42 protein-coding genes and 1 tRNA gene (1 of these 43 cut by a window edge) are annotated in these 51,124 nt (G+C 59.1%); 16 read left to right on the top strand and 27 right to left on the bottom strand.

All coding sequences use genetic code 11. From position 1 onward, the window contains the following. Nucleotides 1-62 precede the first annotated feature (62 nt). On the bottom strand, nt 63-1,004 hold the full coding sequence (locus tag MF6394_RS16710) for a LysR family transcriptional regulator (protein ID WP_078467094.1): 942 nt from the start codon (nt 1,002-1,004) through the stop codon (nt 63-65). A 109-nt stretch (nt 1,005-1,113) separates the two neighbouring features. On the opposite strand from MF6394_RS16710, the gene MF6394_RS16705 reads away from it, so the two are divergent. The 6 genes from MF6394_RS16705 (at nt 1,114) to MF6394_RS16680 (ending at nt 7,087) form a co-directional block, all read left to right on the top strand. After that, nucleotides 1,114-2,166: a Gfo/Idh/MocA family protein gene (locus tag MF6394_RS16705; RefSeq protein ID WP_044274749.1), complete on the top strand. Its 1,053-nt coding sequence runs from the start codon at nt 1,114-1,116 to the stop codon at nt 2,164-2,166. 97 nt (nt 2,167-2,263) lie between these two features. Further along, nucleotides 2,264-3,658, top strand: coding sequence for an MFS transporter (locus MF6394_RS16700; RefSeq protein ID WP_078467099.1), 1,395 nt, complete (start codon nt 2,264-2,266; stop codon nt 3,656-3,658). A 19-nt stretch (nt 3,659-3,677) separates the two neighbouring features. Then, the gene (gene aroQ, locus MF6394_RS16695) at nt 3,678-4,127 is read left to right on the top strand and encodes a type II 3-dehydroquinate dehydratase (RefSeq protein ID WP_034127575.1); all 450 of its coding nucleotides are present in this window, start codon (nt 3,678-3,680) and stop codon (nt 4,125-4,127) included. Between the two features lie 295 nt (nt 4,128-4,422). Further along, nucleotides 4,423-4,818: a hypothetical protein gene (locus tag MF6394_RS16690; RefSeq protein ID WP_238348864.1), complete on the top strand. Its 396-nt coding sequence runs from the start codon at nt 4,423-4,425 to the stop codon at nt 4,816-4,818. Between the two features lie 279 nt (nt 4,819-5,097). Beyond that, nucleotides 5,098-6,312: an aldose 1-epimerase family protein gene (locus tag MF6394_RS16685; protein WP_078467093.1), complete on the top strand. Its 1,215-nt coding sequence runs from the start codon at nt 5,098-5,100 to the stop codon at nt 6,310-6,312. A 259-nt stretch (nt 6,313-6,571) separates the two neighbouring features. Next, on the top strand, nt 6,572-7,087 hold the full coding sequence (locus MF6394_RS16680) for a GNAT family N-acetyltransferase (protein ID WP_078467092.1): 516 nt from the start codon (nt 6,572-6,574) through the stop codon (nt 7,085-7,087). Nucleotides 7,088-7,591: 504 nt separating this feature from the next. Here MF6394_RS16680 and MF6394_RS16675 read toward each other — a convergent pair. Both MF6394_RS16675 and MF6394_RS16670 read right to left on the bottom strand, forming a co-directional pair. Then, on the bottom strand, nt 7,592-8,212 hold the full coding sequence (locus MF6394_RS16675) for a LysE family translocator (RefSeq protein ID WP_044272993.1): 621 nt from the start codon (nt 8,210-8,212) through the stop codon (nt 7,592-7,594). 94 nt (nt 8,213-8,306) lie between these two features. Then, on the bottom strand, nt 8,307-8,567 hold the full coding sequence (locus tag MF6394_RS16670) for a DUF6429 family protein (RefSeq protein ID WP_044272992.1): 261 nt from the start codon (nt 8,565-8,567) through the stop codon (nt 8,307-8,309). 66 nt (nt 8,568-8,633) lie between these two features. On the opposite strand from MF6394_RS16670, the gene MF6394_RS16665 reads away from it, so the two are divergent. Then, nucleotides 8,634-9,155, top strand: a complete 522-nt coding sequence (locus MF6394_RS16665; RefSeq protein ID WP_078467091.1) for a DUF2867 domain-containing protein — start codon at nt 8,634-8,636, stop codon at nt 9,153-9,155. A 78-nt stretch (nt 9,156-9,233) separates the two neighbouring features. On the opposite strand, the gene MF6394_RS16660 is transcribed toward MF6394_RS16665, so the two are convergent. The 21 genes from MF6394_RS16660 to MF6394_RS16560 all read right to left on the bottom strand — a co-directional run bounded on the left by MF6394_RS16660 (nt 9,234) and on the right by MF6394_RS16560 (nt 34,677). Continuing rightward, a complete protein-coding gene (locus MF6394_RS16660) occupies nt 9,234-9,590 on the bottom strand; it encodes a VOC family protein (protein WP_032897068.1) in 357 nt (118 codons plus the stop codon). A gap of 69 nt (nt 9,591-9,659) precedes the next feature. Then, nucleotides 9,660-10,352, bottom strand: a complete 693-nt coding sequence (locus MF6394_RS35205; RefSeq protein ID WP_256557819.1) for a methyl-accepting chemotaxis protein — start codon at nt 10,350-10,352, stop codon at nt 9,660-9,662. 978 nt (nt 10,353-11,330) lie between these two features. Then, on the bottom strand, nt 11,331-13,484 hold the full coding sequence (locus tag MF6394_RS16650) for a TonB-dependent siderophore receptor (protein WP_044272988.1): 2,154 nt from the start codon (nt 13,482-13,484) through the stop codon (nt 11,331-11,333). 211 nt (nt 13,485-13,695) lie between these two features. Continuing rightward, nucleotides 13,696-14,457: a PIG-L deacetylase family protein gene (locus MF6394_RS16645; RefSeq protein WP_078467089.1), complete on the bottom strand. Its 762-nt coding sequence runs from the start codon at nt 14,455-14,457 to the stop codon at nt 13,696-13,698. A gap of 484 nt (nt 14,458-14,941) precedes the next feature. Next, nucleotides 14,942-15,601 carry a glycosyltransferase gene (locus tag MF6394_RS16640; RefSeq protein ID WP_047710994.1) on the bottom strand — a complete coding sequence of 220 codons (660 nt, stop codon included), beginning with the start codon at nt 15,599-15,601 and terminating at the stop codon, nt 14,942-14,944. Further along, complete coding sequence (locus MF6394_RS16635) at nt 15,598-16,197, bottom strand: SAM-dependent methyltransferase (RefSeq protein WP_078467088.1); 600 nt, start codon at nt 16,195-16,197, stop codon at nt 15,598-15,600. The genes MF6394_RS16640 and MF6394_RS16635 overlap by 4 nt, the downstream gene beginning before the upstream one ends. Further along, nucleotides 16,194-16,952, bottom strand: coding sequence for a PIG-L deacetylase family protein (locus MF6394_RS16630; RefSeq protein WP_047710992.1), 759 nt, complete (start codon nt 16,950-16,952; stop codon nt 16,194-16,196). The genes MF6394_RS16635 and MF6394_RS16630 overlap by 4 nt, the downstream gene beginning before the upstream one ends. After that, nucleotides 16,949-17,947 carry an acyl-CoA dehydrogenase family protein gene (locus tag MF6394_RS16625; RefSeq protein WP_078467087.1) on the bottom strand — a complete coding sequence of 333 codons (999 nt, stop codon included), beginning with the start codon at nt 17,945-17,947 and terminating at the stop codon, nt 16,949-16,951. The genes MF6394_RS16630 and MF6394_RS16625 overlap by 4 nt, the downstream gene beginning before the upstream one ends. A gap of 1 nt (nt 17,948) precedes the next feature. Beyond that, nucleotides 17,949-20,108 carry a glycogen debranching protein GlgX gene (glgX, locus tag MF6394_RS16620; RefSeq protein ID WP_032897080.1) on the bottom strand — a complete coding sequence of 720 codons (2,160 nt, stop codon included), beginning with the start codon at nt 20,106-20,108 and terminating at the stop codon, nt 17,949-17,951. Nucleotides 20,109-20,229: 121 nt separating this feature from the next. Beyond that, nucleotides 20,230-20,499 carry a DUF2934 domain-containing protein gene (locus tag MF6394_RS16615; RefSeq protein WP_003191595.1) on the bottom strand — a complete coding sequence of 90 codons (270 nt, stop codon included), beginning with the start codon at nt 20,497-20,499 and terminating at the stop codon, nt 20,230-20,232. A gap of 23 nt (nt 20,500-20,522) precedes the next feature. Then, nucleotides 20,523-23,273: a malto-oligosyltrehalose synthase gene (locus MF6394_RS16610; RefSeq protein ID WP_078467086.1), complete on the bottom strand. Its 2,751-nt coding sequence runs from the start codon at nt 23,271-23,273 to the stop codon at nt 20,523-20,525. After that, nucleotides 23,270-25,354, bottom strand: coding sequence for a 4-alpha-glucanotransferase (gene malQ, locus MF6394_RS16605; protein ID WP_078467085.1), 2,085 nt, complete (start codon nt 25,352-25,354; stop codon nt 23,270-23,272). The genes MF6394_RS16610 and malQ overlap by 4 nt, the downstream gene beginning before the upstream one ends. Further along, nucleotides 25,351-27,096 carry a malto-oligosyltrehalose trehalohydrolase gene (treZ, locus tag MF6394_RS16600; RefSeq protein ID WP_078467084.1) on the bottom strand — a complete coding sequence of 582 codons (1,746 nt, stop codon included), beginning with the start codon at nt 27,094-27,096 and terminating at the stop codon, nt 25,351-25,353. The genes malQ and treZ overlap by 4 nt, the downstream gene beginning before the upstream one ends. A 31-nt stretch (nt 27,097-27,127) precedes the next feature. Beyond that, nucleotides 27,128-28,684, bottom strand: coding sequence for a glycogen synthase GlgA (gene glgA, locus MF6394_RS16595; RefSeq protein ID WP_078467083.1), 1,557 nt, complete (start codon nt 28,682-28,684; stop codon nt 27,128-27,130). A gap of 455 nt (nt 28,685-29,139) precedes the next feature. Further along, on the bottom strand, nt 29,140-30,093 hold the full coding sequence (locus MF6394_RS16590) for a D-2-hydroxyacid dehydrogenase family protein (RefSeq protein ID WP_078467082.1): 954 nt from the start codon (nt 30,091-30,093) through the stop codon (nt 29,140-29,142). A 25-nt stretch (nt 30,094-30,118) separates the two neighbouring features. Next, entirely contained in the window at nt 30,119-31,120 is a 1,002-nt protein-coding gene (locus MF6394_RS16585) for an alpha/beta fold hydrolase (protein ID WP_078467081.1), read from the bottom strand. 56 nt (nt 31,121-31,176) lie between these two features. Beyond that, nucleotides 31,177-31,608: a YqaA family protein gene (locus tag MF6394_RS16580; protein WP_047710983.1), complete on the bottom strand. Its 432-nt coding sequence runs from the start codon at nt 31,606-31,608 to the stop codon at nt 31,177-31,179. 3 nt (nt 31,609-31,611) lie between these two features. Next, nucleotides 31,612-32,058 carry a DUF411 domain-containing protein gene (locus tag MF6394_RS16575; RefSeq protein WP_044274191.1) on the bottom strand — a complete coding sequence of 149 codons (447 nt, stop codon included), beginning with the start codon at nt 32,056-32,058 and terminating at the stop codon, nt 31,612-31,614. 93 nt (nt 32,059-32,151) lie between these two features. Then, complete coding sequence (locus MF6394_RS16570) at nt 32,152-32,610, bottom strand: SRPBCC family protein (RefSeq protein ID WP_078467080.1); 459 nt, start codon at nt 32,608-32,610, stop codon at nt 32,152-32,154. A gap of 157 nt (nt 32,611-32,767) precedes the next feature. After that, nucleotides 32,768-33,592, bottom strand: coding sequence for a calcium-binding protein (locus tag MF6394_RS16565; RefSeq protein ID WP_161952165.1), 825 nt, complete (start codon nt 33,590-33,592; stop codon nt 32,768-32,770). Nucleotides 33,593-33,744: 152 nt separating this feature from the next. Beyond that, nucleotides 33,745-34,677, bottom strand: coding sequence for an AraC family transcriptional regulator (locus MF6394_RS16560; protein WP_044274184.1), 933 nt, complete (start codon nt 34,675-34,677; stop codon nt 33,745-33,747). Nucleotides 34,678-34,780: 103 nt separating this feature from the next. Between MF6394_RS16560 and MF6394_RS16555 the strand changes: the two genes are divergently transcribed. Genes MF6394_RS16555 through MF6394_RS16535 form a run of 5 tightly spaced genes read left to right on the top strand, consistent with a single transcriptional unit; the run spans nt 34,781 to nt 39,186 of the window. Further along, nucleotides 34,781-35,341 (top strand): carboxymuconolactone decarboxylase family protein, encoded by a 561-nt coding sequence (locus tag MF6394_RS16555; protein ID WP_047710978.1) that lies wholly within the window; start codon nt 34,781-34,783, stop codon nt 35,339-35,341. Nucleotides 35,342-35,380: 39 nt separating this feature from the next. Further along, nucleotides 35,381-36,442, top strand: coding sequence for an acyl-CoA dehydrogenase family protein (locus MF6394_RS16550; RefSeq protein WP_003191576.1), 1,062 nt, complete (start codon nt 35,381-35,383; stop codon nt 36,440-36,442). Then, the gene (locus MF6394_RS16545; protein ID WP_069557672.1) at nt 36,439-37,242 is read left to right on the top strand and encodes an ABC transporter ATP-binding protein; all 804 of its coding nucleotides are present in this window, start codon (nt 36,439-36,441) and stop codon (nt 37,240-37,242) included. Before MF6394_RS16550 ends, MF6394_RS16545 begins: the two co-directional genes overlap by 4 nt. Beyond that, nucleotides 37,229-38,428 (top strand): ABC transporter substrate-binding protein, encoded by a 1,200-nt coding sequence (locus MF6394_RS16540; RefSeq protein ID WP_069557671.1) that lies wholly within the window; start codon nt 37,229-37,231, stop codon nt 38,426-38,428. Before MF6394_RS16545 ends, MF6394_RS16540 begins: the two co-directional genes overlap by 14 nt. Beyond that, nucleotides 38,425-39,186, top strand: a complete 762-nt coding sequence (locus MF6394_RS16535) for an ABC transporter permease (protein WP_047710975.1) — start codon at nt 38,425-38,427, stop codon at nt 39,184-39,186. The genes MF6394_RS16540 and MF6394_RS16535 overlap by 4 nt, the downstream gene beginning before the upstream one ends. A 73-nt stretch (nt 39,187-39,259) precedes the next feature. On the opposite strand, the gene MF6394_RS16530 is transcribed toward MF6394_RS16535, so the two are convergent. Together MF6394_RS16530 and MF6394_RS34945 are read right to left on the bottom strand one after the other, a co-directional pair. After that, complete coding sequence (locus tag MF6394_RS16530) at nt 39,260-44,089, bottom strand: hypothetical protein (RefSeq protein ID WP_153046015.1); 4,830 nt, start codon at nt 44,087-44,089, stop codon at nt 39,260-39,262. A 224-nt stretch (nt 44,090-44,313) separates the two neighbouring features. Further along, nucleotides 44,314-44,445: a hypothetical protein gene (locus MF6394_RS34945; RefSeq protein WP_256557817.1), complete on the bottom strand. Its 132-nt coding sequence runs from the start codon at nt 44,443-44,445 to the stop codon at nt 44,314-44,316. 172 nt (nt 44,446-44,617) lie between these two features. On the opposite strand from MF6394_RS34945, the gene MF6394_RS16525 reads away from it, so the two are divergent. Then, complete coding sequence (locus tag MF6394_RS16525) at nt 44,618-44,812, top strand: hypothetical protein (RefSeq protein ID WP_014718591.1); 195 nt, start codon at nt 44,618-44,620, stop codon at nt 44,810-44,812. A 10-nt stretch (nt 44,813-44,822) separates the two neighbouring features. Here MF6394_RS16525 and MF6394_RS16520 read toward each other — a convergent pair whose 3' ends face one another. Continuing rightward, a complete protein-coding gene (locus MF6394_RS16520; protein ID WP_078467078.1) occupies nt 44,823-45,203 on the bottom strand; it encodes a fe2+ zn2+ uptake regulation protein in 381 nt (126 codons plus the stop codon). Nucleotides 45,204-45,441: 238 nt separating this feature from the next. Here MF6394_RS16520 and pvdQ point away from each other — a divergent pair, with 238 nt between their 5' ends. From pvdQ to MF6394_RS16505, 3 genes are all read left to right on the top strand, one after another. After that, on the top strand, nt 45,442-47,721 hold the full coding sequence (gene pvdQ / locus MF6394_RS16515; protein ID WP_078467077.1) for a bifunctional acylase PvdQ: 2,280 nt from the start codon (nt 45,442-45,444) through the stop codon (nt 47,719-47,721). A 214-nt stretch (nt 47,722-47,935) separates the two neighbouring features. Then, nucleotides 47,936-48,009: transfer RNA gene (locus MF6394_RS16510), tRNA-Cys, on the top strand. A gap of 261 nt (nt 48,010-48,270) precedes the next feature. After that, a protein-coding gene (locus MF6394_RS16505; RefSeq protein ID WP_238597299.1) for a hypothetical protein crosses the window boundary here: on the top strand, nt 48,271-51,124 show its 5' portion. 1,304 nt of this gene lie beyond the right edge of the window; the window shows 2,854 of its 4,158 coding nt (coding positions 1-2,854); the start codon lies at nt 48,271-48,273; its stop codon lies off the right edge, out of view.

Here is a 51,124-nt window from a genome sequence, read left to right as displayed (position 1 = left end):
GGAGGGGGCTGACCGGCGGATTTCGGCCAATAACTGCCGGTCGTAGCGACACCCTCTGGGACTTAGCCATTTCGTAGCGCGTAAGGGCCAGAACTCAGGTGTGCACTCAGAAAATCCAGGCATACCCTGATCTTCATCGAGCCAGAAGCCCGAATCGTAGTGACTGCGGACACATTCGCCGGCTGGAAATGTTCAGGCAGGATGCGAATGAGCGTCCCATTCCTGATGCTTGGGGCCACATCCCAGGTTGATGCCATGATGAGGCCGAAACCATCATGCGCCCACTCTCGAACGACATCACTGTGGTTGGATGCCATGGGCCCTGTGACTTTCACCGACTCAAGACCGTTTGGCCCCTCGAGCCGCCATACACCAAAGCTTTGATCCCTCCCACGAAACAACAGGCAATCGTGGCGTTGAAGCTCGCTCACAGAGTTTGGATTACCGCGCTCTTCCAAGTAACTCGGAGCAGCACAGAGAATCCTCTGGCTATCTGCGATTTTGTGAATAATCAGATTTTGCTCGTTAATTTCTCCAACTCGGATATCGATGTCGAACTGCTCCCCAATGAGGTCAGTTCGACGGTCAACCAGCTCAAGCCACACCTCTAATTTTGGGTAGCGTTTACGAAGCAAGGCCAGAACTGGAGCGATGTGAAATCGTCCCATTCGCTGGCTTGTGCTGATACGCAGCGTGCCTCTGGGCTCGACCCGGTCGCCCAGTGAGGTCTCAAGCATCCCATTGACGTTGTCCATGATCGTCTGGGCCCAAACGAGCATCGTTTCGCCATCTTTGGTGATCGAAACCCGCCTGGTTGTCCGGTTAAAGAGCTTGCAGCTCAGCGTTTCTTCCAACGCCAAAACACGCTTGCTGACATGGGCGGGAGAAATTCCAAGCTCTGTCCCTGCCGCGCTAAAACTTCCACGTTTTGCGATGACTGAGAACAGAAGCAGATCCCTCAGGAAGGGATCATTATTTACTAATGGAGAATTCTGATTTTCCATATGGCTCAATTATAGCTTTGCGCGTTGATAGTAGCCTTGATCCTAGCAGATCGAATCACGACTTCTGTACGTCGAGATTTAAAACAATAACGCTCGCGAAGATCAAAGCATGTCCAAAATCAGAATTGCGGTAGCGGGTGCCGGCCTCATCGGTCGACGCCATATTGAACTCATCCAAGCGAGTTCTTCTTGCGAACTGTCAGCCGTTATCGATCCGTTCGAACTTGATGGCTCCTACCTAGACTCGCTGGGCGTCTCGCAGTATGAAAATCTTCTGGCTTGTTTCGCCGAGGACAAGCCTGATGGCGTAATTCTCGCCACTCCAAACGCCTTACATGTCGAACAGACTTTGCAATGCATTGAGGCTGGTGTTGTTGCGCTGATAGAGAAGCCGGTGGCGCACAGCGTTGAGGAGGGCAGGCGGTTACTCGCTGTTGCCGATGCAACTGACGCCAAGCTGCTCGTAGGACATCATCGAGCGCATAGCCCAATTCTTGCCAAGGCGCGAGAGATCATCCGTGACGACATTCTTGGAGACATCGTTGCCGTGCAAGGCAGCGCTCTGTTTTACAAACCAGATGATTATTTCGACGCTGCCATCTGGCGACGTCAGGAGGGCGGTGGCCCTATTCTGATCAATATGATCCATGAGATCGGCAACCTGCGTTCGCTGTGCGGTGAAATTGTTGCTGTTCAAGCAATGCAGTCCAGTGTCGCACGTGGATTTCCTGTCGAAGACACCGTGTGTATCGGCCTGCGCTTTGAGAATGGAGCACTCGGTTCCTTCTTGCTCTCCGACAGCACCGGCTGTGCCCGCAGTTGGGAACAAACATCGCAAGAAAACGCGAGCTATCCGTCCTACGAGGATGAGGATTGCTACGTCATCAGTGGGAAGAACGGCTCACTGTCAGTGCCCACAATGCGTCTCAAATACTACGTGAAGGCCGAAGACAGATCATGGTGGAAGCCCTTCCAAACGGGCCACTGCGCTGTCGACCGCAAAGACCCCCTTGAGATCCAGCTTGAGCACTTTTGCAACGTCATACGAGGCACGGAAACGCCTTTGGTCTCCGTGCGCGACGGACTGCGGAATCTGATCATCACTGAGGCTATTTCACAGGCCGCAAAAAGCGGCTCGATCATAGAAATCGACCGTATTTGAGCCCGGCATGGCTTCCAGTCATGCCCTGTTTTGCGTGTACCAGGGGCGGTTTTTGCTGCCCTGCCAGACCTATAAAAACAATATCTGGAGTAGTCAGATGAACACAGCAACAGCGACAGAGCAGCACCGCTCCAAGCAAGCCAAGAAAGCCACCGCGAGTGGTTGGATCGGCTCCGCGTTGGAGTATTACGACTTTTTCATCTATGCCCAAGCGGCAGCACTGATATTTCCACAACTCTTCTTCCCCTCAACCGATCCAAAGATTGCCATCGTGGCGGCTATGGCGACTTACGGGGTTGGGTACATTGCTCGCCCTATCGGCGCGTTCTTCTTGGGGCACTGGGGTGATACTCGAGGGCGCAAGAACGTACTGCTGCTATGCATGTTCCTGATGGGATTCGCCACCATGGCGGTAGGCCTTCTGCCAACCTACCACCAGATTGGTATATGGGCACCTATCCTGCTAGTAGTTCTGCGACTGGTGCAGGGGTTTGCTGTAGCGGGAGAGATCTCGGGAGCCAGCTCAATGATTCTGGAGCATGCACCCCAAGGACGAAGAGGATACTTCGGCAGCTACACACTTCAAGGGGTGCAGGCAGGTCAGGTACTCGCAGCAGCCATTTTCCTGCCTCTGGCCTATTTCATGTCCGATGAAGCCTTCAATAGCTGGGGCTGGCGTATTCCCTTTCTTTTGAGCGCTGTGGTGCTGATCGCTGGCTTCATCATTCGCCGGGAAGTTGAGGAACCGCCAGTATTCGTAGAGCAAACAACCAAGGATGAGAAGTCTGAATCGCCGATTATCGGAGCCTTCAAACACAGCTGGAGAGGCATGCTGGTTGTAGTTGGGGTTTCGTTGATGAATGTTATTCCAGTCATTACGACCGTGTTCGGAGCAGCCTATGCGGTGCAACCTGCCTATGGCATCGGCTTCGATAAAAGCGTGTACCTGTGGATCCCGGTCGTTGGCAATATCGTGGCGGTGCTGTGCATCCCTTTCGTGGGCAATCTTTCTGACAAGGTTGGGCGCCGGCCTCTGATCATCGCAAGCGCCTTTGGTTGCGGGCTGATGTCCTTTGCTTATTTATACGCAATCAGCATTCACAGCCTCCCGCTCGCTTTCGGCGCCTCACTGCTGATGTGGGGAATGATCTACCAGGGCTACAACGCGGTGTTCCCATCCTTCTTCCCAGAGCAATTTGAAACACGTTACCGCGTGTCGGGAATGGCAATTTCGCAAAACAGCGGACTGTTCATCACCGCAATGTTACCTGCTCTGTTTGCCCTGATCGCAGGCCCTGGGACTGAAAACATACCCTTGATTGTCGGTGGGATCGCCTGTGTGTGCACGTTGCTAGCTGGTATCGCGGCCTGGTGCGCGCCCGAGACCTCTCGAATTCCTACAGCCGACCTCGGTAACCGCGATGCCCAATCCACAGAAGCCGATGAATATCATAAGGCACGGCTGGCAGCCATGAGTACCGTAAAGAATTGAAGCGACTCGCGAGGATTAAATGATGAAAACCATCCTGGTTTTGAACGGCCCTAACCTGAACATGTTGGGATTGAGAGAGCCCGAGGTGTATGGGTCGGAAACATTGGCCGACGTTGAGCAGACGTGTCGTGAGTACGGCGAAGAACTTGGGCTTGTAATTGAGTTTCAGCAAACCAATCACGAAGGGCAAATGATTGAATGGATTCACCACGCCCGTAGAAGGATTGCGGGGATTGTGATCAATCCAGGAGCATGGACCCATACATCGGCAGCCATCCACGATGCGTTGATTGCAGCCGAGGTACCGGTGATTGAGGTTCACATCTCAAATGTCCACAGGCGTGAAGATTTCAGGCATTTTTCCTACGTGTCACGCGTTGCCAAAGGCGTGCTCGCAGGGTTCGGCACTGATGGGTATCGAATGGCGATACAGCACTATGCAAGCAGCCTGGAACAATCAAACGCCTAACCGAGACGTTTGCTGGCACTGCCTAGAGCCAGAAATTGTGGATTACCACGCTTCGGGTCGATTTCCGCCGTTCACGATCGGCAGTTTTCGACCCATTGCTGCCGGTCACACCCCATGGATGTCGGACAAATAGCCCAAACGCCTGCGCATTCCCAGGCTGATATTTGAGAGGGTAAACTGAGCACCTTTCCATCTGTGGTACCGATATGGACATCAATCTACTGACCGAATCCATGCTTGGTCACTGCGTGCTCCCTCGGGTGTCTGGCAATGCGAATTCCAGTTCGGCAGCCGATTGATTTACGTCCAGCACCACAATGACGAGCCACCTTACGCCAGGCTCGCCGCTGCGCAACGCGCGGTCAAGGCTACGTGGGATGATTTGCCCCAGGCATTGAGGTTTGCCGAACAGCACTGTAAAGCACAGATGCCCGAACTGATGCGGTTGTACGAAACCCACATGCCGTGGGAATCTCCGTTGTTCGTGTACTCGATCCACTTCGATCTCGACAAACCTTACCCTAGCTATACCATTTCCAAGAACCCTGACTTCGATTGGGATCGCATCCTGATCGACGAAGATGAACTGTGCCAGGATCAAAGTGTTTGCATGGAGCAATATGAGCCAAAGGATGACTTTTGGGTTTACGTCAGGCGCGTGGGGTTTCAGCAATTCGAGCTTAGGGATTAGCTTGGCAATCAACTATGTATAGGGACTCTGGAGAGCGTCCGCTTCTGGCCGATTGCAGCCAATGAGTCAACGCAAGGTTGTATCCGGCACGGATGGACCAAAGCTCATACACCGCCCACTCGCGTTTTCGTTCCAGCCTGCCCGCAAGCGCATCGCCTTGACCTCCTGATCTGTTCCACCTGCTTCATGGCCTTTCCACACACGGTCTCGTCTTTTAAGCTTGCTGAAACGTTTCATCGAGTTTATAAAACGCAAACAACTCCAATAAAGGCCACCGCCATGACCCCGCTAAAACTCCTCGTTGCCCTTAGCGCATTCTCTGCCGCCTCCCACGCCCTGGCCTGGGATTACGTGCTGCTCGATACCGACAAAGCCGCTCAGAACTGGCAAGTCACCAGCCAGCAGCTCGGCATCCAAACCGACAAACCCTTCAGCGTCACTCTGCGCACCTTGCACGGTGGTCGGCAGGAGGGTGTGAGCATTGTCGATATCGATAACGGCACGATGAAGCTCTCGGTAGTGCCGACTCGCGGTATGAACGTGTTGCAGGCGTCGGTCGGTGATGTGCGCATGGGCTGGGATTCGCCGGTCAAGGAAGTGGTCAATCCGTCCTTCATCGAGCTCAATGGCCGCGGTGGTCTCGGTTGGTTGGAAGGTTTCAATGAGCTGGTCACCCGCTGCGGCTATGAATGGGTGGGGCATCCTGGCGTCGACAACGGCGAACTGCTGACCTTGCACGGTCGGGCCGCCAATATTCCTGCGAATAAAGTCACCCTGCATATCGATGAAAAACCGCCGTACGCGATCACCCTGCGTGGCGAGTTGAAAGAGCAGGCGTTCAAGAAGGTCGATTTCTCCGTTGCGACCGAACTGGTCACCGAGCCTGGCAGTGTGGTGTTCGCCCTTAACGATACGCTGACCAACAATGGCGATTATCCTAAGGAATACCAGGCGCTGTATCACAGTAACTTCAGCACGCCGTTCCTGGAGCAGGGCGCGCGTTTCGTTGCGCCGGTGAAGCAGGTGTCGCCGTTCAACGACAAGGCCAAGGGCGAACTGGCCGACTGGCAAACCTACCGTGCGCCGACCAAGGACTATGACGAAACGGTCTACAACGTGGTGCCGTATGCCGATGCCAAGGGCGATACCTTGACGGTGTTGCATAACAAGGCCGGCAGCCTGGGGGTTTCGGTGGGTTTCAATACGCAGACACTGCCGGTGTTTTCGCTGTGGAAGAACACTGATACCCAAGGGCAGGGTTATGTGACTGGGTTGGAGCCGGGGACGAGTTTTTCGTACAACCGTCGTTATCAGCGGCCATTGAACCTGGTGCCTACGATCGGGGCGAAGGAACATAAGCAGTTCCGTATCAGCTACAGCTTGTTGGCGGATAAGGCGGCTGTTGATAAGGCTTTGAAGCAGGTCAGCGAGATTCAGGGTGGGCGGGAGACTGAGGTGCGGCAGACGCCTTTGGTGGATTTGACCAAGGGGTGATGTTGGCTGGATCTATCACGTGGGGCCCGGCGTTCTTCATCGAAGCCGGAATCGCCCTGCAACTGTAGGAGCGAGCTTGCTCGCGAAAAACCCACAGGCGCCGCGTTCACTCAGGAAGCCCGCGTTATCGTTGAAGTTCTTCGCGAGCAAACTCGCTCCTACATTGGGGTTGGCATTGATATTGGGCCGTGTTCAGCGCAGGGCTTTTTGTCATCGACGGGCATGCATACTGAAATAACCGTATTTCAGGAGCATCTCCATGATTCGCAGGGCCTTACCCGCCGACGCAAAAGCCATTGCCCAGGTGCATATCAGCAGTTGGCAAGACGCGTACCGTGACCTGATGCCTGCCCATTTCTTGAGCGGGTTGCAAGCAACGCTGGCTAGGCGCGAAGCCCATTGGGTTCGCTTGCTTGCCTTGGGTGAGTCGACGGTATGGGTTGCCGAGGTGGGCCAGCAGATTGTCGGCTGGATAGCTGTGGGCGCCAGCCGTGATGAAGACGCTGTGCAGACTAATGCAGGTGAGGTCATGGCCATCTACGTGCTCGCCGAGCATTGGCAAACCGGCGATGGGCTGGCCTTGTGGAAAGCCGGCTTGCAGGATCTATTGGCGCAAGGCTATGAGCGTTTAACGCTCTGGGTCTTGGCCGGTAATGAACGGGCTATTCGATTTTATCGCCGGGTGGGATGTGTGGAGGAGGCCGGGACTGAGCGCGATCTTGAGAGGGGCGGTGTGGCGCTGGTGGAGGTGAGGTATGGTTTGCCGTTGAGATAGCATAGATATCTACACAACTTATTTGCAGGCCGTAGTAGCCGACGGTAACCACGATGCGAAGCGAGCCGCTCTTGATCTGCTTTTGATCTCAGGCGCCCCGTTAAACCACGCTGGCGGATTACGGGCACACCGAGCCTAGGCGAGGTGCCGAGTGGTGGGGCAAGAGCGTTTTGCTTACTTTTGCGCTGTTCAAAAGTGAGCCGCCGTCAGGGCGGAACCCTAGGTGGCCGTTACCGCAGCAATGGATATACACACAATCCAACTGCGTTGACTGTCAGGCCGTCTTCGCAGGCAAGCCAGCTCCCACATTTGGATCGCGGTGCGTCAGCTAGATCAGCGTCGGCTATCAGGTCGTCACGGGAGCAAGCTCCCTCGCCACAGATCCACTGTCACCCCCAAATTAGGTAGATGCCTATGGCCATCGCAGGCAAGCCAGCTCCCACATTTAGATCGCGCCGCATCAGTTAGATCGACGTCGTCTGCCAGGGGCACTTCCCCCCTCACTCATGCCCTGCGCGCAGTCAACAACACCGCCGCCGCCGCTGACAACAAACCTGCGCAGCAGCGATTGAACAGGCGCTTGCCCTTGGGCTCGGCAAACCAGCGGCGCATATGCAGGCCCATATAGGCATAGGCGCTGATGGCGACCCATTCCAAAGCCAGAAACATCACACCCAGCAGGGCAAATTGCGCAGTGACGGGTTGGCCGGGCACCACGAATTGCGGGAGGAAGGCGGTGAAGATCAGGATCGCTTTGGGGTTGCCCGCAGCCACCAGAAACTCCTGCCGCGCCAAGGCCCACAGGCCCACCTTCCTCGTTGCGGTGTCCACCTGCTGCTGCGGGTCTGCGCGCCATAGCTGATACGCCAGGTAAAACAGATACGCAGCGCCGAGCATCTTGATCCCGTAGAACAACAACTCCGAGGTTTGCAACACCACCGCCAACCCCGCGGAGGCAAGGGCGATCATGCCGGCGAAGGCCAGCAGGCGGCCGAGCCCGGCGAGGCAGGAGGTGCGGTAACCGTAGCGGGTAGCGTTACTTACCGACAGCAGGTTATTGGGGCCGGGGGCCATGTTCAGGGCGAAGCAGGCGGGGAGGAAGAGGGCGAGGGTGGCGAGGTCCATGGCGGCTCCGGGTTGCAGGTCGGGGAGTCTTGAGGATAAACGGATGAAGCGCGGTTTAACACTCCGTGGCCGGGCTTCTGGCCCCGCGAGCGCTTCAGGTGTCCGGATTGGATGAACGCTTGGCCTCAGGGGGTGCGGCAAATAACCGATCGGCGATTTGCCGGCCCCGTTCCAAGCCTTCCTGCGTCAGCCAAATGGACTTGTTTTTGTTCACCGGATTACTGATAAAACCTTGCTCGTGAAGCCGGTTCATTATTTGAAAGTCGTGGCCTTTCCATGAGTTGCCGTTATCAAAGCTGAAGGTGGTCAGCAGGGCAAGTACGGTTTCCTCAATCCGTTTTTCGTCGTATTCCATAATGGGTACTCCGCTTGAATTCCACAGACCCTATCTAGCTTAGCGCAACATTTCGCTTGAAGAGTTATGATGCCAATCCCGGTTTTGATCATGGACGAAAAAATCTTGGCGACTCACTCTGTCAGTCACACGTTGGGTGCACCGTCTGAACTCAATTATTACGATTGCAGGTCGGTGCCATTGTCGACTGAGATCAGCGCGCTGGATGCCTGGAACATCATGACCGCCGAAACGGGACCGCTGTTAAAATTGGCCTTTCGGATCAGAGATGGGATTTCTTCAAGGTTTGGCGTAAAGCGCATCGGCGGGTTCTCCGGCAATCGGCGCGTGACGGTGCAAGCGGGTGAGCGGCTTGATTTTTTCCTGGTGGAGGACTGCGCGCCGGATAGGCTGGTGCTGACCGAGCGTGACCGGCACCTGGATGTGATGATTTGCCTTTCACTTGCTGATCGTGTGCTTACGATCACTTCATCGGTGATCACCCACAACACCTTTGGGCGTCTCTACATGCTGCCGGTGGGGCCGGCGCACAAGCTGATCGTCAATCGGCTAAAGACCCGCTTGCAGCGCAAGCTGCAACAGCTTTGAATCTAGAAAAGACTCCCTCAACACAATTTATTCTCCGTCGGAGCTGTCGCGCTTCAACGATACAGCTAAAGCGCTGGATCACAGCGCAACGCTCCACACCGCCAGTTCATACCCATCTGGATCGGTGAAGTGGAACCTGCGGCCTCCTGGAAACGAAAACGTCTGGCGCGTAATCACCGTGCCCAGCTGTTGAAGCCGCTGCTGCACACTGTCCAAGTCATCGGCATACAAGATAACCAAGGGCCCGCCCGGTCGCACAGGCTCACCGGTGGTGAAACCACCCGTGAGCCGGCCATCGCTGAATTCGCTGTAGGTGGGGCCGTAGTCGACGAACGTCCAGCCGAATGCGGCGCCGTAGAAGGCTTTACTGCGGGCGATGTCGCTTACGTTGAATTCGATATTGTCGATCTGTCTGTCTTTACCGGCTGTGCTCATGTTGGCCTCCGTGGCTCGTATCTTAGGCTGCGAGTGTAGCGTATCCGGGCCTGCCCATTTCCCACACGCTCAAGGATGAAACCTGCGCCCCAACGCATCCAGCCGCACCGCGATCGGTGGCAGGCGTTCGCTGCTGCGCGCGAGTGTCTCGACGTCGTCGGCGGTGTTCTGGGCGATGCTTTGCACCGATTGCAAGCGCTCGACGATCTCCAGGTTGGCCGAGGTCTGTTCGCGGGTGGTGGTGACGATGTGGCCGTTGAGTTGGTCGATGTGCGCGATGTCCTCGCCCACCGCCCGTAGCATGTCCACGGCCTCTTGGCTGTCGGCCACGCAGCGCTCTACGCCTTCGCGGCTGGCGTGCATGGCTTCGACGGCTTGGCGGCTGCCGTGTTGCAGGCCCTCGATGATGCCCTTGATTTCCTGGGTGGAGAGGGCGGTGCGCTGGGCCAGGCTGCGCACTTCATCGGCCACCACGGCAAAGCCACGGCCTTGCTCGCCGGCGCGGGCGGCCTCGATGGCGGCGTTGAGGGCCAGCAGGTTGGTCTGGTTGGCGATGCTGCTGATCACTTCCAGCACCGAGCCGATTTGCTCTGCCTGCACCGCCAGGGATTCTACGGTCGACTCCGTGCCGTTGATGCGCGAAGCCAATTGGCTGATTTCATGCTGGGCGCGGCCGACGCTTTCCTGGCCGCGCACAATCTGCTGGCTGGCCTGGCCCGCGTGTTCCACTGCCTGTTCGACCTGCACCGTAATGTGGCCCATGGCGTCTTCCATGCGCTGCATCGAGCCGGTCATTTCGCCGATCTGTGCCAGTTGATGCCGGGCGCCTTTTTCCAGGGTGCCGCTGGCGCTGGCCAGTTCCTGGCCGAGCTGGCCCAGGCCATGGGAGTCACGGGCGACGCCGTCGATCAGGTGGGTGAGTTGCTGCAGGAAGTGGTCGAAACGCTTGGCGAGGGACACGTGGGCCTTGCCTTCACCGTGGGCGGTTTCCACGGTGAACTGCGAGGTAACGGCGAGCATCTTCTCCAGCATTTCCTGGCTCTCCACCGCTTCGGCCTGGCTATGGACGGCGAGGTAGAGGAGGGCGACGGTCTCCATCACCACATAGAAGGCATGGACTAACACCATCGTCCAGCCGCCGTGATGCTCCATCACAAACACCGGGAAGCCCTGGTGCTGCAAGGCATGGAACACCACGTGATGCACCGCGATGGTCAGCGCTGCTACCAGGATCGGCAGCCAGTCACGGTAGAAGGTCAGCACCGCCAGCAGCGCGAAAATGCCGAAGTGGGATTCGATCACCCCGTGCGCCTGGTTGATGTGCAACGCCGCCATCACCATCAAGCCGGCACCCAGTGCACAGCGCATCACGCGGGTGCCGCCGATGACGCGGTACAGCGCCGTGAGCACCACGCCGGTGCCGCCACCGACGATCATGGCCTGCATGAGGGTGTCGTGCCAGAACGCCAGGCCGAGGGAGAACAGCAACATCAGCCAGATCAATGCCAGCATGATGCGGTCGGCCTTGCGATAGTGCTCTAGAAAACGGACAGGCATTCACTCTTACTCCATGAGAGGGGGCGTCGAGGTCAAGCAAGCACGCGGTGTGCCACACAGGCGCGCCGCTGTGGAGTCAAGCAGATGTTCAGGATTGTCGCCGGTTACCCACGCGTTATCGGCACGCGGGCGTGGGACTTTAAGAACGGCTGCCCGAGCGAGCAGCCGAGGTTGCCGTGAGCCTCAGAAGCTGTACTTGGCAGTCAGCATCATGTTGCGGGGGCTGCCATAGGAGTCGCCGCCATAAGTCACTGAGTTGGAGATGGACTGGTAGTAATGGCGATCAAAGATGTTGTTGGCATTGAGCTGCAGATCCAGGTGCTGATTGACCCGGTAGCCCGCCATCAAGTCAGTGACGGCGTAGCCGCCTTGCTGGAGCCGGTAGTTGCTGCCATCCGCTAGCTTGATGTCGTTGTACATGCGGCTCTGCCAGGAGATATTGCCGCCGACCCGGAGTTTTTCCAGCGGGCCCTGGAAGTTGTAGCGGGTGGTCACTTTGAACAGATGTTCCGGGATGTCGGTATCGAACTGCTTGTTGACCTTCTGCGGGTTGGCGTCGTCCTTGATGGTGTGGGTGCGCGCATAGGTATAGCCGCCGCCGACCTGCCAGTTTTCGGTCAAGGCGCCTTGCAGTTCGAAGTCGATACCCTGGCTGCGGATTTCACCCGAGGCGTCGGCACAGGACGCCTGCGGGCAGTTGGGCACCACCACCGGCACGGCGCGGTTTTCCTGGTCGACGCGGAACAACGCCACGCTGGCATTGAGCGTGCCACCGAAGTATTCGCCTTTGACGCCAACTTCATAATTTTTACCGACGATGGGCTTGAGTGGGGTGCCGGCTGTGCTCTTTTCCTTTTGTGGCGTGAAGATGTCGCTGTAGCTCACGTAGACCGAATGCTGGTCGTCCAGGTCGTAGATCAGGCCGGCGTAGCGGGTGAGGTTGCGGGTGACCTTGTAGTCGCCGGCGGCATCACGGTTGTCGTAGTCGTACCAGTCCAGGCGAGCGCCGAGGATCAGCTTCAGCGGGTCAGCCAGGCTCAGGCGGCTGGTCAGGTAGAAACCGTCCTGGGTGGTGACTTCGCGAACGTTGTTGGTGCGGGTGAAGTTCGGTTTGCCGGCATTGATCGGCCAGTTGAGGTCGTACGGGCTGTAGTTGTGGGTGGTCATGTCGTAGATGCGCTTGCTGGCGCCCACCACCAGTTCATGGGTACGGCCGAACGCCTCGAACGGGCCGCTGGCAAAGGCGTCGAGCCCGGCCTGGTTTTCATCGTAGCTGGCCTGGTACACCGTGCGGGCCAGGGTGCTTTTGGTCCAGCGCGATTGGTAGGAACCGGAGAACAAGGCGTTCTGTTCGGCATAGTTGGCGTTGACCTGCAGGCTCCAGTCGTTGGCCAGGCGCTGGCGCAGCTCAGCGAACAGGGTGTTGATTTCCTGGTCCTTGTTCTCCCAATCGGTGCCTGGGTTATAGGAGCGCGACAGGTCCAGGTGGCGGCCATCCAGGCCGACCATCGAAGCGCCCCAGAAGTAGTTGGTCTTGTCCTTCTGGTTCGAGTAACCGAGGGTCAGGGTGGTGTCTTCGCTCAGGTCGGCTTCGGTGACGGCATAGAACAGGCCATGATCCTGCTCGGCCTTGTCGATAAAGCTGTTGGCATCGCGGTAAGAGGTGACGACGCGACCGCGCCAGGTGCCGCTGTCATTGAGTGGGCTGGAGGCGTCGAGTTCGCCACGGTAGTCGTCCCAGCTACCGACGGCACCGGTGAGCGTGACTTTCTGCTCGTCCAGTGGCCGCTTGCGGATCAGGTTGATCGCGGCCGAAGGGTTGCCCGCGCCGGTCACCAGGCCGGTTGCGCCGCGCACCACTTCGACGCGGTCGAACATTGCCAGGTTCGGCTGCGCGCCTACCGATGCACCGTTGTAGCCGCTGGGTATACCGTCATACATGAGGTTGTCGATGTCGAAACCGCGTGCGGTAAAGCCTTGTCGCCCAGGGCCGTTGGAGTAATTGAGGAACAGCCCCGGCGTGGCGTTGACCACGTCGTTGATGCTGGTCATGGCCTGGTCATCCATGCGCTGGCGCGTGATCACGGTGACGGCCTGCGGGGTTTCGCGCAGGGTCAGCGGCAGTTTGGTTGCGGTCTTCATCGAGCCGGTGGTGTACGACTCGCTGCCTTCGGTGGTTGCGCCAAGCTGTTGGCCGGAGACCTGGGTGGCGCCCAGCTCAATGGTGGCCGGTGCTTCGGCGTCGGCGGCCATGGCCGCATTGGAGGTTGCTAGAGCGATAGTGATTGCCATCAGACTGGGTGTAAAAACGTTGCCGCCGCGTTGTTGCACAGACATGAAAGTAGGGCTCCCCAAGCGCCGTCCGTGGCGAATAATAAATCTGTTGATAATTATTCGCATCAGTTTGGCAGATTGAGTCTGTAGGGAAAAGCCCGAACGCTGTAGGAGCGAGCTTGCTCGCGAAAGACTCACTGACGCCGCGTTTATTCAGCAAGCACGCATTATCGTTGAGGTTTTTCGCGAGCAAGCTCGCTCCTACAGGGGGTGTTCAGGTGAACAGGATTTCGTAGGGCTCGCGCATGCGTTCCAGCAATATTTGCGCGAGCATCGGCGGTAAGCCGATCTGCGGGTCGCCCACCAACTGGCTGGCGTAGGCGTGGGCGGCGTGCAGCTTGCGTGCGACGGTCCAGGTGTCCAGGCGGACCTTGCGTGCACGTTGCCAGGGCATTACCGCACTTTCCCGTGCTGGCCAGTGCCAGGCCCAGACCGGCAGTTCATACAACTGCGCACCCACCAGGCTGCACGCCTTGGCACTCGCGCGGCCAACGGCATCGTGGTCGTCATTGCCGTCGTTGCGCCAGGTGGTAAACACCGCGTCGCCGGGTTGCAGGTAGCGCGCGATGAATTGGCTCATCGGCTGTTCACGGGCGGCCAGGGCGTCATCACAAAACCCGCCACGAATCCATTTCAGGCTGTGCAAGGGCATGCCCAATCGGCGCAGGGCCTCGGCGCTTTCCTGGGGGCGCACCACGCTCAAGCGGCTGGCCGGCCATACTTGCGAACCGGGATGGCTGGCGCTGCCATCGGTGATGGAGATCAATTGCAGTGGATGCTCCTGGGTGCTGAGCAGTTGCAGCAAACCGCCGCATGCCAGCACTTCATCGCCCGGGTGCGGGGCGATCACCACCACGCGAGCGCCGCGCGGTACCAGGGTGTTCACGGAGATGATGGGGGTTTGCGCCAACTGCGGCGCACTGTTCCAGATTTGCGCGGGGCCGCGGCGGCCTTCGCTTAAGGAGGCAGGCTTCATGGGTGTCACATCCTTGTCGGTTGATACCGGGTCGTACCCCGTTGACGGGACGACGCTCTTGTCTTCACCCCAGGCTCCGCTGGGGTGAGTGCTGTGCGAGGCGTTAGGAGCATAGACAGGCATGGGTGTCTGCACAACTTTGGATGCGATGCCACATAACAGTCGACGATTAGCCTGCCGTCTCACGATCCAGCTGTGGGAGCGGGCTTGCTCGCGAAAGCGGTGGGTCATTTACCATCAATGTTGGCTGGGCCGCCGTCTTCGCAGGCAAGCCAGCTCCCACACAGGTCATGTGTTGCCCAAAAAATTAGCGCCTGGCAGACACCCCTGTGGGAGCTGGCTTGCCTGCGATGGCCATAGGTATCTACACAACTTTGGTGTGACGCTGGACTGGTGGCGAGGGAGCTTGCTCCCGTGGCGGACTGACGGCCGGCGCCTATCTCCCTGACGCCCCAGGATCCTGCGGTTGAACGCTTTTCTGTTTTCACCCAGCCCGCATCAAGCTCTTCAAATAGTCCCCAAACCCACCCTCAGCCCGGCAATCCAGGCGCGCACTGGTCACCACTTGCGGTGCATGGCTCCAGGCGATGGAGGCGCCGCAACGCTCCAAGTCACGCACCAGCTGTACATCCTCGTGGCATTCCAGCGGTTCAAATCCTCCGGCCTCTACATAGGCGCGGGCACTCACGCCCAGGTTGGCACCGTGGATATGTCGATGCCCGTCGCGGGCCTGGTAGGCCTGGTGATAGCGGATCTGCGCCGCCGGGTCGAAGCCTTCGCTCCAGGCGTCTACGGTGACTGTGCCGCACACCGCGTCACAACCTTGAGCCAGTTGGGCCACCAGCCAGTCAGGGGCGACGCGGCTGTCGGCGTCGGTACAGGAAATCCACCGCGCGCCTTGCTCCAGCAAGTACCGTGCACCCACGCCGCGGGCATGCCCCACATTGCGAGCCTGCACGTGCAGGCAATGCACCTGGTGGGCCTGGGCAATCGCCGCGCTGGCATCGCTGCAGCTGTCGAGCACCACCAGGATGTGTACCGCTTCACCCAGCAAGCCCGGGTGGTCGGCGGCGATCCGCGCAGCCCTCAGGCAATCATCCAACCAGGCTTCTTCGTTATGTGCCGGGATCAGAATACCGATCATCGTAAGCCCTCGTGGCGAGCGACCGAGGTGCCGTCGAGGCTCCACAGGTCGAGCAGGAAGTCCGGGTCCTGGTACTGCACCAACGGTGCTCCACCCAGACGCTGTTGCAGCACGGCGTGCACTTGTTCGGCGGTTTGCGGGCAACCGTCAATGGGCGCTCGCCAGTGGCAGGCCAGGAGTTGCCCATCAGCGGTCAAGGCGGCGAGGGCGCGGTCGAGCAGGCGATTAAAATCCTCTGCATCAAGGTAGTAACAAAGCTCACTCAATACGATCAGTTCGAACTGCCCGCTGGGCCATTGCTCCGGCAGGCGACGCTGCTCCACGCGGGCATGAGCAAAACGCTCCAGCCGCGCCTGTGCCAGCCGCACCGCAGCGCTGGCGGTGTCGCAACACAGCAGGCGGTCGCAACGTGGCGCCAGCTCGGCACTCAGTTCGCCATTGGCACAGCCCGGTTCGAATATCGACGTATAGCGCGGCCGTGTCAGCATGGCCAAGGTCAGGGCGCGCTTGCGTTGTTCGTACCAGCGTTGGCGAAAAGCCCAGGGGTCGTCATTGCCGGCAAACAATTGGTCGAAGTAGGGGGTTGCCACACTCATACGAACACCATTTCAAAAGGTTGCAGCAAGCGTTCCACCACATAGGGCGCCAGCACTGGAGGCAGGCCGATTTGCGGGTCGCCCTCCAATTGGCTGGCAAAGGCGTGGATCGCATGGCGTTTGCGTGCCACTTGCTCGGCGGTCAGCGGGATTTTGCGCGCCCGATGCCAGGGCACTTTGTGGTCTTGGGCGGTGGCCCAGTGCCAGGTCCATACCGGCAGTTCACACAACACTGCGCCGACGGCCTTGGCGGCCTTGGCGCTGGCGCGGCCCACGGCTTCATGATCGCAATGGCCATCCTCGCACCACGTGGCGAACACCACGTCGTTGGGCTTGAGGTGGCGCTGGATAAACTCGCACAGCTGGGTTTCGCGCTCGGCCACATGGCTGTCGGCAAACCCGCCGCGCAACCATTTCAAACTGTGCAGCGGCAAGCCAAGGCGGTGCAGGGCCTGGGCTGATTCCTGCGGGCGCACCACGCTCAAGCGCTCCACCGGCCAGCGCCGGGAGCCAGGGTGGCTGGCGCTGCCGTCGGTGACGGAGATCAACTGGATGGGGCGATCCAATGCAGCCAACCCTTGCAGCAAGCCGCCGCTGCCCAGCACTTCATCATCCGGGTGCGGGGCGACGATCACCGCTCGATGCCCTGGCGGCACCAACTGCGCCACGCTGATGTGTGGCAACTCCGCCAGCCGTTCAGAGTTTTGCCAGTGGCTCAACGGTGTGCCCTGGCCAACAATCGGGTTGGGCTTCATAGCGCCCATCTCCCTGAGGGCTCGCCAGCGACGTGTTCGCCCAAAGCGGCCAAGTCGCGTTCGGCATGGCTTTGCCGCACATACACCGGCAAGTCCGCCATCAACTGGGCAAAGTGCGGGTCCTTGCAATAAGGCCCGGCGCCGACCGCACGGCCCACATGGTGGATCACTTGCTCCACCGTATCTTCGATACACGCGCGCGTCTGTTGCGCCAGTTGCCGCGCATCGGCGCGTGGCTGGCGGTCGATCTGCGCGGCGCTGGCGCGTAACACGCAGGCGGCGCTGTTCAGGGCGCTGTCGACCGCGCCGAGGTGGGCTAGCGCATGGGGCTCCGAACGCGTGGCACACTGGGCGCGTAGCACTTCGCCCAGGCGTTGCGCCGCGCCGTACCAGCACGCGGCGATGCCAATGCCGCCGTGCCAGAAGCCCGGGCGGGACAGATAGTCGCCCGGGCCACCCACGGCAATCCCCCTGGCGGCGCTGAACAGGACGTCGACACTACCGGTCGCCGCCATGCCCACCGCCTTCCAACCTTCATCCGTCACCGTGATGCCGGGCTGATCCATCGCCACGGCCACCAGTTGCTGGCGGTCCTCTTCGTCCCAGGCCGTCAACAAGCCATGGCTGAGCACCGCCGCACCGGAACACCAGGCTTTGCGCCCCTCGATCAGCAATCGCTGGCCGTCGCGGCGCACGCGCACCTTGGCGGTCGGCGGCTCGGCCGCCCACATGCCCCAAGTGCTGCCCAGCGGCGGCAAGGGGCTGTCGAGTTCGGCAAGGATCGCCAGCGCATCGGTATGGCCTTCGAACAACTTGCACAGGCGCAGGTCATGCCCGGCCACCTGAGCCAATTGGCTCAAGCGGGCCAGGGTATCGCCGCTGCCCGGCAACGGCAGTTGGTCAAGGCCTTCCTCTTGAAGGGCCCTCAGCGCATTGCCCAGGGCTTGCGTGTCGGCATAGCCCCGGTAGCCCCGAAGGAAACCGTGCAAGGCCATTTCACACCTCGCCTTCGTGCTGCAGTTCAAACAGCAGCAGCGAGCGACCGGTGACCGCGTACTCGTGCTCGAAATCAAAGCGCTCCTGGCCACGCACAGCCGGGTCGTTGGTGTCGAGCAGGCAGGTCCAGAACTCACCCTCCGGTACCGGCGGCAGGCGGAAATTGACCAGGTCGTGATGGGCGTTGACTACCAGCAGCAGCGTAGCGTCGGCCCCGGCGCGGCGAATCCCGGTTTCCTGGGCGCGGCCATCCATCAGCATGCCCAGGCAACGGCCTTGGCTGTCTTCCCATTGCTCGGTGGTCATCTCGTTGCCATCCGGCGCCAGCCAGGTGACGTCCTTCACGCCGATGTCTTCGTTATAGTCGCCCACCAGGAAACGCCCGCGCCGCAGGATCGGGTAAGCCAGGCGCAACTTGATCAGACGCTTGACGAACTTGAGCAGGGCCTTGCCGTCATCGTCCAGGTCCCAGTTGACCCAGCCGATTTCGCTGTCCTGGCAATAGGCGTTGTTGTTGCCGTGCTGAGTGCGAGCGAACTCGTCCCCGGCGACGATCATCGGCGTGCCCTGGGCCAGCAACAGGGTGGCGAAGAAGTTGCGCATCTGGCGCAGGCGCAGCGCGTTGATCTCCGGGTCGTCGGTAGGGCCTTCGACACCGTGGTTCCAGGACAGGTTGTTATTGCTGCCGTCCTGGTTGTTTTCGTCGTTGGCCTCGTTGTGTTTGTCGTTGTACGACACCAGGTCGTGCAAGGTGAAGCCGTCGTGGGCGGTGATGAAGTTCACCGAGCTGTACGGCCTGCGCCCACGGTGGTTGAACATCTCGCCCGAGGCGGTCATGCGCCCGGCGAAGTCGGCGAGTTGGCCGTCGTCGCCTTTCCAGAACGCCCGCACGGTGTCGCGGAAACGGTCGTTCCATTCCACCCAGCCGGGCGGGAAGTTGCCCACTTGGTAGCCGCCGGGGCCGCAGTCCCAGGGCTCGGCGATGAGTTTCAACTGGCGCAGAATCGGGTCCTGGCGGCAAGCCACGAGGAAGCTGTGACGCTCATCGAAGCCGTCGCGGTAGCGCCCGAGGATGGTCGCCAGGTCAAAGCGGAAGCCGTCCACGTGCATCTCGGTGGCCCAGTAACGCAGGGAGTCGGTGACCATTTGCAGCACGCACGGATGGCTCAAGTCCAGGGTGTTGCCGGTGCCGGAATCGTTGATGTAGAAACGCTTGTCGTCGGGCATCAGCCGATAGTAAGAGGCGTTGTCGATGCCACGCATGGACAGGGTCGGGCCGCGCTCGTTGCCTTCGGCGGTGTGGTTGTAGACCACGTCCAGAATCACTTCCAGCTTTTGCTCGTGCAGGTGCGCGACCATCTCCTTGAACTCGGCGATCTTGCCGCTGGCCAGGTAGCGCGGGTCGGGGGCGAAGAACGCGATGCTGTTGTAGCCCCAGTAGTTGGTCATGCCTTTTTCCAGCAGATGCTGGTCGTTGACGAAGGCGTGCACGGGCAGCAGCTCGACCGAAGAAATGCCCAACTGACGGATGTGCTTGAGTACGTCATCTTCCATCAAGCCGGCGCAGGTCCCTCGCACTGATTCGCCAACCGAAGGATGGCGCATGCTGATGCCGCGCAGGTGGGTTTCGTAGATGATCGTGCGGTCCCACGGCACCCGTACCGGTTGGTCGTTGCCCCAGGTGTGCGCCGGGTCGATGACCTTGCACTTGGGCACGAAGGGCGCACTGTCGCGTTCATCGAAACTGAGGTCGTCGTCCGGGTGGCCGATGGTGTAGCCAAACAGCGCTTCGGACCATTTGAGTTCGCCCACCAGTTGCTTGGCGTAGGGGTCGATCAGCAGCTTGTTGTGGTTGAAACGGTGACCATTGGCCGGGTCATAGGGGCCGTATACGCGGTAGCCGTAGATCAGCCCAGGGTGAGCATCGGGCAGGTAACCGTGAAAGATCTCATCGGTGTATTCGGGCAGTTCAATGCGCTCCAGTTCGACCTCGCCGGTATCGTCGAACAGGCACAGCTCTACTTTGGTGGCGTTGGCGGAAAACAGCGCAAAGTTCACACCCAGGCCATCCCAGGTGGCGCCGAGGGGGAAGGGCAAACCTTCACGGATCCGCGACGGCTCATGATCCGGCGTCGCTGTGGTGTTGTCGGGTTTGCTCATCGAGTTGCTCCTGCAAGGGGTCTTTTTTCGGGCCGAACGCCGCCGTACTGACGGTGCTTCAGCGCATGGCATGGACGGAAAAGGGCCTGCAGCGCGCATTGCGTGCTGCAGGCCCGAGAAATCATGGGGCGGGCGGTTTGGGCTTCTTCGGCGCGGCGGGTTTCTTTGCCGCAGGCTTGGCGGCGGCAGGCGCAGCCGGCTTGGGCTTGGCCGCAGCCTTGGGCGCGGTTTTTGGCTTGGCGGCCGGTTTGGGCTTGCTTGGCGTCAGCGCCTCGGCTTCGGCCAGCTTGCGCGCCATCTCCCAGTGGCGATCATGGGCGCCATCGGGCTTGCCTTCAGACTCCCAGATCTGATGCGCCAGTTCGCGAATGCGTTTGTCTTCTTTACTCATCACAAACTCCTCACAGAAAATTTTCAGCTTTCTTGATTATCAGGATTGATAAAGACATTGACCGGGAGATCCCCCAGGGCAGCGCTGATCAAAAGCTCCTTGTTGGGTGTGACTACGCCCGTTTGAAAAAGTCCCTTCCAGTTTTGTGCAGGGGCGGCGAACGGTAATTTCACCCGCGTATCGCCCCAAACCTGCGCATTGATCTGGGGAAACATCCCGTTTTCAAGCAGCAGATAAGTCCAGCGCGGCACCACCACCAGCAACTGCTTGCCTCGATGTTCACGGTAAAACGCAACCACGCGCTCAGCGTGCTGGCCAACCACTTCCAAGGGTGTATAGCTGCCATGGCGCAGCAGCTCCGGGCAGGCTTTACGCAGGCCCAGCACCTGGGCAATCACTGCCTGTTTGATACGCCCGTCGCGCCAGTTGAACAACAGTTCGCCGATGTCCGGTGGTGCCTGCAATGAACGTTGGCGCGCAGCGAAGTCCACCGGGCGACGGTTGTCCGGGTCGACCAGGCTGAAGTCCCAAAACTCATCGCCCTGGTAAATATCCGGCACACCCGGCACGCTCAGATGAAGCAAGGTTTGCGCCAGCCCATTCAGGGCGCCAGCGGGAGCGATGGCCTGGGCCGCGCTGTCCAGGGCACTGCGCAGCGGCGCACCGGCCTCACTGAGTAGCAGGCGCTTGAGGAACCCGTCCACCGCCTGTTCATACGCGTCGTTGGGCGCGCTCCAACTGCTCTGCAACTTGGCCTCGCGCAGGGCTTTTTGCTGCCACTGCCACAGGCGTTGTTGGTACGCCTCCAGATCGGGGTTGGGTTCCAGCGGCCAACTGCCCAGCAGCACCTGATAAAGAATCAGCTCATCACCCGCCGAGGGGCTCTCGGCGCTCTCGCGCAAAGGCTCTGCCAGGCGGCGCCAGTGCTCGACCTGTTCGGCATACCAGGGGGCACACTCGCTGAGCACCGCCAGGCGCGCACGGGTGTCTTCGCCGCGTTTGTGGTCATGGGTAGCGGTGGCCAGCAGGTTGCCAGGGAAAGTCTTCAGGCGCTGTTGATTGGCTGCATGGAAATCGGCCAACGGCGCACTGAATTGCTCGGTACTGAAACCCACATCGTTACGCGACAACAGCACCGCCGAACGATAAAACGCGGTGTCTTCCACGGCCTTGGCGGCAGCTGGCGAGGTCAGTTGCTGGAAGCGCACGCAGGCATGCTTGAGCATCTTGCGCGCGCGGCCCACCGGGCGATTGCGCCATGGCTGGCCACCGAGCCATTGCTCTAGGTGGTCGAGCACCGGCCAGTCGCCCTCGTTGAGGGTGCTGCGCGCACCCTCCATGGCCTGCTGGAACACCTTGTCATCGTCCGCACTGCGGCCCTTGGCGCTGATATAGGTGCGGTACACCGGGAAATGCACAATCAGTTCCTGCAAGGCACGGCGAATGGCGCCCAGGGTCAGATCGCGGGTCATTACGTCATCGCGGGCCACTTGCAGCAGGGCCTGGGCCACGCTTTCGAAGTCGCCGCCCAACGAACCATTGAGGATCTGCTGGCGCGCCAGCCGCGCTTCTTCGCCGAAGGCTGAAGGCCGTTCGCTGTAACGCGTCCACATCTGCGCCAGCGGTGCAAAACCTTCGGGATGGTGTTGCAGTAATGACAACTGGTTCATGAACTCGTAGCCGGTGGTGCCATCCACCTGCCAGTCTTCGCGCAGGGTTTCGCCTTCGCCAAGGATCTTTTCGACAAAGATCGGCAAGTGGCGCTGGGGTGACAGCGCGTCCACCCGCCGACGCAATTTGCGGCAATAGCCACGCGGGTCGGCGAGGCCGTCGATATGGTCGATGCGCAGGCCGTCGACCAGCCCCGCGCTGATCAGCTCGAAAATCTTGCCATGGGTGGCTTCGAACACCGCTGCGCGTTCGACCCGCAGGCCGCCCAGTTCATTGACGTCGAAGAAGCGCCGCCAGTTGATGTCGTCTGCGGCGGTGCGCCAACTGGCCAGGCGATAGGTCTGTTGTTCAAGCAGATGATGCAGGCGCTCGAAGCCCTCGGGCTGGCGACTGTCGAATGCGGCCAGGCGTTGTTCAATAGCGGGTAGCAGCTCGCTGACGCGTTCGGCCAGGGCTTGTTTGAGCGTGACGGCCTCGGCGTAGGCGTCGTGGTGATAGGCGAGGGCGGCGAAGCCTTCGGCCAGCGGTTTAAGTAACTCATCGCTGCCCAGGATCAGGCCGTAGTCCCGTGGGCAAATCGGAAAACGGTGTTCGTAATGCTCGACGTAGAAACTCCCCTGTTCGGCATCGAACTTGAGCGCCAAGGTGCCATTCTGCAAGGCTTCGCCGTAATCGCTGCCGAGGAAGGGCATCAGCAACTGGCCCTTGAGCAGTGGGTCGGGAGAGTGCCACTGGATGTCGAAGAACTCACTGTAGGGACTCAGGCGGCCCCACTCCAGCAGGTCCAGCCACCAAGGGTTGTCCGCGCCGCCCACGGCCATATGGTTGGAGACGATATCGAGGATCAAGCCCATGTCGTGCTCACGCAGCTTGGCGACCAGGCGACGCAACGCCGCTTCGCCCCCCAGCTCTGGGTTGACGCGGGTCGGGTCGACCACATCGTAGCCGTGCATGGAGCCGGCGCGGGCGCTTAACAGGGGTGAGGCATACAGGTGGCTGATGCCCAGTTGGGCGAAATACGGCACCAGCGGCACCGCATCATCGAGGGTAAAGCCTTTATGAAATTGCAGGCGCTGGGTGGCGCGCAAGGGCAGTGCGTTCATCGGTCACGCTCATAGGCTTGGTTGCGCGCCACGGCCAGCAGTTCGAGGCGACGCGCGGCGCTGTCATTGTCGAGCAGGCTGGCGGCTTCGCCGGGCAAGCGGCGGCGCCAATTGGGGTGGGTGTCGAGGGTACCCGGCAGGTTGGCTTGCTCCTCGATGCCCAAAGCATCTTCCAGGGGCAACAATACGAGGGGCGCGCGGGTATGGCCCAGGTAACGCACGCTGGCGTCGATCATATGGTCGGTGTCGTTGCGGATCTCATCGATGAAGTTCTGCGGGTCCTGGCTCAAGGCTTGGCGCAGTGCCTGGCGTTCGCGCAGGCGGTGTTCGCTCCACTGGTCCACGGTGGGCGCGTCGATCAGGCCGAGCTGGATATTCCATTCGATATCGCGGCTGTGCCACCAGCCATTGAGGGTGGGCAAGTCGTGGGTACTGGTGGTGGCCAAGGCGTTGTTGGGCCAATCGAGGATGGGCTTGAACTGGCCGTCATGGTTCTGTTCGAACAGCAGCACCCGCATGCCCAGGATCGAGCGGGCGCTGAGCTTCTCGCGCAGGCCGTCGGGCACGGTGCCCAGGTCTTCACCCAGGACGATGGCCTGGTGTCGGTGCGATTCCAGGGCGAGCAAACGCAGCAGGTCGTCCACCGGGTAATACAAGTAGGCACCTTCGCGGGGTGATGCGCCCAGGGGGATCACCCATAGGCGTTGCAGGCCCATCACATGGTCGATGCGCAAGCCCCCGGCATGGGCGAAGTTGGCCCGCAGCATTTCGATAAAGGCGCGAAAACCATTGCGCTTGAGGCCTTCGGGGGAAAAGGCCGAGATGCCCCAGCCTTGGCCTGCGCGATTGAGAATGTCCGGTGGCGCGCCCACGGTGAGGTCGGCCAGCAGTTCATCCTGGCGGCTCCAGGCCTGGCTGCCGCCACCGTCAGCACCCACCGCCAGGTCAGCGATCAGGCCGATGCCCATGCCGCTGCCACGGGCGGCCTGTTGCGCGCGCTCCAGGCTGCGGGCGATCAGCCACTGGGTGAAGGCGAAATAGCCGATTTCATCGCGGTTGTCTTCGGCGAACTGCGCCAGGGCCGGGCTGTGCGGCGTGCGCCAGGCTTCGGGCCATTGGCGCCAGTCCAGGTCCTCACCGGCGGCGGCCCGCTGGGCCTGTATCGCTTCGAAGCGGCAGTGGTTTTCCAGGGCTTCGCCGCCAGCCTGGCGAAAGCTCTGGAAGTCGGCGTGCTGGGGATGCGCGCCTTGGCGGAAGTCTTCATACAGCGTGCGCAGCAGGCGTTGCTTGGCCTTGGCGGCGGCAGGCCAGTCGATCAGCGTGAGCTGTTCCAGGGCATGCAGCTCATCGGCCAAGCCGGCAGCCTCGATGGCGTTACGCACCTCACGTTCACCGAGGATGCACGCCGGCGAAGCATACAGGCTGTTGAGAAACAGGCGGCTGGAGGGTGAATAAGGGCTGAAGCGCTCGGTGTCGGCACTGAACATCGCGTGCATCGGGCTGATTGCCACGGCGTCGGCGCCGCGCTCGGCGGCTGAACGCACCAGGTGTTCCAGAGCCAGGGTGTCGCCAAAACCGCCATCGCCGAGGCGGCGCAAGGCATACAGCTGGGCGCTCAGGCCCCAGGCGCGAGCGGGTTGGCTGTCGACCGCGTCGGCCACGCTATAGCAATGGCTGGGCGCGACGGCCAGGGTGAAGGTTTGCCCGTCGATATGCACCTGGTGGTAGCCGAGGGCAATGACGCCGGGCAGCACGGCTTCGCCGTCCAGGCGCAACTCGAGGGTTTCGCCGCCTTCCAGGCTGACGCGGCACGGCGTGTCCGGGGCGAAATAGCGCGCCAGGTCCAGGCCCGCGCCACTGTCGGTGGTCATCAAGGGTGGCAGGTGGGTGTCTTGCTGCGCCTGCTCAAGTTGCTGCAGGCTGGCGTCGATCTCGGCATCGCTGTCGGCCGGGTGCCCAAGGCCTTTGAGGACGGCGCGCAGGGCGTCAGGCTTTACATGCTGCGGGCGACCGTTGGCATCGATCCAATCGACGGCCAGGCCTGCACGGCTGGCGAGAATTTCCAGGTTCGCTTCGCTCAAAGCATTTCTCCAACAGGGGATAAGCAAACGCGTGCGCTTAAGGGCGGTAAGTGCGCACCTTGCTGGGCAGGCGTTTGGAAAATAATCGGCTGAGGCGCCGGATGGTCCAGGGGCTGCTCACTCAGGTTCAGGTCGATCTGCAGCACACGGCCATTGCCCAGGCGCCAGCGCGCGGTGACGGCGCGGTCGGCCAGCACGTGCGCCCCGAGCGCCACGGTGCCGGGCAAGTGCGGCACCACGTGCGCGTGACGCAGGCTCAGCAGGTGGCGGTAGAGCTGGGTGTGGTCGTTTTCGACGAAGGAGGGCATCGATTGCAAAAAGGTTTGCAGCGCGTTGGGGTCGGGGATGCGCTGGCGTTGCTCGGGGTCATGGAACGCCGCGAAGTCGGCAAACTCACTGCGCCGGCCTTCACGCACGGCCTCGGCCAGTTCGCCATGATGGTCGGTGAAAAACAGGAAGGGCTCGGCGGCATTTACCTCGTCGCCCATGAACAGCATCGGGATCATGGGGCACAGCAACAGCAGGGCAGTCGCCGCTTTCAGCGCCTCGGGCGAACACAGTTGGTGCAGGCGTTCGCCCAGGGCGCGGTTGCCGACCTGGTCGTGGTTTTGCAGGAACGCCACGAAGGCGCTGGGGGGCAAATCCGCACTGGGTTCGCCGCGGGCATGCCCATGGCGTGTGGTCTCGCCCTGGTAGATGAACCCCTCGGCCAGGCAGCGCGCCAGCTTGGCGGTGGGCTGTTCGGCAAAGTCGCTGTAATAGGCGTCGGTTTCATCGGTGAGCAGCACGTGCAGCACGTTATGAAAGTCATCATTCCATTGCGCGTCGAAATCGTGCTGCAACAGGCTGGCCTGGTTCAGCTCGTTTTCCAGCATCAGCCACACGTGGCGCCCGCCGTCCACCTGCTGGCGTACCCGTTGCGCCAGCTCTTGCAGAAACCCGGGGTTGTCGATGGCGTGAACGGCATCCAGGCGCAGGCCGTCGAAGCGGTATTCGAGCAGCCACATCAGGGCGTTATCGAGGAAGAAATCCCGCACCTCACGGCGTTCAAAATCAATGCCGGCGCCCCAGGGCGTGTGCACGTCCTCCTGAAAGAAACCCTGGGCGTACTGGCCCAGGTAATTGCCATCGGGGCCGAAGTGGTTGTAGACCACATCAAGGATCACCGCCAAGCCGTGGCCGTGGGCACTGTCGATCAGTTGCTTGAGTTGCTCGGGCGTGCCGTAGGTGGCGTGGGGCGCGTAGGGCAGTACGCCGTCATAGCCCCAATTGCGCTCGCCGGGGAATTGCGCCAGAGGCATTAACTCAATGGCGGTGACGCCCAGCTCGGCCAGGCGCGGCAGGTGTTTCTCGACGCCAGCGTAGCCGCCCATGGCACCGACGTGAAGCTCATAGATGATCGCCGTGTGCCAGGGGCGGCCTTGCCACTGGCTGTGGCGCCATTGGTAGGCGAGGGGGTCAACCACCCGGCTCCAGCCATGCACATCCAGCGCCTGGGCCCTGGAAGCAGGGTCGGGTACCGTGTTTTCGCCATCGATATTAAAGCGGTAGAGCGTGCCGGCAGGGCACGCGACTTCGACTTCGAACCAACCACCGGCCTGGGGCAGCATGACGATGGTTTTACCCTGTTCCAATTCAACGCTGACATAAAATGCGTCTGGCGCCCATAACGCAAAGCGCGTGCGGTGCGCGTCCAGCATGATTGCGCCGTGGGGCCAGGTTTCCAGAGTCCGTAACGGCATCTATGAAGACCTCCCTTAGTTGTTCCAATCGCTATTTGTTCGATTTCCCCAGGGCCTTGGCCACCAGTTGTTCGTAGAGTTCGGCGTAGGGTTCCACGGCCTGGCACCAGTTGAACGGCTGGGTCATGGCACGGCTGCGCATGGCATTGAGCAGACCGGGGAAGGCAAACACCTTGAAGGCGCGGCGCAGCGCCTCTTCGTAGCTTTGCACGGTGGATTCATTGAACAGGAAGCCGGTGACGCCATCCTCAATGGTGTCCGCCAGCCCGCCGGTGTTACGCGCCACTGGCAAAGAGCCGAAGCGTTGCGCATACATCTGGCTCAGGCCACACGGCTCATAGCGTGACGGCATCAGCAGGAAATCGCTGCCGGCGAACATGCGGCGCGCATCAGTCTCATTGAAGCCGATGCGTACGCCCACCTGGCCTGGGAAGCGCAGTGCCAATTCGCGCATGGCCTGCTCTTCTTCCGGTTCGCCACGGCCGATGATCGCAATCTGGCCGCCGTTCTCGACGATGAAACTGGCGACGGCTTCGGTGAGGTCCAGGCCTTTCTGGTAGACCAGGCGCGAGACCACCGCGAACAGCGGGCCACTGGATGGCTGCAGCTCAAACAGCTCGCGCACATGGGCGGCGTTGATGGCCTTGCCTTCCCAGTCGCCGATATTGAAGTTGTGGATCAGGTGCGTGTCGGTGGAGGTTTCCCAGCTTTCGTCGATACCGTTGGGAATGCCGCTGAGCAGCCCCTGTTGAGTCTTGCTGGCAAGGAAACCGTCCAGGCCACACCCGAATTCCGGGGTGGTGATCTCCTGGGCGTAAGTGGCGCTCACGGTGGTGATATGGCTGGAATACGCCATCCCCGCCTTGAGAAACGACATCTTGCCGTAGAACTCCATGCCTTCTTGCTGCAAGGCGTGGGGCGGAATGCCCAGCTCTGGCGTCGAGGCCAGGCTGACCACGCCCTGGTAGGCCAGGTTATGAATGGTGAACAGGGTGGGCGTGCGTGACCCACGCCAGTGCATGTACGCCGGAGCCAGGCCCGCAGGCCAGTCATGGGCGTGCACCAGGTCTGGGCACCAGTGGATTTGCGCGAGGTTGGCGGCCATGTCGGCGGCGGCCAGGCCCAGGCGGGCGAAGCGAATATGGTTGTCCGGCCAGTCGCGGCCGTTGTTGGCGCCGTATGGCGTGCCTTCGCGCTCATACAGTTCGGGGCAGATCAGCACATAGATGACCAGGCCATCCGCAAGGTCCATGCGCCCGATCTTGCACGGTGGCAACGCAGCGTGGCCGCCCAGTTCACCGACGATATGAATCGGGTTGTCGCTTTCCATCACTTGCGGGTAACCCGGGATCAGCACCCGCACATCATGCAGGTGCGCCATGGCGCGGGGCAGGGCAGCGGAGACGTCGCCCAGGCCACCGGTTTTCACCAGGTCCGCAAACTCGGAGGTGACAAACAAGACTTTCTTTCGATTCGGATTCTGACTCACGACCGGCCGCACAGTGTTGGGCAGGTCGGCCAAAGACTTAGGCCCTCCTGCCGGCTGACTAAAACGCTCTCCCTGAGTATCTACTGCGGCACTGATCATAATGCACTCCCATCTGTTGGTTGGCTAATGGCCCGCTGCCATCGGCTCCGAGTGGCCGCATCCTGCGGCCAGGCACACAAGCGCTATACAAGCTGGCAAGGCGTATGCCAGTTGTAACGTCGGCTTAAAAAGATTGGATGAGCGGGCATTCGGCCTGAAGCGCGCGTGCTCGCCCTTACCTAAAACTTGACCAGCGGCAGGTTTCGAAAGTTTAGATTTTTTGCGGGGTTTTTGTTTTGGAACGGACCCATCGGTCATGAGTCTAGGACAGATCCCAGCGCCTGCTGGGTTTTCATGCAGATTTTGTAGGACAAAAAACTTTTAACGTTATGCCGCCCTGCCTCTGTAGGAGCGAGCTTGCTCGCGAAAAACCAGAGAGCGCCGCGTAAAACCAGAATGCCCCCGTTATCGTCGGCGTTTTTCGCGAGCAAGCAAGATTGCACCTTAATGGTGCGTCAGCTGAGCCCGCGAATGGGCACGCCGTTGGCCCAAGCCTGGATATAGTCGATCATCTGCTGATAGAACTGCCGGTAATTCTGCTCGCTCACATACCCCACGTGTGGCGTAGCCAGCACATTGGGCAAGCGGCTAAATGGATGGTCAGCCGGCAGTGGTTCCTCGGCATACACGTCCAGCGCCGCCCCGGCCAGGCGACCGCTGCTCAAGGCTTGCACCAGTGCTTGCTCATCCACAATCGGCCCGCGTGCGGTGTTCACCAGCCGCGCGCTGGGTTTCATCCAGGCCAAGGCTTGCGCATCCACCAGGCCACGGCTGCGCTCGCTGAGCACCAGGTGGATGGTCAGGATATCCGCCTGCTCAAACAGCTCGCGCTTGCAGACCCAGGTCACCCCAGATTCCGCCGCACGCTCAGGCGTGAGGTTCTCACTCCAGGCAATCACCCGCATGCCAAACACCTGGGCGAACTTTGCGACTTTCTGGCCAATACTGCCCAACCCCAGAATGCCCAGGGTCTTGCCATGCAGGTCGCCGCCCAGGCCGACCTGCCATCCACCTGCGCGCAGCGAGTTGGCTTCGGCGAGCAGGTTGCGCGTCGAGGCCATGATCAACGCCCAGGTCAGTTCCGGGGCGGCGTGCTTATAACTGTCGGTGCCGCACACCTGAATGCCCAGGGCCTTGGCTGCGGAAAGGTCGATGGCGGCATTGCGCATGCCGCCGGTCACCAGCAATTTGAGCTTGGGCAGCCCTTGCAGCAAGGCTTTGTCAAAGGTTGAGCGTTCGCGCATCAGGCAAATCACTTCGAACCCCTTCAAGCGCTCGATCATGGTGGCGGTATCGGCGGGGTAGTCGTGGAGAAAATGCACCTTGCCTACGCTGTCCAGTGTCGACCAATCCACCACGTTACTGGCCACGTGCTGCCAATCATCCATCACTGCGATCTGTATCGACATGCACGCGGGCCTCGAAAAGGTGGAATTAAAGGGCCTTCAACCCCTGTAACAGGGCTTTATGAAACTGTTCAGGTTCTTCCATCTGCGGTGCATGGCCCAGGCCGGGGAATTCCACCAACGTGGCGCGGGGAATCAGCTTGGCCACCTGCTTGCCCAGCACCTCGTAATGACCGATTTTGGCCTTGACCGCCGGCGGCGCCACATCTTTGCCGATGGCGGTGGTGTCGCTGGTGCCGATCAGCAGCAGGGTAGGCACCTGCAAGTCCTTGAACTCGTAGTACACCGGTTGGGTGAAGATCATGTCGTAAATCAACGCCGAGTTCCAGGCAACCTGCAGATGCCCCGAGCCTTTGTTCAGGCCGGCGAGCATGTCCACCCAGCGCTCGTATTCAGGTTTCCAGCGTCCGCCGTAATAGGTGTTGCGCTCGTAGTTACGTACACCGTCGGCGCTCAGCTTCAGCTCGCGCTGATACCACTGGTCGACGCTCTGGTAAGGCACGCCGAGGGCTTTCCAGTCTTCCAGGCCGATGGGGTTCACCAAACCAAGCTGTTCGGTTTGCTGGGGGTACATCAGCGCATAGCGCGTGGCGAGCATGCCGCCGGTGGAATGGCCGATCACCGTGGCCTTTTGAATGCCGAGCTTTTCCAGCAGTTGATGGGTGTTGGTCGCCAGTTGCTGAAAGCTGTACTGGTAATGGTCGGGCTTGCTGGAGGAGCAAAAACCTATCTGGTCCGGGGCGATGACGCGGTAACCGGCGTCACTCAGCGCCTTGATCGAACCTTCCCACGTGGCACCGCAGAAGTTCTTGCCGTGCATCAGCACCACGCTGCGACCGTTTGGAGTGCCGGTTGCGGGGACGTCCATGTAGCCCATTTGCAGGGATTTGCCTTGGGATTGGAAGGCAAAATGATTCAACGGGTAAGGGTATTCAAAGCCCTGCAACTCAGGGCCGTAGGTATCGGCTAACACGGGCGCAGCGCTGGCCGACAACAGGCCGGCTACGCACAATGTACGGATCAAAGGCATGGGTTTTGGCTCCGAGACAGATGCTCGGATGCTCTTTGCCAGAGATTAACGGGGGATTAAAGCCATTGCAGCGTCAGCGCGGCGAGTACGCCATAACGCAGGCTTTTTGCCAGGGTTACCAGCAGTAGAAAGCGCCATAACGGCTCCCGCATCACCCCAGCCACCAATGTCAGCGGGTCACCAATAATCGGCACCCAACTGAGCAACAACGTCCAGTGCCCCCAGCGCGCGTAATGGCCGCGAGCCTTGTCCAGCTGCCTGGTGCTGACCGGGAACCAGCGTCGCTCTTTGAAGCGTTCCACCGAGCGCCCCAGCAGCCAATTGACCAGCGACCCCAGCACGTTGCCCAAAGTTGCGATGCCCAACAGCAGCCATAGGTTGTAATGCCCGCTGAGCAGCAGGCCCACCAACACGGCTTCCGATTGCAGGGGCAATAACGTCGCGGCGCCAAATGCCGCGGCGAACAGCCCCAGGTAACCCATCAACACCGGTCAGTGAGCCGGGTAGTCCGCTACCACCACGTCTTTGCCCTCACGGGTAAGGCCTATGACTTGATAGGCCTCGCTGCGTCCGTCCACTTCCATGCCTGGCGAGCCCAAGGGCATGCCCGGTGCGGCAAGGCCCAGCAGGTCGTTGCGCTTGCGCAGAGCCAGGACCTGTTCGGCGGGTACGTGGCCTTCGACGAATTTGCCGTCGATGACCGCGGTGTGGCACGAGCCAAGGCGTGGCGCGACGCCCAGGCGTTGTTTCACCGCGCTCATGTCGGCTTCAACGTGGTCGTTGACCTTGAATCCGTTGCTTTCCAAATGGCTGATCCATTTTTTGCAGCAGCCGCAGTTGGCGTCGCGGTGGACGTCGATGGGGATCAGCTCGGCGGCCTGAGCCAGGGTGGTGGTGAACAGGGCACTGAGCAGGGCCAGTCGCAATGGGGTTTTCATCGTGGGTCTCACTGAAGGCGCGGCAATAAGCCGGGCATTCTCCCTGCTTTTGCAGGCATGTTTACAATGTGACGCCGTTGTAATGTTTCTAAATTATACGAAGCCCTGGTTTTCCAGCCTTTGCTTGAGCCGGTCCAGCGCAATCGCCGATAACGCGACCATGCGCTCATGCAAAGACGCCAGTTGCAGTTCGGTCTCGTAGGTCAGCACCCGCTTGAACAGCGTGCCGCCCTGATGAGCGCGCAAGAAATAATGGATGGAACCGTCAACCGCCAGAGAGGTGAACACGGTCTTGAACTCGCTGGGGCGGCGGGCGATTTGTACGCGGTAACTCATGGGGACGCGTATGCCCAGCAGGTCGATGATTTCGGTAAAACGCGTGCCGACCGGTAATGAGCCGGTGGTGCCGGTGTCGGCGCTGAGGGAGGTGGGGTGCCACTCGTGCCAGCGGTCCGGCTGGGTGACATAGTCATAAACCGCCTCGATCGGCGCCTGGATGAAGCGCTCCTGACTGATCTGCTCCAAGCGGACCGAATGCTCAGTCGCGTGCATGACACACCTCCTGTGTGGCGGTTTTTACACTAGGAGCTGTGAGAGTAGCCTGACTCCCGCGCTTTGCACGGGAGTATTCAGACCGTTGATCAACACCCCTCAAGGCGACCCTCCACGGTTCTCCTCAGTCAAAACCCTGATGAGGAGGAGGGGCGACCTAGGCGAGTGAAAATACTCTTTTGTTCTGATTGCCCCCCAGCGCGTGGTGAACTTCGCCGTTATAGAAAGCGGTACGCGCATATCCTGTCAGATGATCACGGCCGTTGCCGCCATTGAGCACGTTGTTACCGGTGCCAGCGTAGAGGCTGTCGTCGCCGTCGCCACCGTCCAGGAAGTTTTGCTTATTCGCGTTGCCAACCCCTGCGTAGAGCCGGTCGTTGCCCTCGTTGCCGAATAGTAACGTGTTGCCCTGACCACCCAAGATCAGGTCGTCTCCGTCATTGCCTTCGGCATAACCGTCGTTGCCGCCCAAGATCAGGTTATCGTTACCCGCTCCACCAAAGAGCGCAGAAATGCCTCCTCCCGCCTGGATGAAGTCGTGGCCGCGGCCGCCATCGACTTGCAGAACATGCTTGACGTCATCATCTACGATCACCCTGTCATCGCCACCGTTGGCTTTGATCCAGAGGCTTTGCTCCGGCCCTTGTGGTGCTTTGGCATCGAGCAGGTAGGACGTGCCATTGATGATGAACTGCAGCTTGTCTCCTGGCCAACTACGCACATGGATGCGATCGGCATCATCACCGGTTTCTACCACAAGCCGGCTGGAGACAATTTTTGGCTTTTCAGCGTCCTTGGTGTTCCACGTAATTTCGCGGCTGAAGGTCACGCCACTTTTCTCCAGCAACCGATGCGTTCGCACGTTTTTGGCCCCTGGCGTCAGGTCGGAGGGCGGATCGTAAGGCGACGGGTCGTTTTTTTTCGGTTCGATGGAAGGCGTGGAATGTCGTGGTACCACTGGGTAAGTGAGAGGAGATAGCATTAGGTGTCCTTCGGTTGATCGTAGAAAGTCTGACGGTGCGTCATGACTACTCTTGCGTGGAAGACCGGCCGAAAGAGTTCCTGGGGGTGAAGGTAGGATGTGATTCAAAGCGTTTGTACTGAGCCTGTATCGGCGACCGATCAGGTCGCGTTTTACTGGCCACGGGTAGCAGGCTGACTATGCAGTTGGTCTCTGCGGTAAGCCCCGGGCTGTTGCCCGGTGATCTTGCGAAATGCCCGGGTAAACGCCGCCACCGACTGATACCCGGCCGCCAGCGACACCTCGGCCACGGTCTGGTCCGCCTTGAGCAACCCACAGGCGTGGCGCATGCGGATCATCAGCAGCACTTGCCCGGGTGACTGCCCGCACAATTCGCTGAAGCGCTTGAAAAACGCCGAGCGCGACAACCCCGTGCAGGCCGCCATGCTTTCCAGGCTCCAGGGCTCGGCGGGGCGGGCGATCAATTGCTCCAGCAAATGCGCGAATGCAGGTGCCCGGCCTAGCGCCGCCAGGCCGCCAAGCTCGGTGTTGTCGAGCACTTGCTGGCGCAACACGTATAGGAACAACAGGTGGCACAGGCGCTCAAGCAGCGCGGAAGAGGGCGCTGGCGTGCGTGCGCATTCTTGCAGGATCAGTTCGAACAGGTTGCGTGCAGCCATCAGCGACGGGTCGCCGGCGCGCAGGATGATCCAGCTGGGCAGGGTGTCGACGATCAGTGTCGACAAGCCGGATTGGAAGTGAAAGAAACCGCAGACTAATCCCACACCGTCAGTGGCCGTGCTGTCGAGGGGCAACATCGCGCGGCGTGGGCACTCCTGGGCGCCGGCTGCCGTGGCTTGGCCGGACAGGCGAAAAGCGAAGTCACGCAGCAGAAACACCGCGTCACCATTATTCAGGTGTTGTGGCCTTGGATCGCCGTCGATATGCAGCCAGCATTCGCCCTGCACGATCAAGTGGAAGCTCGCCTGTGCCAGGCCGTGGGTGCTCGCGTGCCAGTCACCGCAATAGCGGCCGACGTGAAACAAGCTGGTGTTGAGTTCGAGGCTATCTAATAACCAATCGACAAGGACGCTGGACGAATTCATCTAATGGAAAGACTCAAGAGCAAGTAATCGCTACTTTAGCCTATTGAGCGCTTTTTTTAGAACCAACAGACTGGGGCATTCGAACCCAACAGGAGTCCACTTCATGTCCCGCGTACCGCTGCTCACCCCCGAAACTGCCCCGCAAGCCGCCAAACCCTTCCTGGAGAACGCGCTCAAAGGCTCGGGTTTTATTCCTAACCTGCTGGGGGTACTGGCCAACGCACCGGCTGCGCTGGAAACCTACATCACCGTCTCCGGCTTGAATGCCAAGGCCGAGCTGGGCCTGGCCGACCGTGAAGTGGTGCAGTTGATTGCCGCCACCAGCCACGGTTGTGATTTCTGCGTCGCCGGGCACACCGCAGTTGCCCGCAACAAAGCCAAGCTGCCGGAGGAGGTGATCGAGGCCCTGCGCCGCCGCGGTGAATTACCTGACGCACGCTATGAGACACTCGCCGCCTTTACCCGAGAAGTGATCGCCACCCGTGGGGATGTGAGTGATGCGGGCTTTGAGGCATTCCGCGCTGCCGGCTACACCGACGGCCACGCGCTGGAAGTCATCCTGGGTGTCAGCCTGGCAACCCTGTGCAACTTCGCCAACGTGTTTGCCCGCACCCCGCTGAACCCGGAGCTGGCGCAATACCGTTGGGAAAAACCGGCCAACTGATTCGGCGTTGGCCCACCTGCTGTAAAAGGAGAGACATGAATGCTTGACCCAATCTTGAGCCGTTGGCTCGATGTTCAAGCGCAGGCCCTGGACGTGGGCAGTTGCGATCCACAGGAAGTGCTGCCGCGGCTGGCAGAAGCCAATATTCTGAAAATCGGCGTGCCCACTCAACTGGGCGGCCTGGGCGGTGATGTGGCGGGGGCGGTCGAGGCGATTGCCAATGTGGCCAGCCATTCCCTGGCGGCGGCGTTTGTGTGCTGGGGCCAGCGCTCGTTTATCGAGTACTTGTTACAGAGCCCCAATCAGCGCCTGCGCGAGCAACTGATGCCAGACCTGCTCAGCGGCAAGTTGGCCGGGGCCACCGGGCTGTCGAATGCGATGAAGTTTCTGTCGGGTATCGAAACGTTGCAGATCAGCGCCGAGCCCAACGACCATGGTTGGACCCTCAACGGTCGCCTGCATTGGGTGACCAACTTGCGCAAGAATGGCTTTGTCGCTGCAGCGGCCATCGAGCATGCGGGCGGCGGCGCGCCGTTTATCCTGGCGATTCCGGATTCGGTGGCCGGGTTGCAGCGTTCACGCGACCTGGAACTGCTCGGGCTGCAATCGAGCAACACCGCAGCGCTTGGCCTGGAAGGCGTGGAGCTGAGTCGCGAGTGGTTGCTGCACGAGGATGCGCGCAAGTTCTTGCCAGCGGTACGCCCGGCGTTCCTGGGCTTGCAGTGCGGCATGTCGATTGGCTTGGCCCGGCGTTCCCTGGCCGAAGTGGCTCACCATTTGGGTGCCAGTCGCACCGTACTGCGCGAAGAGTTGGAAGCCCTGCGCGTGACCCTGGATCATCTGGTCAGCGAGCTTAAAAACGGGCTGTTGGCCGGGCGTTTTACCGCCGAGCCTATACCGCTGTTCAAGCTGCGCATCGCCTTGGCCGAAACCGCCGCCAGCGCCGTGCAGCTTGAACTGCAAGCCAGCGGTGGCAAGGCTTATTTGACCGCCCACGGCAGCGGCTTTGCCCGGCGCTGGCGCGAGTCGGCCTTTGTGCCGATCGTAACGCCCAGCCTGGTGCAACTGCGTACCGAGCTGCATCGCCAGGCCAATCTATGAGCCAGGCGGTATTGACGGCCCAGGGCATTTGCCTGGGGTATGAGAGTGGACCCGTGCTGCAAGGCTTCGACTTGCATTTGCAACCGGGCGAAGTGGTGTCGATCCTGGGCCCTAGCGGCGTGGGCAAATCCAGCCTGCTGCGGGTGCTGGCCGGCTTGCAGGCACCTCAATCTGGCCGTGTGCAGGTATTGGGCGAGCCATTGAGCGGCCCGCATCCGCGCGTGGTGGTGGCCTTTCAAGACCCGAGCCTGCTGCCTTGGCTGACCCTGGAAAAGAACGTTGCCTTCGGCCTGGATTTCGCCCGCCAACCGCACTTGAGTGTTGAAGAGCGCCGCCGGCGTGTCGACCACGCCATTGCGGCGGTAGGGCTGGAACCTGCGCGCCAGCAGTTCCCGGCGCAGTTGTCCGGTGGCATGGCCCAGCGCACGGCATTGGCTCGCTGCCTGGCGCGTCAGCCGCAAGTGTTGCTGCTTGACGAACCCTTCGGCGCGCTGGATGAAGTGACGCGCGCCGATATGCAGCACCTGTTGCTCAAGGTCAATCGTGAGCAAGGTTCGGCGGCCGTATTGATCACCCACGACATCGACGAAGCACTGCTGCTGTCCGATCGCATCCTGCTACTGGGTAACCGCCCGGCGCGGACGCTGGGCGAGTGGGCTATTGATTTGCCGCACCCTCGGGAAGAACAGGTCGAGGCCATCGGCGCGCTGCGTATCGAGATTTTGAAAACCTTACGGCAGGCGAGCCGCCCTCAACCCAACCCCCTTGAACAACAGGAGTTTACCCATGTGTCTGGATGACCTGACCCACTCGCGCCGTGACTTTCTAAAGCTTTCCGCTGTGCTCAGTGCCGCCGGCGCCTTGCCTCTGCTGAGCAGCTTGCAGGCGCGTGCCGCCAACGAGCCCGACGCGCCGGTGCGCATTGGCTATCTACCTATCACTGACGCCACGCCACTGCTGGTGGCCCACAACAACGGCCTGTTCGAAGCCGAAGGCATCAAGGCCGAGCGCCCGGTGTTGTTGCGCAGTTGGGCCCAGGTCATCGAGGCGTTTATCTCCGGCCAGGTCAACGTCATACACCTGTTGTCGCCGATGACCGTATGGGCGCGCTATGGCAGTAAGGTGCCAGCCAAAGTTGTGGCGTGGAACCATGTGGGCGGTTCAGGCTTGACCGTATCGCCAGGCATTACCGACGTGAAGCAACTGGGCGGCAAGTCGGTGGCGATTCCCTTTTGGTACTCGATCCATAACGTGGTGGTGCAGCAACTGTTCCGCGATAACGGCCTCACACCGGTCACTCGCGCCACTGGCAGCTCGATTGCCGCCAATGAGGTCAACTTGATCGTGTTGCCGCCCTCGGACATGCCTCCGGCTTTGGCCAGCAAACGCATCGACGGCTACATTGTCGCCGAACCGTTCAACGCCCTGGCAGAAAACCTCAAGGTCGGTCGCGTGCAGCGCTTCACTGGCGACGTGTGGCGTAACCATGCCTGCTGTGTGGTGTTCATGCACGAGCACGACCTGGCCAACCGTCCGGAGTGGTCGCAGAAGGTGGTGAGCGCCATCGTCAAGGCCCAGGTGTGGACCCGCGAGAACCGCGAAGAGGCGGTGAAGCTGCTGTCCAAGGATGGCCCGAACCGTTACACGCCTCATACCCAACCGGTGTTGAGCAAAGTCCTGGCGCCGGCGGCCAGCGATCACGCAGGCTATGTTGCCGACGGCGCGATCCAGCATGCCAAATGGGACGAGCATCGCATCGACTTCCAACCGTACCCTTTCCCCAGCTACACCGAAGAACTGGTGCGGCGCTTGAAGGACACCTTGATCGAAGGCGACAAAAAATTCCTCGCAGACCTGGACCCAGCCTTCGTGGCCAAGGACCTGGTGGACGACCGCTTCGTGCGCAAGGCGATCGAAGCCGTGGGCGGCATGCAGACCTTCGGTTTGCCGGACGGCTATGAGCGGCACGAGGAGATCGGCGTTTGAACAACAGCAGAATCCCCGGCTGGTGGCTGGGGCTGAGTGGCTTGGCGGGGTTGTTGGTGCTGTGGTGGCTGGGCGTGAAAGTCTTTGGCGAGGCCGATGGCCTGTCGGCGCGCTTTTCCCTGGCGGCCACCGCCACCAGCTTGTGGGAATTGCTCGGGCGCGGTGAGTTGTACCTGCATATCGCTGTGAGCCTGAAGCGTATTTTTGTCGGGTTGTTTCTCGCGTTGTTGGTGGGCGTACCGCTCGGTTTGCTGGTGGGCAGTTCGCGTAACCTGGAGGCGGCGACCACGCCGGCGTTTCAGTTTCTGCGGATGATTTCGCCCCTGTCCTGGATGCCGATCGTGGTGATGCTGATGGGCGTGGGCGACCAGCCAATCTACTTCCTGCTGGCCTTTGCCGCCGTCTGGCCGATCATGCTCAACACCGCAGCGGGCGTACGTCAGCTCGACCCGCGTTGGTTGCAGTTAAGCAAGAGCTTGAGTGCCACGCGTTGGGAGACGTTACGCCGGGTGGTCATTCCAGGCGTGGTGGGGCATGTGCTGACCGGCGTACGCTTGGCCATCGGTATCCTGTGGATCGTGCTGGTGCCGTGCGAAATGCTTGGGGTCAGTGCGGGGCTGGGGTATTACATCCTCGACACCCGTGATCGGCTCGCTTACTCGGAGTTGATGGCGATGGTGGTGGTGATCGGGGTGCTGGGGTTTGCGCTGGACGCGTTTGCGCGTGGGTTGCACCAGCGGTGGGTGCATGGCGGTTGATGGCTTGAACGTCGCCCTGTGAAGCAGTCGACGTGCCACGTTGGGGCGCGAGCCCCAACGGTTTACCCGGTGCTTACGCTTTTATGTCAATCTGCAAATCGCCGACAGTGTCATCTCTACCAGATATTCTCACTGAGGTGTCACGGGTAGCGCCCGCTTTACGGCCCCCACTGTGGGCGATATCCGATTTTTGATAGACGCCAATACCGATGCCACCGGTTAACTCCGCGATACCATAAACACCCTCGGCGGTATTCATATGCGAGCGGCCTACCAACACCACGGATTTTCCGCCGAGTTCATTTTTCATTATCTGCCTGGCACCGTAATAGTTCACTTCCTCAAGGCGTTGCTTGGACAATGCCAGATACTCGGGGGAATTTTTATCAAGTTTACTCAGGCCTTCGAAATAGCCAGGCGTATCGGAGTGCCTTGTCAAAAACTTGTGCTCAAGCGGCAGTAATTCGATTGCATATTTTTCGGCTTCTGTTATCAGTTCCTCATAGATTTTTTCACCCCCGGGTCGTCGCTTCAGAGCGTGTCGGAACGAACGATCGTCTAGCAGGCCATACGGGTCGAGTGTCGTACCTTCCAGGTAAATGGCGCTGGCGCCCTTTTCATGGAATGTTTTCATTCCGTCGCGTAGTGCAATCAGGCCTGCAACTTCAGTGTGATCTTCTCCCAGCACCAGTACATCGGTATTTTCCAACGCCTTTTCAAATGTCTGGTTGGGCGTCAGTGCATCCTCGATATCAGGCACTGTTGCAGCGCGCGGCCTCTCGCCCTTGGCCGCGTTTTGTAAATAACCGCTTTTCTCCAATACGAACTTTTCCCGTGTCTGTTTAATTCTATTGGGTGTGAAATGATCCAGGACCAGATAACCGTTCGTACTGCGGCTCGTCGCGTATTCGTCCTCGGGTAGCGGCACTCTCTTGACGGCCTTGGAGGGGCGAGACGCCCTGCTTAGTGGGTTATGACGTACACCATTGCGGCTGCTCGTAGTCGTATCATGCAGGTTAGGCGAGGGCGGCATCAGTAGATCCGCCGGGGAAAACTCCCTGGCCGCGCCATAGGGCTTTTGTGTCATCGCATCGTAGGCATACCATTTGCCGTTGTGCTTGATGGCCGAACCTTGCACCTGTTGCTCACCGACTTTGAACAAGCCCGTCGCCGCAGCTTCATAACGCTTGCTCGCTTTAACCAGCTCACCGCCTGTGGCCATGCCGCGCATTCGTTGAACACCCGTGCGGGCGGCGCTTGCACCTTCCATCAGTACTTTGCCCGCGCCTACCGCCACGTCACCTAGCCCACCCAGCGGGTTGAATGCGCTGAAGGCGGTCGCCCCAATGATTCGGCCGCTGCGGGCGACTTTGGCGACCGCATTGCCGGTTTTGCCGGCGGCTTTTGCCAACTTTCCGACCATGGCCACGCCCGCAGTGAGGAAGCCGAACAAATCGAACGCCAAGTCTATGGCTCCGTCCTTTATGTTGCCGTTGCGAAAATTGGCAATGGCCGATCTGAGGGGGATAAGATCCAGCAAAAATTCGCCTATCGTGGTGAGAGTGTCACGCTGTTGTTCCCTGGCCGTTCTGCCTTCGGCCAGGCGCCTGACGGCGTCACTGTCGATCCCCAGCCCCTTCACGACCGTTTCTGCCACCTCCTGAATTCGATGGTTTTGGAAGTGGTTCTGATTACTGCCGTGATACAGCGGTTTCTCTTGCTCGAAAGAGGTATTGGCTGGATTAGGAGAATACTCCTCGACCCTGATGACTTCGTCCGAGAAAGTGACGGGTTTGTGGTCGGCTGGGTGTGATCCAGTTTTTTGAATGGTGCCTTTCTCGGTGTCAAACAAGTACGACTGCTTTTTCCCATTGAGCTCGGTTTGCACTCGAATCGTGGCGCTCGAATGGAACAGATTTTCACCGACAAATGGAATGTAAGAGACCCTGTAGGAATTTTCTTTGAAGAACCGGATTTTGCCGTAGTTAAGTTGGGTTCGGTCCTCCAGAGGCAAGTGCGTGATAGCGTTCATCACCAGATCTTTCTTGATGTCTTTGTAAAGGTCGGTGACCTCGGTGAATTTTTTGTTGAACTCGCTCACAACGTTGTATTGAGCTTTATCACGAGTGAGCGCGACAAAGTCGTCAAATGTTTGCTTGCTGATTGTGGCGCCATCCGTGCGTTGCCAATACTCATCGAGTTTCATCCCCTCCATGGTGAGGTCCAGCATCGAATGGGCGGGGCCGAATCGAGGGCCGATGGATTCAGGCCCGTAGTTGATGCGCAGGCATTTTTGTTCAAAGTCGATATCATCGCCGAATTTCTCTTTGAGCAGAGCCAATGCCATTGCCCTTCGATTGGGCATCGGTGTTTCAAGCCGTTCGGACATGACTTTCAAAGCATCCAGTTGCCGGTTGAACACCGTACGGGCGTATTCGATGTTCTCTTGGGTGTAATCCCCACTTGGGTCGACATGGGTAATTTGATTGGCGACGGCCCAGTCCATCAGCACCGCTTTCTGTACCGCTTCGCTGGCCGACGGTGTGTCTTCGGCAGCCAGCATGACTTCACCGAAACTCATCGACGCAACCTTGCCAGGCGTTTGTGCTTCGATGCGGGCGACTGCCAGGCACAGATTCGCCCACGCCATGCTGCCGACAGTGACGGTGGCAGGAATATCTCTGACCAAGAACTGAGGGGCGACACGTCCCAACAGCAAGCGTGCGCCCAATGCAGCTGTCTGCGTGGAGGTCTTGCCGTTGGTACTCAGGTGCTCCGCCAGGGCGCTGATAATGTCTGAGGGCGGCTTGTTCCAGAATGTATCGGCAGCGAGATCGAAGCCTGCGACACGGCTTCGGCTGGGGTGGTCGATGGACTCGTGATCGAGCCCCAAATGGATCGCCGCCAATACGTAATCGTTGATACTGCTGTGGGTGGCTATGCCATTGATCTTGTTTTGGATCGCTTCGCCCAAGGCCTTGTAACGGGGCGAGCCGAGCAGTTTTTCCAGCGCTTTCGCGGGCTCTTGCATGTCGGTTGGCGACAACGATACGGCGCTGGCCAGGTAGTCCAATGCGCCCCAGCTGGGATTTTGCAACGGCAAGCCCTCCAGGCCGGCGCTGTTGCATGCGACCACGTTGAACAGTTCGCGTTGGTTTTCAACACTCAGGGGCAGTGGCCATGACAGGGCGCCTGCGAAATTGCCCAAGGGGTGCTGCTGCGCTCGAACGTTCGCGGTTTGCGCCAAGGCCAGTAGGTCGTCGAGGGTCTTGGGCAATGGCAAGCCGTTTTCAGTGAGGAACGCTTCAACGCTTACGGGCATGCCAGGTGCGCGTATATAGGATTGGTAATGGCCGGAGTCTGGCGCAATATTCATCGGCGTTTTTTTCAACATGGCCGATACGTCCCGCGCTGTGGGTTTTTCCGGCAATGTCTGGACGGACTCGTTGAGTGTTTGAGCCAGGTATTGCCAGTTTTTCTGGTTCCCAAGGCTTTGGTCCAGTGCCTGGCGAGCGTCCTGATTGTGTGATCGGCTGTCCAGCCATTGCGTGCGCGTCAACAGGGCGTTATCACCGTCGAAATGCCATCCGAGGTCGGCGGCTTCATGCAGGCCTCTCTCAGTCAAGAGGTGTCGCCAGGGGTCTACTAATATCGGTTCTTGGCTTTGCGAGTCATATAGCGCTTGTAGTTCGTTGCTCACCTGTTGTCGCTGGCGCTCCAACAACTGCGGTACACCTGCTGCAATCACGTCAACCTTCACCGGGGAGAGGTTCTGGCTCAGATGAGTTTGCCAGTCATCTTTCAAGCTCTGCTGAACCTCTGTAGGCAGGCTCTGTAGTAATTGCTGCGCGGCATCGGGGTCGTCGTTGATGCGTTGACGCAGTGCCGCAAGTGCCTTGGCCGGGCTGTCGAACGTTTCGTAACCATCGCGGGGCGTGTAGAGCACGGTCAGCCCTTGCTGTTGGCCAGGCAGCAAGGTCCGGTCAGTGTTCGCACTATTGAATGGGCGTGTCGCTGACGACCCATCGCTGCTGGTGATCAGGAAGGCACCCGCCAACAGGCTGCCGGCCGGGCGTGGCACCTCGAGCTTGAGCGGGTAGACGCCAGGCCGTTCTCCATCTTTCATCGCGCGTTCCCGAGCCTCCAGGCTCGGGTATTCGAATGCCTTGTCGATCAAAGATTTGGCTGCGGGCGTCAATGCACCGTCTTCCACTCCCAAGGCCGCCAGAGTGGAGAGCATCTCTCGGTGGATAGCCAGCAACTCGTTTTGGGGGGACTGAGGGTTGGGTTCGCCCGTGCGTGGCTCGGTCCAGAATCGGGCAAGGCTCAGGGGCAGTTGTTTTTCGATGGTTTGTGCAATTGAAAGCAGGGTGTCGCGAGTCTGCAATTGCTGGCTGCTTTCGCTTGGCGAATCGCTGCGGTAAAAGCCGACTTCCATGCCGACGGTACTGGTCGAGGGCTGAACGTCGTGAGATGTCTTGAGCTGGCGCAACGCCTTGAATAGCGCCTCGGTGATGCCTTCCATCGAGACCAACGTGCGCTGGCCCTGCTCATCGGTGTGATAGCGGTGCACATACAGCGATGAAACGTCCACGGGAGGCGTAATGCCTAAACTGCGGGCGAGTTGCTGCTCGATAACGCTGCTGAGCGTCGGCTGGCGTAACAGCAGTGCCTGGATGTCCTGGTTGAGGGCCTGGTATTGATTGAGCAACAGACGTTGATCAGTTATTTGCAGGCCCTCGATCAGGTCAGAGCGAATCGCGCTGGCCGGCGCGATAGCCTCTACCTCAGGAGCAGAAGGTGTTTGGGCCGAGGGTGAGATTTGTGGGGGGTGACAAGCCTGGGTGGTTTCTTCGACGCAGACGTCTCGGCGCAGGCGAGGGTGGGCGATACCTGTAAGCAAGTGAGTTATTCCGATTGCATTGGCCCAGGCGTCCTGATGGTAATCCGAGGGATGATTCTTCCTTAGTTGGGCCTCGGATAATTGGGGTGAAAGCGTCGGAAGGTTCCGAGCAGGCCCGCTGAAATGTTATTTACGAATATGTACCGCCCGTGGCGGCAATGCTGGGCTGCCCAGCTTGCCGCACGCAGTGTCTAGGCAGGGTCAGGTAAATTTGATGGAGGGGATCAGCGCCGTTCGTAACCGCGGCCGCCGTCATCGTGGTGATCATGCCAACCACCGCCGCGCGGGAAGAAGAAGCAGCCGCTGATGCTCAGCATGATCAGAAGGGGAACTAGCAGCACGAGTCGTCGAAGCATTTAATGATCCTCAAGGGAGCCTTACAGAGTCAGTCAGGCGCCGGACAAGCCAAAACTATTGATCGCCTGTAACATAAGACCCCGCCGACCCCGTGCCATCCCCAGAATTGGGTAGGTGCTTGGCATGCGCGGCGATACACAGTGGATACATTCTCAGGTTCAGGAACTTGTCATGACCCAAAAGCAACGCTTGAAATACTCGCTTCTGATTGCCCTGGCGGTACTGGGCGCGATGTTTGGACTGTCTTATCTGCAGAACACAGGTGTGATCAGCGAAAAAACCTTCCAGTACCTGGCGATCGCGATTGCCGTGGTCGTCGTGGTGATCAACGGCATCATGCGCCGCAAGGTCAAGCCTAACTTCTGACGGGCATCAGTCAGGTACGGCTTTCAAGGACCTTGGCAGCCTCTTCATGGAGGCTGTAGCTCTTGTCAGCGTTCAGGGTGATCACGCCCTCGCTGCACAGACGCTTGAGCACCTCGCGCACGCTGAGAAACGACAACGGAATGCCCAGCTCCAGCAAGTGGCTGTGCACGCCGCGGACCCCGAGGGTGCGCTGGTTGTCGGCGGCGGTGAGGAGGGCGTCGATGACCTTCAGCCGGATCAGGCTGGTGCGCAAACCGAAACACTTGAGCAAATGGCGGATGCGCTGGTTGCCCTGCTGTTCGGGCGCGTTGCCGAACGCCTGTGTGCCTTTGCCAAAGTGAGTATCTGTGGCCTTTGAATGTCCATCCGTGGGCACTTGAGGGTTATACATGCAAAAACTCCTTTTCAGAGCCTGATCAGGAAAAAGATGGTGCTCTTGAGTAATAAGACGAACGAGTGACGCAAATCATGAAACGGCGGATGTAGAAAATTTGTCGGTATCGGGTTTGTCACTTTTCAAACGCTGACGATATACAGCCGTGTGCGGCTAAATTATTCCGGTCGATGTGCGTTCTTACGGTGGGGTAACCATCCCTTGTGAGGGTGTTCAATTTGACTGTGGAGTCGGCGTGATTATTTCCAACGGGTTGTCCAGAGTGGGCGTGGCAGGGCTGTTGCTGGGGCTGAGCCTGGCCGCATCGGCACGGGAACAAATGACGCAGGCGTCGGCGGATATCCGCCGTACCAGTTATGGCGTGCCGCATATTCGCGCCGTTGATGAGCGTGGCCTGGGGGTGGGTATGGGGTACGCCTATGCCCAGGACAACCTGTGCCTGTTGGCCAATGAGGTGACCACGGTCAATGGCCAGCGCGCCAGGTTTTTCGGGCCGGACCAGGCGACCCTGGAGGAGCGCAACAACCTCGCCAGCGATGTTTTCTTCAACTGGCTGAATACACCCGAGGCCGTGGCGGCCTTCTGGAAAGCCCAGACGCCAGCGATGCAGCAGCGCATCGAAGGGTACGTGGCTGGCTACAATCGTTATCTAAAGGAGCAGGGCGCCCCCGCGCAATGCCAGGCCGCTTGGGTACGGCCCTTGGTGAAGGAAGACCTGCTCAAGTTGACCCGTAGGCTATTGGTGGAAGGGGGCGTCGGCCAATTCGCCGAAGCCTTGGTCGGGGCAGCACCACCCCAGGCTAGCGCAGGTGTTCAACCCAGCGCCAAAGCCTTTGCAGCGGCCGCAGCCAACCAGCAACGCTTCACCCTGGACCGAGGCAGCAATGCCGTTGCCGTGGGCCGTGACCGCTCCTTCAATGGCCGTGGCATGCTGCTGGCCAACCCGCATTTCCCTTGGGTGGGCGGCATGCGTTTTTACCAGATGCACCTGACCATCCCTGGCCAGTTGGATGTGATGGGCGCCGCATTGCCAGGGTTGCCCGTGGTGAACATCGGCTTCAACCAGCATGTGGCGTGGACCCATACCGTGGACACGTCCAAACATTTCACCCTGTACCGACTGACCCTCGACCCCAAGGACGCCACCCGTTACCTGCTGGACGGCAAGTCCATCCCCCTGGATAAAACGGCGGTAACGGTACAGGTCAAGCAAGCCGACGGCAGCCTCAAGGCCGTGACCCACACCGTCTACAGCTCGCAGTTCGGCCCCGTGGTGCAATGGCCCGGCAAGCTCGACTGGGACAGCCGCTACGCCTTCAGCCTGCGCGACGCCAACCTGGGCAACGACCGGGTGCTGCAACAGTGGTACGCCATGAACCGCGCCGGCAGCCTCAAGGAATTGCAAACCTCGGTGCACACCCTGCAAGGCATCCCCTGGGTCAACACCCTGGCCGCCGATGACCTGGGCCAGAGCCTGTACATGAACCTGTCGGTGGTGCCCAACGTCAGTGCCGCCAAGCTGGCAAAATGCAGCGCCCCCCGGGCCGGCCTGCAAATGATCGTGCTCGACGGCGCCCACAGCGCCTGCGCCTGGGACATCGACCCGCGCGCGGTCCAGCCCGGTATCTTTCCGGCCGACCAGTTGCCCCAACTGCAACGCACCGACTACGTGCAGCACTCCAATGATTCTGCCTGGATGGCCAACCCCAAGGCGCCCCTGAGCGGCTTCTCGCCGGTGATCAGCCAGGACAACCTCGGCCTCGGCCCGCGCGCGCGCTTCGCGCTCCAGCGCCTGCAAACCCTTGAGAAACAGCCGATCAGCGTCACCGACCTGCAAAATATGGTCATGGACAACGAGGTGTACCTGGCAGGCCAAGTCATGCCCGATCTGCTGACGTTCTGCGCCAAACACCTCGGGGCCGACGCCGCTGCACTGCAACCACTTTGCACCAGCCTGAAAAACTGGGACCAGCGCGCCAACCTCGACAGCGGCGTGGGCCTGGTGCACTTCATCAACCTGATGCAGCACCTGCAGCCACTCCCCGAAGCCTGGCGCGTGGCCTTCGACCCGGCCCACCCCTTGACCACCCCAAGCGGCCTCGCCATCGATCGCGCCCCGGTCGCCAAAGCCCTGCGCGAAGCCATGCTGGCCTCCAGCGCAGAAGTGGGCAAACTGGGCGAGACCCGCTGGGGCGATATCCAAGTCTCCGGCCAAACCCCCATCCACGGCGGCCCGCAAGAACTGGGCATCTACAACGCCATGCAAACCGTGCCCCGCGCCGACGGCAAACGCGAAGTCGTCAGCGGCACCAGCTATCTGCAAATCGTCACCTTCGACGACAAAGGCCCCAACGCAGTCGGCGTACTCGCTTTCTCCGAGTCCAGCAACCCGGCGTCCGCCTACTCAAAGGACCAGACCCAAGCCTTCTCCGAGAAAAAACTGCGCCCATTGCCCTTCACCGAGGCCCAGATCAAGGCCGACCCGCACTACCAAATCCACACGGTGAAGGAGTAGGGCAGACGCGCAACCCCTTGATGCCAAGGCAGAATATTTTTTGAAATCAAGGGGTTGCAGGCCTAGGCAAATGAGTACATAATGGCGCCCATCGAACGCAACGAAGCATTAAAAACTTCAATGTATTCAATGAGTTAGAGTAGAGGCACGCTTCACATAGCCCACTCAAGTTTGTATGCGGTGAATGTCAGCAACAAGGGCATTGATCGTTTGAGGCCGAGTAGCAAAATGGTTATGCAGCGGATTGCAAATCCGCCTACGCCGGTTCGATTCCGACCTCGGCCTCCACTCTTAAAAACCCCGTAGCTCAGTGAGTTACGGGGTTTTTTATTGCATGCGATTTGAGGATTACTTCCGCAATTTTTTGAATCGCTTCCGCAATCTGCTTTTTTATCGTCAAATTGAGGTGCCATTACTGGTACGACTCTCGTCGAATGGGCGTGGGGTTGTGCTCGAGACGGATGATCCTAGGTGTCCACTAACGGCCAGTGAAAGTCATTCCGCTCCCCTTCGGCAACCGTGTGAAGGTGGCCGTGAGGAGTTGGGTAAATGCGAATGTCTCTTCCGTTCTGCGGCAAATGTCGTAATCTCCCCATCAAAATGGGTCAGAGGATGCTGCTCGGCTCAAAAATGGCCACTAGGGTGGCTGGTGCAATTCAATGGAATGTATCCACCACTATGATCCCGAATTTCTATCTGCCACGCACGCTTTCGTTTAAAGACGCAATATATAGTGAAGAGGCAGTACTCAACGCTTCAAACTATGTCATTGTTCTGTCCGAGCCTGGTGGCGGTAAAACCGAACTGCTGGGAAGTCTAGCTAGACGGTTGGGCGTTTCAGCAGTTAGCGCAAATGTATTCAGTCATGCTGGGGCTGATATTGGCACCTCTGCGCTAGTAATCGACGCGTTTGATGAGCTCGCGAAAATCGATCAGGTGGGAATTCACAGGCTTCTCGCTCATGCAAGCAAGGTAAATCCGACACACATCATAATTTCTAGTCGTTCCAGTGAGTGGGACAAAGCTGCCACCCATGCTTTCGAGGAGTTTCTCGGGCACGAGCCTATGGTAGTTAGATTATGCGAGTTCGATGAAACTGAGCAGCGAGTCATCTTTGATAACCACGTGCCAGGAGAAGATTTTGGAGCGTTCCGAGCTGAAGTCACTAGATTTGATCTGGATGCTTTGCTTCCAAACCCCCAATTTCTCAAGTTATTTGCAGATGCATATCTTGAAAGTAATCGGAAATTTCTTGATAAGCGATCAATTTTTTCTCAGGCAGTAGAACGACTCGCGAGAGAGGTGAATCCAAAGGTTTCTAATAGAAATTATACGAGTTCTATTTTTGAAAAGGTTCTTTATGCATCTGAAATATTTGCTAAGTTACTGCTATCCGGTGCTGAAGGGATAGCTACAAGCGAGTCAAGTGAAAATCGTATATATCCGTTATTGAGGTCGCTGACTCACAGAGGTTTACCTGCTGTTGACGTTCTAGCAACTAGGCTTTTCAAGCCTAGCGATTTTTTGGATCAGCATAACCCTGTTCACAAAGTGGTCGCAGAGTACTGTGCAGCAGATTATCTCACTAAACGAATAGCTGACCCTCTAGATCCTCTGACATTGTCAAAATGTCTCCCGATTATTGCGCCGAACTCTATAGTACGAGATGAGCTGCGTGGACTACTTGGGTGGATGGCCTCGCTAGGTAATAAATCTATAGAGGAAGCAACGATAGCGCTTGATCCGTATGCGGTTCTCGCAAACGGTGATCCCTCTCAGCTTGAGTCTTCTTCGAAACGATTACTCATTCACCGGCTGAAAGAAACAGAAACAAAAGACCCATATTTTCGAAGGGGAGATTTTTGGCGGCGATTTAGTGTTGCAGGATTTTTTACACCAGATGTAATTGCCGAAATTAAACCTATTCTTGCAGATGGAAATGATGGGCATCTCCGCGATCTTATTCTTGAACTGTTGCTAGGATCTAAGGCAGTCGAACGGTTGGAAGATGATTTGCAAAGGTTGATTGTTGCACCTAATGAAAGTGAACATACTCGCTTGTTAGCGAGCAAATGCATCTTAGGTATTTCTCACCATGATCATTTTTCTGATATAAGGATACTTGTTTTTGAAGCAACCAAAAGCTCTTTAAGAATTGCCTCTAATATAATCGAGAATTTGCATTCTGAGTCACTCGATGAATCAATTCTTGAAGAGTTTTTTAGATCTTGTGCAGGACTTTATAGTGTTTTGCAAGGAGGGCGCGATATAGTTGTAGGGGCAAATTACTTTATAAAGCATTTGATTGGGACGTTAGATTTAAAGGTTGTTGAGAATCTATTGGATAAGTTATCCAGGGATCTAGAGTGTGAGTGTGGTAAGCAGTCGTATGAATGCGATTGCAGAGTCGGCATAAGTAAAATTATTGGTTCAATGCTGGACCACTATTTTGAGTTTTCAGTCGCTCCCTTTGATTCTAATCGCGTTTGGCAGTGGGTTGGGAATTTGAATTTTAGGGAGCAAAAAAGTGCAGCCCTAAGCAAGGCGGTTGAGACAATTAGAAGTGACGTTGAGTTACGTCGCGGGATTATCTCTTACGTATTTGGTAAACTTACTGACCGGAACCTGATTTTTGAGACTCGGATACATCGCTTTGACTTCCATGCTCACTCGGGTCTTACCTTGTATCGTGAAGATCACAGGTTTTTAGTTGATCTTGCGTTTGAAAGAGATAATCCGAATTTATGGGCTAGTTTTGTTACCAGCCATCTTTATTACCGCAATAAGGAGGATCAAGGGGGGGACGATTTTCGGAAATATCTTCGCAGTCAGGCGTTGGCGAAACCATCCTTTATGCGCGAGTGGGCAAAAATCAATAGAGCCGCAGCGCAATCGGCGCGACAGCATGGTATGCCTAGTTTGAGGCGTAGGATAAATCGAAATCAGCGAAGGCGAAAGGGCGTTCATACTGAAAACATAAGGTATATTCAAGAAAATCGTCAGTTAGTTGAGTCTGGTCGCGATTGGCCGTGCTTAGTCCGCTTTGCGCAGCTTGTATTAATGTCTCCTGAGCAAATCGAGGAAGAGTTCGGTGATGAAAAGGTCGTTCGGAATGCACTCAGAAACTGTCTTGATTTTATATCTCCTGATGTACCAACCTTGGATAGGGTGGCAGAGTTACGGTGTGCCTCGCAGGGAGTGGCTGTAGAGCAGGTTCTTTTAGCATCGTGCATGGAGATCATGCGTCAAAAGCATAATTTGAATGAAGTAGGTATTCCACTCCTGCAAGTAGTGCGAGCTAATATAAACGTTCATTACAGCTCTGTTACCGATGAGGAATTAAAAGCTCTAAAGAGCGAAGTTGATAGGTTGGTTTTTTCTGATGGAGTGAGTGCTGAGCAGT

The sequence above is a fragment of the Pseudomonas sp. MF6394 genome (assembly GCF_002018845.1).
Taxonomy (GTDB): Bacteria; Pseudomonadota; Gammaproteobacteria; order Pseudomonadales; family Pseudomonadaceae; genus Aquipseudomonas; species Aquipseudomonas lactis.
The sequence above is the reverse complement of the archived record's forward strand: the minus strand, read 5'-3'. Positions and strand labels throughout refer to the sequence as shown.

Coding starts and splice junctions, on each gene's coding strand:
- MF6394_RS16570 (WP_078467080.1), bottom strand. CDS start 32,610: ATGCACGCGACTGAGCATTCGGTCCGCTTGGAGCAGATCAGTCAGGAG.
- MF6394_RS16585 (WP_078467081.1), bottom strand. CDS start 31,120: ATGCCTTTGATCCGTACATTGTGCGTAGCCGGCCTGTTGTCGGCCAGC.
- MF6394_RS16710 (WP_078467094.1), bottom strand. CDS start 1,004: ATGGAAAATCAGAATTCTCCATTAGTAAATAATGATCCCTTCCTGAGG.
- MF6394_RS16625 (WP_078467087.1), bottom strand. CDS start 17,947: ATGGCCTTGCACGGTTTCCTTCGGGGCTACCGGGGCTATGCCGACACG.
- MF6394_RS16555 (WP_047710978.1), top strand. CDS start 34,781: ATGTCCCGCGTACCGCTGCTCACCCCCGAAACTGCCCCGCAAGCCGCC.
- MF6394_RS16575 (WP_044274191.1), bottom strand. CDS start 32,058: ATGAAAACCCCATTGCGACTGGCCCTGCTCAGTGCCCTGTTCACCACC.
- MF6394_RS35205 (WP_256557819.1), bottom strand. CDS start 10,352: ATGGGCCACATTACGGTGCAGGTCGAACAGGCAGTGGAACACGCGGGC.
- MF6394_RS16680 (WP_078467092.1), top strand. CDS start 6,572: ATGATTCGCAGGGCCTTACCCGCCGACGCAAAAGCCATTGCCCAGGTG.
- MF6394_RS16670 (WP_044272992.1), bottom strand. CDS start 8,567: ATGGAATACGACGAAAAACGGATTGAGGAAACCGTACTTGCCCTGCTG.
- MF6394_RS16700 (WP_078467099.1), top strand. CDS start 2,264: ATGAACACAGCAACAGCGACAGAGCAGCACCGCTCCAAGCAAGCCAAG.
- MF6394_RS16560 (WP_044274184.1), bottom strand. CDS start 34,677: ATGAATTCGTCCAGCGTCCTTGTCGATTGGTTATTAGATAGCCTCGAA.
- MF6394_RS16550 (WP_003191576.1), top strand. CDS start 35,381: ATGCTTGACCCAATCTTGAGCCGTTGGCTCGATGTTCAAGCGCAGGCC.
- treZ (WP_078467084.1), bottom strand. CDS start 27,096: ATGCCGTTACGGACTCTGGAAACCTGGCCCCACGGCGCAATCATGCTG.
- MF6394_RS16630 (WP_047710992.1), bottom strand. CDS start 16,952: ATGAAGCCCAACCCGATTGTTGGCCAGGGCACACCGTTGAGCCACTGG.
- MF6394_RS16565 (WP_161952165.1), bottom strand. CDS start 33,592: ATGCTATCTCCTCTCACTTACCCAGTGGTACCACGACATTCCACGCCT.
- MF6394_RS16615 (WP_003191595.1), bottom strand. CDS start 20,499: ATGAGTAAAGAAGACAAACGCATTCGCGAACTGGCGCATCAGATCTGG.
- MF6394_RS34945 (WP_256557817.1), bottom strand. CDS start 44,445: ATGCTTCGACGACTCGTGCTGCTAGTTCCCCTTCTGATCATGCTGAGC.
- aroQ (WP_034127575.1), top strand. CDS start 3,678: ATGATGAAAACCATCCTGGTTTTGAACGGCCCTAACCTGAACATGTTG.
- MF6394_RS16705 (WP_044274749.1), top strand. CDS start 1,114: ATGTCCAAAATCAGAATTGCGGTAGCGGGTGCCGGCCTCATCGGTCGA.
- glgA (WP_078467083.1), bottom strand. CDS start 28,684: ATGATCAGTGCCGCAGTAGATACTCAGGGAGAGCGTTTTAGTCAGCCG.
- MF6394_RS16590 (WP_078467082.1), bottom strand. CDS start 30,093: ATGTCGATACAGATCGCAGTGATGGATGATTGGCAGCACGTGGCCAGT.
- MF6394_RS16545 (WP_069557672.1), top strand. CDS start 36,439: ATGAGCCAGGCGGTATTGACGGCCCAGGGCATTTGCCTGGGGTATGAG.
- MF6394_RS16540 (WP_069557671.1), top strand. CDS start 37,229: ATGTGTCTGGATGACCTGACCCACTCGCGCCGTGACTTTCTAAAGCTT.
- MF6394_RS16665 (WP_078467091.1), top strand. CDS start 8,634: ATGATGCCAATCCCGGTTTTGATCATGGACGAAAAAATCTTGGCGACT.
- MF6394_RS16650 (WP_044272988.1), bottom strand. CDS start 13,484: ATGTCTGTGCAACAACGCGGCGGCAACGTTTTTACACCCAGTCTGATG.
- MF6394_RS16520 (WP_078467078.1), bottom strand. CDS start 45,203: ATGTATAACCCTCAAGTGCCCACGGATGGACATTCAAAGGCCACAGAT.
- MF6394_RS16635 (WP_078467088.1), bottom strand. CDS start 16,197: ATGAGTGTGGCAACCCCCTACTTCGACCAATTGTTTGCCGGCAATGAC.
- MF6394_RS16525 (WP_014718591.1), top strand. CDS start 44,618: ATGACCCAAAAGCAACGCTTGAAATACTCGCTTCTGATTGCCCTGGCG.
- MF6394_RS16660 (WP_032897068.1), bottom strand. CDS start 9,590: ATGAGCACAGCCGGTAAAGACAGACAGATCGACAATATCGAATTCAAC.
- MF6394_RS16685 (WP_078467093.1), top strand. CDS start 5,098: ATGACCCCGCTAAAACTCCTCGTTGCCCTTAGCGCATTCTCTGCCGCC.
- glgX (WP_032897080.1), bottom strand. CDS start 20,108: ATGAGCAAACCCGACAACACCACAGCGACGCCGGATCATGAGCCGTCG.
- MF6394_RS16675 (WP_044272993.1), bottom strand. CDS start 8,212: ATGGACCTCGCCACCCTCGCCCTCTTCCTCCCCGCCTGCTTCGCCCTG.
- MF6394_RS16640 (WP_047710994.1), bottom strand. CDS start 15,601: ATGATCGGTATTCTGATCCCGGCACATAACGAAGAAGCCTGGTTGGAT.
- MF6394_RS16610 (WP_078467086.1), bottom strand. CDS start 23,273: ATGAACGCACTGCCCTTGCGCGCCACCCAGCGCCTGCAATTTCATAAA.
- MF6394_RS16645 (WP_078467089.1), bottom strand. CDS start 14,457: ATGAAGCCTGCCTCCTTAAGCGAAGGCCGCCGCGGCCCCGCGCAAATC.